Below are 57501 nucleotides of genomic sequence, written 5' to 3' on the forward strand. Positions count from 1 at the left end.
CGCATCAGCTGCTGCTGTAATAGCTTCAGCTCTACTTGAATTAGGACAATATACGGATGGCCCGGAAAGAAAGCAATATTTAACTGTCGCAGAAACGATCTTAAATCGTTTATCATCCAAAGACTACATGGCTGAATCTGGTACAAATGGTGGTTTTATTCTAAAACACAGCGTAGGGGCGCTACCGTTGAAAAGTGAAGTAGATGTGCCGCTTACTTATGCAGATTACTATTTTTTAGAGGCGTTACATCGATATTCCCAATGGTATCTTTAACACGTTAATTGTCAATAAATTATAAGAGAATTGATTCATGATATACAAACGAAGAAAGTTTTTAGAAAATACAGGGAAACTGATTGCTGGAAGCATGTTGTTACCAGTGAACGGAATGGCTGAGACCATTTTGACAGAGACGCCACAAAATAATATACCTGCGAAGTTAAAAGGAAAAAACATTCTATTAAGGTCAGGTTGGCAAACGTCAAATATCGGTGACATAGGCCATACGCCCGGGACATTGCATGTGCTGGAACAATTTATCCCAAATGCCCAGGTCACACTTTGGGCAGTTAATGTTAATAATGAAATCGAGCAGATGTTGCTTCGCCGGTTCCCAAAACTTACCATCATCCGTGGCTCACTTTCGGGCGGAAAAGATGATAGTCTCGGCGATCCGGTAATTGTAGATGCGATCCGGGACACAGATTTCTTTATTTACAATTCAGGTATGCATTTTAATTTCGGACTCTTCAACTACGACTGGAATGGTGTTGTGAAAGGAGTATTATCCTGCCTCAATGCGTGCCAGTCTTTTAATAAGCCGTACGGCTTATATGGGCAGTCATTTGATAAATTCGCTCCACCTTCACATTTTGTATTCAAACCTGTATTAGACAAGGCGGCCTTTATTTATTGCAGGGACAGTGTTTCCCTGGCCTATCTTAAACAGCATGATATCAAGGCTCCTATTATGGAATTTGGCCCGGACGGATGTTTTGGAATAGATGTTTTCGATGAAAAAAGAGCTATGAACTACTTATCGTCTGAAAATTTGGCTGACGGAAGTTTTATGGCTTTGGTCATCCGCAGCTACACACCTAAATTGGAGGCAACCGCAGCAACTAATGATGTGCAAAGTCCTGCTAAAGCGACCCCGGAACAGATAGAACTTGATAAAAATCGTTATCAGAAAGTTAACGCCCTTGTGACTACTTGGGTGCGCCAGACGAAGAAAAAGGTTTTGCTTGCCCCAGAGGTGGATAAGGAAATCAAGGCGGTAAAAGAGTTAGTATACGATCAACAGCCTAATGATGTAAAACCTTACCTGATCCATCGCACGACCTTTTGGAATGCAGATGAGGCGCTCTCCGTCTATAAAAGAGCAGCACTTGTCATCGGTATTGAACCTCACTCTTTGATTATGGCATTGACCGTAGGGGTTCCTATTCTTCACCTCTGTCCTTTTAACTTCGGAAATAAAGGATGGATGTTCCGTGACATTGGATTACGCGAATGGCTTTTCGACATTGATAAGGATGATTCGTCTCGTATGGTAACGGCTATGATAGATATTCATCAGCACCCGGATACTGCGCGTGACAAGGTAAAAAAAGCAATGGAATTTGTTAGAAGCACTCAAGCAAAAGAGGCAAAAGCCATTGCCAACTTGCTTTAACAATCTAACCAACCCAAAATAGACCAATTCAAAACGTTACACCCAATTATAATATGAGAACAGAATTTTTGCATGGGCCATAAAAAGACATTGTCACTGAATAAATGACAATAACATCCTTGAGCAAGATGCGCCGCTTGGTGTGAGGCAATGCCTTGCTTAGAATATGAAATAAATAAACCAATTATAAACATTTCTTGATTTTATATGAGAAGACTTTACAAAGCCGCTTCGTCACGAAGTTTATTGCCACTCCATAAGCGCGCAACCTTTTATGGCTTTTTAATCTTGCTATTGTCGCCTATTATTGCGTTTTCGCAAAATAAGATCAGCGGCACTGTTAAAGATACTACTAACATTACTTTACCCGGAGTAACGGTAACTGCCGAGTATGAAGGCAAAAAAACCGTAACAATTACTGATAACGATGGTAAATTTTCATTAAGCGTTGTGCCGGGAACCGTATTGATTTTTACGTCAACGGGTTATCAAAGTTTTCGTCAAACTGTTGATACCAAAAGTACTTACAATATCGTAATGAAACCTCAGCAATCTCAACTAAATGAGGTTGTCGTGATCGGTTATGGCTCAACAACAAAAAGGGATCTGACAGGATCGGTATCAAAGGCACCGATCGAGGATATGCAGAAAGCTCCGGTTCGCTCGTTTGATGAGGCTTTGGCTGGGCGTATTGCCGGTGTGAATGTATCTTCCGTAGATGGACAACCGGGTTCAGCTATTAACATTGTTATCCGAGGAGCTAATTCGGTTACCCAAAGCAACGCTCCGTTATACGTAGTAGACGGATTTCCGCTTGAAGACGCGAATAACAATTCAATTAACCCTCAGGATATTCAGTCCATCGAGGTGCTTAAAGATGCTTCGGCAACGGCAATTTATGGTGCACGGGGAGCCAACGGTGTCATCATGATCACTACTAAAAAGGGGAAGAAAGGCCCTCCGTCCATTTCGGTCAGCACATCAACCGGGTTACAAGAAACCATCAAACGGATGGAATTAATGAGCCCGTATGAATTTGTAAAATACCAATTTGAAAGAGATTCTATCGTTGCTCGAACAACTTATCTCACTGGCGGAAAAACGCTTGATTCCTATAGAAATGTACCTGAAGTTGATTGGCAGTCGCAAATGTTCCAAAAAGCTCCTATTACAAATTCTTCCTTATCTATCAGTGGTGGAGACGACAAAACTAAATACTATATTTCAGGCAATTTAATAAGCCAAGACGGAGTCATTATTAATTCAGGGTATAAACGATACCAGGGCAGAATAGCGCTTGATCAAAATATAAGCGCTAAACTAAGAACAGGGATCAACGTTAATTATTCTTATCTGCAGCAGACAGGAATATCTCCTTCGAGCAGCACCGGCAATGCAACAACCGCCGCTTTATATAGCGTTTGGGGATATCGAAATTTTACCACTTCCGGTTCTCCAGAACTACAAGATCAGTTATTTGATCCTGCAATTGACCCCACGCAAGATTATCGAATCAATCCGGTTATTAACCAGCAGCACTTGTTACGGCAGAATAATAATACAAGCACTATCGTAAATGCTTATGCGGAATATTCCATTTTACCTAACCTTAAATTACGTGTTACCGGTGGTATCACGAGCGGAATCACCCAGATCAATCAATTTAACGATACCCTCACCATTTATGGCAGCCCTAAAACCGCAGTTGGGGCAACAAATGGTGTCAATGGCTCTGTAAATAATCTTAAAACGAGTACATGGATAAATGAGAATACATTAAGTTACGTTCAACATTTTGGTAATAATCACACTTTAAATTTGTTAGGAGGTTTTTCAGAATCTGGAAATCACACATCTTCTTTTGGTGCAAGCGCAACTCAAGTACCCAACGCATCTTTGGGAATAAGCGGTTTGGATGAGGGTACACCGCAAAAAATCAACTCTACAACTTCGTCATGGAATCTGGCTTCTTTTCTGGCACGAGCTGAATACAACTTTAAATCAAAATATTTCCTTACGATGGGTTTTCGGGCTGATGGCTCATCAAAATTCGTAACAGGTAACCGATGGGGGTATTTCCCGTCCGGCGCATTTGCCTGGCGATTTGCCGAAGAGAATTTTATTGATAAGCTGAATATATTTTCTGATGGTAAACTTCGGGTTAGCTATGGCGTTACCGGTAATAATCGTGTTGAAGATTTCGGGTACTTATCTTCCATCGGCGTTGCGGCTAATCCACAGGGATATACATTTAATAATGTAACTTCATCAGGTGCAATAGTAAATAACTTTGGTAACAACGGCCTAAAATGGGAAACAACTGCTCAAACCGATATTGGTTTAGATGTGGGTTTTCTCAAAAATCGAATAAGCTTATCTGCAGATATCTACCGTAAAAAAACAACAAACTTATTGTTGCTGGCCAATTTGCCCTTGTCACTGGGATATTCCCAAGCTTATCGGAACATTGGCAGTGTGCAAAATCAAGGTTTAGAACTCACTGTAAGCACAATCAATGTTAAAACGAAATCTTTCACATGGAAAAGTGACTTCAATATTTCCTTCAATGCTAATAAGTTACTTGCATTAACCGAAAATCAGACCTACCTAACATCTTTTACGGCTTTTGATTCCGGCTTTCGCAACATCCCATCCTACGTTGCACAGGTAGGTAACAGTCTTGGTATGATGTACGGTTACATTTGGGATGGTGTCTATCAATATTCAGATTTTACCAAAACGACAACCGGTGCCTATCGTTTAAAGGACAATGTTGCGGGTAACGGAAACCTTCGAACTGCAATTCAGCCCGGTGATATTAAGTTTCGGGACCTTAACAGCGATTTAAATATCGACGCAAATGATTACACCGTAATTGGTCGCGGCCTTCCGATTCATACCGGTGGTTTCAGCAATGATTTTACTTATCAAAACTTTGATTTAAATCTTTTCTTTCAATGGTCGTACGGCAATGATATCATGAATGCAAATCGGTTCATTTTTGAAGGGAATATGTTTAATAAAAATAATTTAAATCAATTTGCCAGTTACGAAGATCGTTGGTCGCCCACAAATGCCAGCTCAACCAACTTTCGGGCAGGATTTGGAGGCTTCGGTCCTTCTACTCCTACCGGAGCCAACTCCAGGGTCATAGAAGACGGTTCTTATCTGAGATTAAAAACAGTGTCTTTAGGATATCGACTTCCAGCAAGCTTACTGAAAAAATTAAACATAAAAAGCGCAAGATTTTACTTATCCGGACAGAATTTATTGACGTGGACGAAATATACAGGTATGGATCCGGAAGTAAGTATTTACAATTCGGTATTGACCCCGGGTGTTGATTATTCTGCTTATCCGCGTGCTAAAACATTGACTTTGGGAGCAAGTGTTAATTTTTAAACAAAAACATTATATGAAACCAATAATTATGGCAACGATGGTAATGCTACTAGCACTTACATCATGCAAGAAATTCTTAGATAAAAATCCGACCGACTTTGTTCAGCCGGCTAATTATTACAATAATGAAACAGATTTAAAACTGGCACTCGCAGGATGTTATGACCCTTTGGGGGATGTTAATTATATCTATGGAAGCGCAATCTGGTTCCGACTTGGAATTTGCACCGACGAAGCTTTTTATCCATTTAGCTCCAATGCGTTCTCCGCGCCAATGTTTTATCAATTTGATAATACTAACGAGTTCATTACGGGCCTTTGGCAGAAGTGCTATGTGGGAATTGAACGATCGAATCTATTGATTGCTAATATTGGACAGGCTACGATTAGTGAGGACAAGCGCCAGGTTATTTTAGGGGAGGCATTATTTCTCAGGGCTTACTATCATTTCTTGCTTGTAAGCAATTACGGAGATGTTCCTTTAAAACTTACGCCCACAGAAAACGTCAATAGCGTTAATATCCCGCGAAATTCTGTCAAAGAAGTATATCAGCAAATATTAACTGATATGCAATCGGCAGAGCAGAAAGTTAGCACTATAACAACTTTGGGTAGTTCGAGCCACATCAGTAAGACCGCTGTTGAAGGGATCTTAGCCAGAGTATGTTTATATATGGCAGGCAATCCGCTTAAAGATGTTTCTAAATATGCTGATGCTTTAAGTTGGGCTAAAAAGGTGGTTGCCAATGGCGAAAATGATCTATTGACTACCTATAATGCTTCTTTGACTAATTCGGCTTATAGTCAGATTTTTATTAACGAAGCACAAGATATTTATAACATCAAGGAATGCATGTGGGAAATAGATTTCAATGCTAACGGTGGTAATTCTGCTTATGCTGAATATGGCCAACTTGGATCAATTAATGGAATTGCCTGTACGAATATAGATACCGGCTATGCCTCTGCCAATGTGCGTTCAACAATAAAACTCTACAATTCTTATGCTGCGAGCGATAAACGCAGAGATTGGGTAATAGCGCCCTTCACCTTTGTAACTACAGGAACTACACTTACAAGATCTCCATACGCTGCCACTAATATTATCGGTCGCGCATGCGGAAAATGGAGACGTTTTTACGAACCAGCTCCAAAAATCAAGCTTTACACCGGGCAAAATTTCCCGGTGCTTCGCTATTCCGATGTCTTGCTGATGTTAGCTGAAGCAGAAAATGAGGTTAACGGCCCCACCACCACAGCTTATGACGCCATCAATAAAGTACGGAGAAGAGCATACGGTTTGCCGATAATTACCGCTAGCTCCGTGGCCGATTTAGCAAGCGGATTATCAAAAGATCAATTTCGCAAGGCTATTATGGATGAACGGGCGAGAGAACTTTGTTTCGAAGGATTGCGCAAACCTGATTTGATTCGTTGGGGAGTTTTTAAGCAAACTATGCTGGATATGGTGACAGAGATTAATGCGTCCAATGCTACAGCTGCTAATAAAGCATTATGGTCGTTAGGTTATGTAACAGCATCGTCTTCCGACAAATTTCTCTTGTTGCCTATTCCATCTACAGAAATAAGCGTAAACAAATCAATGACACAAAATCCAGGCTGGTAATAATTAAAAAAAATATGAATAAGTTATATATATATTGGGGGATGGCACTAATTATAATTGGGGCCGGATGTAAAAAGGACTTCAGTAATCGTTCGGGCAACTTTGAGGTAAGCACAGCGAAAACAAATGTCGCCGTGGGAGATACTGTTGTTTTTAATATTAGCGGATACCCGGACATACTGAGCTTCTATTCCGGCGAGGTAGGTAAGCGCTATGCATTCATTAACAGAAGTACTGCTGATGGTAAGCCCGTGTTGAAGTTTAGAACAACCAGGGCAAATGGTAATCAGGCAAACTCATTAGCTCTTTTAATTACAACAGATTTTCCGGGAGTGGCAGGTGTCGATACTGCGTCAACGCTAAAAAACATTACCTCAACTAAGTGGATAGATATTACAAGCAGAGCCGTTTTATCCACAGGAGGAACATCAGCTGTGGCCTCGGGGGAAGTCAATCTGTCGGATTTTGCGGCGCTGAACAAACCTGTTTATCTGGCTTATAAGTACACCGCACAAGTTGGATCAGTTCAAAGTAAATGGACTATTGATTCTTTTACCATTAACAATATACTCAGTGATTCAACAAGTTATGTAATTGCTAATTTATCTGCGGACAACACGACATACACTAACTATGGTGTTGCTTCATTCAGCCCTGGATTTGTAAAATATGTAGTTGCCGGACCTTATAACTGGGTGGTAACCAATGGGACATCGCTCGTAATTACCGGGGCTACAAGTACCGCCACTGCAACTTCCGCTGCGGAGGCGTGGACAATTATCGGCCCGATTGACTTGAAAAAGGTATCACCGGACGTTGGTACCGCTATCAGCACTATTGGATCGGGATTCTCGGACATCCGATATACTTACCGGTATACCGTTCCAGGTACTTACACAGTTACTTTCGCAGGGGGCACAGTAAATAAAAAGGAAAACAGAACCAGCACCCAAAACATACAAGTTATAGTTCGGTAATAACTGTTTTGAAAATTGTGCAAAAGCCGATAAAAGCAAAATAATATATAATGAACTCCAAGTATGAAAAGTCAGATTTAGGCCTGCTGTTATCGTTGCCTGTTGTTGTCGCAGCGCTCGGTTATTTTGTAGACATTTATGACTTGTTGCTGTTTAGTATCGTTCGAATACCCAGTCTGAAAAGTATGGGCGTAAAGGACAACGAATTATCCACAATCGGGGCGGCCATTTTGAACTGGCAAATGACCGGCTTGCTTTTGGGCGGCATTTTGTGGGGGATTTCAGCAGATAAAAAAGGTCGATTGTCCGTGTTATTTGCTTCCATATTAACTTATTCGATTGCTAACATTGCTTGTGGTTTTGTTCATTCACCCGAAATATACAAATTACTACGCTTCATCGCAGGCGTAGGCTTGGCCGGCGAACTTGGTGTAGGAATAACGCTTGTTTCCGAAACGCTCCCTATAAAACTTCGTCCTTTAGGGACTTCGCTTGTCGCCGGAATCGGGTTATTAGGAGCGATATTCGCATACTTGTCAGTAGAGCTTTTTGAAAGCTGGAGAGCCGCATACTTTATAGGCGGAGGTTTAGGAATCTTACTTCTATTGCTCAGAGTCAAAATTTTCGAACCGGAAATTTTCTCAAAAACGATAAAAAATAACATTGCAGGCAGAGGGAAATTTTTAATGTTTTTTGAAACCCGACAACGTTTCTCTCTATATCTGAAATGTATTTGCATTGGACTGCCGACATGGTTTGTTATCGGCATTCTTACAACTTTCGCAAATGAATTTGGTCAAGCTTCCGGAATAGCTGAAGAAATTCAACCTGGGCAGGCCGTTATGTGGTGCTATGTTGGATTGGCCGCAGGTGATTTTCTTAGCGGTTTTATAAGCTATGCCCTCCGTTCCAGAAAAAAAACTGTAGCAATCATGATGGTCTTTACAGTTATCGGAACTTCGGTTTATCTATCCGGACACGTACATAGCTCGTTCATTTTTTACATGCTTTGTGCATTGATGGGTCTCGGGATCGGTTATTGGGCCATGTTTGTTACCATTTGTGCTGAGCAATTTGGGACAAATCTCCGGGCCACAGCTGCCACCACACTACCAAATATGGTCAGAGGTACTGTCGTGCTTATGACATCATTATATGGCCTAGCAAAACCACTTGTCGGAGTTTCAATATCAGCAATGATTGTTGAGATACTGTCTTTTATCCCCGCCATTTATGCAATACTGACAATTCCTGAAACCCATGGCAAGGACCTTGATTTTTTTGAACAATGAAATAATAAATGACCTATTAAAAATTTACGCCATTATATCTGATTCTTATGTATAAAATAGATTTCTTCAAATTATCGCTACTATCTGCTGTATTCGTTTTTTGTTTGACTTCATCAGGAATGGCCAGCAAAAGCAGCCCCGTTGAACCTGAGCTGATCACCATGGATTATTCAAGCATGGTAAAAATCCGTGAAGCCATTCGCAAACATGAATCCGGATATGAAGCAGCTTGCCAAAAGCTCCTGAAAACGGCGGATTCTGTACTTCGAGTGGCGCCCGAGGCAGTTACAGATGGTGACCTGCCACCAACAAAAGACAAACATGACTTTTATTGCATAGGAAAGTTCTCGTGGCCTAATCCCAAAACTCCCGATGGTCTTCCCTATATCAGGGGGGACGGCAAATTCAATCAGGAAGCATTTGGCGATAGGTATGATATGACCCGATTCGAGAAGACCATTTCACGGGTAAACACCCTTTGCCTGGCCTGGTTCTATTCGCAAAATGAGCGCTATGCGATAAAAGCAAAACAATTGCTCAATGTATGGTTCCTAGATCCGGCCACCGCGATGAATCCCAATATGAATTGCGCATCAGCTCTGCCCGGGGTTTACAACGGCATGAAGATCGGCATCATTTTCACCGTAGTGATGATCAAAATGACCGATCATCTCCAACTGTTAAGACTTTCTCCTTCATGGGATGAGAAAACGAACGAAGGAATAAAACATTGGTTTACTCAGTATATTGATTGGCTGGAAAATAGCCAATTCGGAAAAGATGAAGTTAAGGCTCCAGATAATCATGGCTGCTGGTATGACTCCCAGGTTGCGGCCTATTCGCTATTCGTCGGCGATAAAAGTAATGCAAAAGCACTATTTGACCGGGCCAAGTTACGCGTTGACGGACAGATCGCATCGGATGGAAGCCTCACCTGGGAATTAAAGCGTGCAGAGGCTTTTCACTATACTATTTATGGAATAAGTGGAATGGCTACTATGGCCCGATGTCTGGACGTCATGGGCTATGATCTATGGAACTATCAATCAGCTGATGGAAGAAGTATACAGTTGATTTACCATTTCATCAGCCCCTATATTCTTGATCAGAAAAAATGGGATCATGCAGGTGTTGATGAATTATCTATCAGAGCGGAGATCGTTGATAAGATTGCAAAAAAAAATACGGGTGTTAAAAAGGCTTCCTCCAGTGAAAGAGAATTTATGCAAACCGTAATCTGGGCTAACCAGAAATATCATAAACAGGAATTGACTGATATGATATCTTACTTGCAACAAGATTATCTAAAAGAAAAATCCATTGACAAATTATATGTTCTAATCGAATAATGGGCAGGGCGAAGTCAAAGTTTTCAAATTGCGTCTGCGTATCTTAAATTCTTTGGAATAACATAACTATTCTATCACCGGTAATCCACACCATAATTAAAAAAAATGTTCAATATCAGGCTAATATTTCTTTTTTATATAATAATCATAGTGCTGTCTCCCGTTACTGTTTCCGGGCAGGCGTCTTTGCACCCAGGCATCGATTACCCTGCCGAAATCGAGAACCCCGAACTATTGGGGATCAACAAAGAACCTTATCACGCGGTCTTAATGCCTTATGGCAGTTTAAAGGAAGCACTCACCGCTAACAGGCATGCCTCTTCATTTTGCCAAAGTCTGAACGGTCAGTGGAAATTTCACTGGGTACCCAGCCCCGAACAGCGTCCGACAGATTTTTTTAAGCCGGGATACAATGTTTCTGATTGGAAAGAAATTAAAGTACCTTCTAACTGGGAAGTACAAGGTTATGGCACCCCATTTTATCGAAACTACGGCTACACGATCAAAAAAGATTTCCCGCATGTTATGAGCGAACCCGATCCCCGCTATACTGCTTTTAGGGAACGTAATCCAGTGGGTAGTTACCGGCGAGATTTTACGATACCAGGGGGATGGGAAAAACGCAGGGTGTTTTTAACTTTTGACGGTGTTGACAATGCTTTTTTTGTTTGGATAAACGGCCAAAAAGTTGGATTTAGCGTGAACAGCCGTAATGCTGCCGAATTCGATATCTCATCCTATTTGAAAGAAGGCAATAATACACTGGCAGTTGAGGTTTACCAGTACAGTTCGGGTACATGGCTGGAAGACCAGGATATGTGGCGTTTGCATGGTATTTTCAGAAATGTGACCTTATGGAGTACTCCGCAAACGCATATTCGGGATTTTTTTATCCAACAAAGCTTGGATGAGCAATACGCAGATGCCACTGTAACAGTTTCTGCAAAAGTCAAGAATTACAGCGAAAAGCCGGGCGGAGTTGCTGTGCTTAGAGCAACATTATATGACGAAAACGGCAAACTTGTTGCACAGGAAAGTGTGCAGGGACATAAGTTATCGGGAAAAACTGAAGAAGCGCTGGCTATCAGTTTAAATGTTAAGCGCCCCGCCAAATGGACCGCCGAAACTCCTTATCTGTACACCATGGTCATATCTGACTCAGAGGGAGAGATTCTTTCATCAAAAGTCGGTTTTCGAAAGCTGGAAATTAAGGGCCGGGTATTTATGGTCAATGGCATTCCAATAAAACTCAAAGGTGTTAACCGCCATGAGCATTGGTCGGATGCGGGTCATGCCATAACAGAAGAACAAATGATTAAGGATATTCAGGTTATCAAACGAGGAAACTGTAATCATGTGCGCACCTGTCACTATTCCGACGATCCCCGATGGTATGAATTATGCGACGAATATGGAATTTGGTTGGTGGCGGAAGCGAATGTGGAAGATCATGGCTATGGAACGCGTTTCGACGAAGAACCCCTAATGAAGGCCGCCATAATTGACCGTAACGTGGCGAATGTGGAAAATTTCAAAAATCATCCCTCAGTTATCATTTGGTCCTTGGGTAACGAGTCCGGTATTGGAGGAACTAATTTTAAAGCGGCAATGGCTGCGGTAAAAACCATAGATCCTTCACGTTTTGTCCATTATGAGCGTTTTGGTATTGGTCCAAACAACCCCGCAGATTTGGATGGTAAAATGTATGGCACGGCGGAGGAATATCTTAAAATTGCGAATCAGACTGATTTGACTAAACCTTTTTACATCTGTGAATTCGTTCATGCCATGTTCAATTCTATGGGTTCGTTAAAAAGTTATTCAGACCTTTTTGATCACAACTCGGCAATTTTAGGCGGAGCTATTTGGGAATTCCAGGACCAGGGCTTATGGAATAGAAGGGATCCCAAACATCCAATTTTAGCTTATGGCGGAGGTTTTGGGGAATACCCGAATGATAACTACTTTATTCATAAGGGCGTGGTGTCATGGAACCGAAGCAACGACAAACCTCATTATGGAGAAATGAAAAAAGCTTTTCAGTGGATCGGACTAACGTTAAGCAATCCCGCAAAACATAAAATTGACATTCAAAATAAATATCAATTCATTTCGCTGGATGACTTCGATGGCGCCTGGACTTTATCAGAAAATGGTAAGGTAATCGAAAAAGGGACGATAGTCCTGCCTCAAGTCGCACCTTTTGCCAAAAGCTCGGTCACCATACCTTATTCAGTAAGTTCACCAAAACCTGGTGCGGATTATTATCTGCGCGTTTCCTTTACACAGAAAAGAAAAACGCTATGGGCGGAAAAAGGATTTGAGGTTGCTTCAGAGCAGTTCAAGCTACCTGTGAAAATCGCTCAGAATATGGCACCAAAGGTTTTTGCGAAGGTTCAACTGATTGAAGGCAAGCAATTTTATAAAATAAAAGGCGGGACGTTTGAAGTTGATTTTGATAGGACTACAGGATTTATCTATCAAATAAAAAATGGAAATACCGATCTGTTGAGTAATGAAGCAGAGCCCCAGCTACACTTATGGCGTGCCCCACACCGTAATGACGATATGTGGGCATATAACACATGGACAAAGTATGGCATTACGGGTTTGAAGTTTAAGCTGACAGATATCCAGGCGCAGAAATTAGATAACTCTGTCATCAAAATAACCAGTAAGACTAAGGCAGAGGGAAAGGATGGTTTCGGCGTAAGTCACACAGCTGTCTACCTGATTAAGGGAGATGGCAGTATATCGGTAGACAATGATGTTCGTTTCGACGGACCAAGGATCAATTTGGGCCGGATCGGAATTCGCTGGTTTTTGAACAAAGCACTTGACCATATGACCTATTACGGACGTGGCCCGGTTGAAAACTATGACGACCGTATGGATGCCGCTGACGTGGGCTTGTATAGATTAGCTGTGGATCACCAATATGAGTACGAGAAACCAATGGAATACGGTAATCACCAGGATGTTAGATGGATCAAATTATCCGGAGATCATGTTCCTTCATTTTCTATCGAAGCTGATAAAAATTTGATGCAGGTTTCCGCCTTGCCTCATTCCGATGAACAAATGCAACCTGTAGAATATAAAATAGATCTTCCGAAAAGTTCATCTACCATATTATGTGCTTCAACCAAGACACTTGGAGTGGGTTCTGCAAGCTGCGGACCTGAGCCATTGGCCCCTTACAAAGTATGGTCAGACCGGACTCATTTTTTTTATGTAATCAAGCTTTTAAAAAGATAAAACTACCTGTATTTCATCTTTAGATCGGTATGAACAGCTATAAAACGCGACGGGAATTTATTAAGATTGGAAGTTTTGCTGCCGGGGGCTTGCTGCTGGCCGGCTCTGCTTCCGGCACTGAAACCGGCCCTGAAATTACGGAAGCCGTATCAGGAGTATTACCGCAAAATCAGCATGATCTACACGTTTCAGCTTTAAACCTATTAAAAAAATGGGGAAAAGGTTTGCTAGCTCACCAACTTAAGGATGCTCAATTGATAGGCAGTTATGGCGCTTTGCTCTGCCCAGCCTGTGCGGCAATTCATGGTCGTTGTGGAGATGCAATCCTTCCGTTAATGTATTTAGCGCATCAAACCGGTGATCCGAAATACAAAGATGCGGCCCTGCGCTTGTTCGACTGGATGGAGAACACCGTAAGCATGGCCGATGGATCGTGGTTAAACGAAGTTAACCTCAACGATTGGAAAGGTATATCTGTTTTCACTACTGTAATGCTTAGCGAAACACTTATCCACTTCGGGAAATTACTTAACGCAGAGACAAAACAAAAATGGGATGACCGTCTCCGCAGAGGCGCCGAATTTCTCGATCACTATTTTACAATTAATACAGGTACAATCAATTACCCGTTAACCTGTTGTTATGCGCTCGCTTTAGCTGGAACTTACTTTAAAGAGCAAAAATTCCTGGATAAGGCGAAGTCGCTGATGAACGAAGCGATGGAGCGTTTTACGCCGAACGACCAATTCATTTTTGGCGAGGGGCACCCCCTTCATGAGCCGACTTCCGGAGGCTGCTACGCGGTGGATTTAGGATATAATGTGGAGGAGTCTTTACAATCAATAGTTTTTTACGCCGAGCTTGTAGGCAACGAGAAGTTACTTAGTGTAGCACTTAAATCCATGAAGACGCACACCCGTTTTATGTTACCGGACGGTGCATGGGACAATAGCTGGGGCACCCGGAATTTTAAATGGACTTATTGGGGAAGCCGAACCAGTGATGGCTGTCAACCGGCATTTGCATTAATGGCACGTTTTGAACCGTCCTTTTACCACGTTGCGCTAATGAATACCCGGTTGATGGATGAATGCACCCATCAAAATTTGTTGTATGGGGGACCACATTATCTGCAAGCTAATATATTGCCTTGTATCCATCATACTTTTTCTCACGGCAAGGCTCTTGCTCTGTTATTACTCAAAACGAACCCTCCGGCGACGCTGCCTGATAAAGCGGCTCAAAATGAAGATAGCGTGGAGTCATTTCAGGATATTAAAACTTGGTTGATTCGCAAAGGCCCCTGGCGTGCAACGGTCACGGCATTTGACGAAGAGTACATAATGAAATCCGGACACGCCAGCGGAGGAGCAATTAGCATGCTATGGCACAAGATGACAGGTCCCATATTGGTTGCCAGCATGACTACCTACCAGTTAGTCGAAAATTTAAATCAGCAACCTGACCGGGATCCCTATTCGATGAGTTTGACGCCACGTTTGGAAATGAATGTTCAAAATAGACTCTATACTAATGTACATGATTTGAAAGCAGTGGTAACCTATAAAAAAGATACCGACAGCATAATATTTTCGTCCCGATCAATATTGGTAGATGAGAATCAGTTAGCACCTCAATCTCATACAATTCGCTGCCTTATGGAATATGGGTTTACAAATGATCAATTTACTTTAATAGCTGAATGCTCTCCCAATATTGGTACTCCAGTAAATTTGATGCTGCCGCTCGTCGCCGCAGCAGACGAGTCTTTGCAAATTTTGTCTTCTAAAACTCTACAAATTAAGAAATCAAAGGGTATTCTGCGAGTAGAAACTAGCGAACCATTTAAAATTGAACCGACCAACAATGGTAGGATATTCAATTATGTGCCCGGCTTGCAGGCGATACCGCTTTCATTTCAAAGTAACAAGACGCAAGTAAATATTACAATTTTTAACTATTGATAAAAAATTCTTTCAACAAATTAGATTATTACTCACTAAATCCATTAAAGCTATGAAACAACTTATTTTTCCTGCTATTTACGCTATAGCAGTTATAGTGTGTTCCTGTACAAAACCGATTGACGCTAATTTAGAGAGAGCCCATTTAGAGAGTGCTAACGCGTCTACTACATTGGTAGCAAACTCTACAAGTACTGATGGTTACATAATTAATACGGATTCGGTTATCGCCGATCTAACCAATATTGGTGTCGGGTTAGCCGTGAATCACTATACCGAGGCGAACAGTGTTGTCCGTTCAAATTCATTTAAAGATGTCGTGATTCAGATGAAGTTAAAATCTCTTCGTTGGCCTGAAGGCGAATGGGGTGAAACATTGTTATGGTCACAACCGCCCTATACAGCTCCAAATCCTACAGCTACGATGTGGGGAAATATTTGGCCTTTCAGTAGTCCACTCTACTTCGATCAAACGACCTACAAGCCTACAGATCATCTAAATTTTGATGATTTCATGATGTTATGTCAACAAACGGGTACAGAACCGTTTGTAATCGTTCCAATCGATGCTGTGAAAAAACCTGATTTGGCTACATGGTATGTTTCAGAAGCCCAGACGATAGAAAGTGCTGTTCAAATGGTACATTACGCGAAGCTCAAGGATTATCATTTAAAGTATTATGAAATTGGCAATGAAAACGATTTGACAGTTAAAGGCGGATCTTCCGCAGTAAAATGGACAGGACAGGAATATGCTGACTTTGTAATTAAAATATCGCGTCTGATGAAAGCAGAAGACCCGACCATTAAAATCGGAGTCAACGGAACAGTGAGCATGTCATGGTGGAAAACTGTAATACAGACGGCAAACGCCGATATTGACTATATAATTACCCATCAATACATTCCAAAAGAATCATTGAGCGGAGGTACAGGCAATTGGTATGATAATTATAGAAACAGAATGGCTAGTGGTGTAAGTCTTTTGGAAAATGTAAATCGCGCAGTCAAGGCTATCCACGATTATGGTACACCGGCCGATCAGTCACGACTAAGAATAGCGATTACAGAAACAAGTTCATACTGTCCAGGTGCAACGGCCAGCAGTCCATATCCCGACCTGAATTGTTTTGGCTCTGCCCTAATTGCCTATGAAATGATGCGAGACATGTTAAAAACGGATAAGATCATTACATTAGACTTTTGGGCATCACATTACGGTAATGTAAATACAGTTAGAAACGCGCTAAGCCCCAACAATGGACTTTTGCCGACTGGTAAGGTGGTAAGATTAATGGCCGAATCAATCCTTCCTAAAATGATAAAAGTCAAAACTTCATTATCATACGTGCCAGATACAAATGTGGATGTGTCAGCTTATTATGACCCTGCGCTTGGACAATTGAATATAATAGTAGTAAACAGAGACAGCTTAACAAAAACCGTTAATGCAGCTTTACCATCAAATTATTCCTCTAAAACTTGTCAAAAGGCCATACGTTTTAAAGGTACATCACCAACAGATACAGACCCAACTTATCTTGCAATAGGAAATGTGACCACCAGTGCCAGCGGAATGCTAAGCATAAGCCTACCCGCATATTCCATTTCGCATTATGCTTTTAAAATTTAATTGTTTTTCTCAAGACGCTATCCGATAAGAATAATAGCCTTGAAAGTTGTCTGAGATTCACCTGAAGGAAAAGAATAGGAAAATTAAGTAATCATAGATGGTTTCTAATTGAAATTTCAACCGGGCTAAACGATGATGTCAACAAGGAGAATAGGTCGTAAAAGTCTTATAAACAAGTAAAGGCTGTGAAGAAAATAACCTTGCTCATCGTTACTGCCTGTCTTGTTCATTATGCTGGCGCTCAATCTCTTTCAAAGGCAAGTCGGAAAATTGAGCCTCTCGATGGAAAATGGCAGGTCATAATCGATTGGTATTCTAATGGAAACGAGGATGACATCGCTATTAACAAGCAGGCGGCTGGGAAAGATGACTTCCTGGAATTCTCTTTCGATAACAGTCAGACGCTTACCGTACCTGGCGACTGGAACTCCCAGCGGAACGAATTGAAATATTATGAAGGTACTGTTTGGTATAAACGTGAGTTTAACTATACCGAAAGCGCAGATAAGCGTACTTACCTGCACTTTGATGGTGTAAGCACCCGTTGTGTGGTTTATCTAAATGGCAAAAAATCAGGTGAGCATGAAGGCAGTTTCACTCCTTTCGAGCTTGATGTCACTACTGATGTCAAATCGGGTAAAAACCTTTTAGTACTTAAAGTGAACAACGAGCGCCGGGAAGATGGCATACCTGCGCGGAAGTTCGACTGGTGGAACTACGGGGGAATTACACGCAGTGTTTATCTTAAAACTATTCCTGATGAGCACATTGACGATTACTTTGTCCAACTCAAAAAAGGTACCCATAATGTCATTTGCGGTTGGGTGCAGTTAAACGGAAAACAACGCAAGGAAGTGACCTTGGAGATAGCCGAAGCCCATATCAAAAAAACACTAACACCAGACAGCACTGGACGCGCATGGATCAGTTTACCGGCTAAACTTAGTTTATGGTCACCGGGAAAACCTAAGCTTTACCGGGTGAAAATGTATACGCAGTCCGACACGGTTACGGACCTTATCGGTTTCCGTTCCATTGAAGTAAAAGGCACTCAGATACTGCTCAATCAAAAACCGGTTTTCCTGCGCGGCATCAGCTTCCATGAGGAAATGCCCCAGCGTGCAGGCCGCGCCTATTCAGAAGCCGACTCCCGCACGCTGCTGACCTGGGCCAAAGAACTCGGTTGTAACTTCGTGCGCCTGGCGCATTATCCCCAAAGCGAGCAAACAGTAAAACTGGCAGAACAAATGGGACTGATGATGTGGGAAGAGATTCCACTTTGGCAGGGCATACAGTTCAGCAACCCTGAGATATTGGCTAAGGCGAATACGATGTTACTTGAAATGATCGAGCGGGATAAGAACCGCTGTGGTATCATCATCTGGAGTATCTCTAACGAAACCACCCCAGGTCCGGACCGCAATGCCACGCTCACCAGAATGGCGAAGGATGCCCGCTCACTCGACCCGACCAGGTTAATATCCTCGGCTTTTGATCATTTCAAATACAACGGGAACGAGATCCTGATCGACGACCCGCTCAGCGAAAGTCTCGATGTGCTGGCAGCGAACAAATACATGGGCTGGTATGCGAAATGGCCCGCTCAACCCGGCAACCTGATTTGGAAAAGCAAGTTCAATAAACCGCTCATCATCTCGGAGTTCGGCGGCGAAGCACTTTACGGGAACCATGGCGCAATGGATACGGCCAGCCTTTGGACCGAAGAATACCAGGAAAAGCTCTACCGGGACAATATCACCATGTTCAACAACATCCCATTTTTAGGCGGGGTATGTCCCTGGATACTGGCTGACTTCCGCAGTCCGTTCCGCATGCAAGCTCAGTTCCAAGAAGGCTGGAACCGGAAAGGACTGTTGTCAGACAAGGGACTAAAAAAGAAAGCCTGGTACGTGATGAAAGAATATTACAGACAAAACTTTAACAGATCAAACCAGCCGAAATGAAAAAGAAGAATTTTTATGGGCAAGCTATTTATTTAAGCAAAAACAATCGTTAAAAATATATTCTTTTAATTAAAACCCTTAATTCCCCACTAAAGAGTTTTTTGTCCGTTACCTTCGATTTAAATCAATATTATTTTTATGGACAATTTAATCAATAGAACATTTAAAGACTTTGAGCGGAATTTACCGAAAAAATTGGCTTTTATGCAAGGTGGGCATAAATATAAAATAAACGAAGATTCACCAGTTTATTATATTATGTCATATTTAAGTGGTAACAAAAATCATCCTTTTTTTATCACTAAATATATCAGCCCCGGATCGCTTAACAAGCGCTCCATTTCTGATTGAATAATATCCTGCACATCCTCTTTCACCTGCAAGTAATTGCGCTGCACTATACCTGCATTGATCGTGCGCACTACCGGCAACTCTTGATAAGCGGCCACCTCTTTTTTAATCGCCTCATGGTCATTAATGATCTCGCAATGAAAGGCCTTCAATTCAATTTTTTCTTCGGGGTTATCGGCCACCAGGCCCACGAATTCGCCTGAACTCAGTGCCGATATCCGCGACGGCGGCACTGCCGCCTCCAGTTGCTTCGAACGGCTGATTGACGTATCCTGGCGATTGATGGATAAACTCTCCCGGTACTGCATAATGCGCCCGATCTTTTCCGAAACGTTTTTAGCCGTATCACCTGACACCTGCCCAACCACCATATTGCCCGTAATATTCATGATCACATCCGCCTGCTCTCGTCCATGATCTTTGCGCAGTTGGCTCGCATCCTGGATACCCAGGCAGGTTGAAACGCGGTTACCACGTGCAGTGGCTATCGTTGGTATGATATCGGTCATGATTGTCGGGAACTCATCCAAGATCAGGCTGGTTTTTAATTTGAAAGGTTGATTGATGATCTTCAATAACCGGTTGCTGAACAGCGATAAAACCGCCCCGTAGATCTGGATCTTTTGCGGATTGTTGCCCATGCAAACAATCTTCGGTGCCGCGGGGTCATTGATATCCAGCGTAAATTCGTTACCGGCCAATACATAGTATAATTGCGGTGAAGCGATCCGCGCCATCGTGATCTTCGCCGATGCGATCTGCCCCTCCAGTTGCTCCACTGCATCCCGCAGATAAGCGCTTACAAAAGGATTGATCAACACATCAATTTCTTCCTCGGTACGCAATACGGTAAACAGTTTATCGTAATCCACCTGCATCAACTCGATCACATGCGGCAGGGTACAGTATTCGCCATCCTTGTATTTACGCAGATACCAGATGATCGCCGTCAAAAAATTGATCGGGCTTTCCACAAAGAAATCACCCTGTTTCTTTACCCACTCGCGATTTAAGCCCAGCAAAATCGTCCGCGCCGATTCCACCGCATCGGTTATATCCAGCATCGAAGAAGGCTCCAGCGGGTTACAGCGGTGGCTGCGGGACAGGTCATCGAAGTTGATACAGTAGAACTTCGGCTCAACCTGATACACCTGCTTGTATTGCAGCCAGGTATTATAGGCGATCACCGACAGATCCGGCATCTTAAAGTCGTAAACGAACATCGCAAAGCCCTTGCGGATATGCTGCGTGATTATATGCCGGATGACGAAGTACGATTTACCCGAACCCGGCGAACCTAAGACCAGCAAACCCCTAAACGGATTGATGATATTGATCCAGCTAGATCGCACCTTAGATTTAAGCTTATACCGTGCCGGCAGGTTCACCGAAAACTCATTTTCGATCAGCCGCTCCTCCTGCGGGAAAGTCTCATTCTCGCTGTTAAAAACATCATCCGCCAGCCGATCCCGGATGATCTTCGACAGCATGGTGCCACCGCTTAGAAAAAGCAAAAAGCCCAAGCCCGTGACACCCATATAGAGTGAAGCGATGATGGTCAGCTTGCCTGGAATGAGCAGCAGAAAATAGCTTAACCAATAAAAGAACAAACCCACCACGCCATACAGCAGCGCCGTCTTAAAATGCTGCTTTTCATCCTTGCGCCCCTTAACACCAATCAGCGCGATAATAAGGAAACCTAAAGCGATCAGCTTTGCTTTATAAAAGTTATTGAGCAACCCCGTTCGCAAGATATTACGCAGCAACCGGTCACCCAAAGGCGCCACCAAATGCCACTCCACAAACGCCCCGTAACATTCCTTGTAAAAATGCATAGCCAGGATCACTATACTGATCAGCCTGGTCATATCCAGGATCTTGCGCATCGCCTGATCGTTCTCTCCAGTCGTTGACATAAAACAGCCCCTCCCAACCCTCCCCGGTAGGGAGGGCTTTTCTAATCACCCTCACTATACCCTCGCAAACTGCCGAAGGCACCCTATCAACCTCTATTTTTTTCCTCACCAGCCCGCATTCAGGCTATTCCGGAGCTATCCGCTGCCGCTTTTTTTTCTTCTTTTTTCGCTTCAGTTGCCAGTCCATCAACTCCGACTGGTATTCCGGCTCCAGCAGCGCTTCGACCAAACCCATACCCGTTGTGTTTTTTTCCTCACCGGCCGCCATTTGTTCCCATTTTGCGCCTTGCCGTTCCGCCTTTGCCACCCTGCTTTGCGCCGCTTTTTCACCCTCGCCGATTTTGTTTTTTCCCTCACCTCTCACCGTTTGTACGCAGCGTTCCAAAATAGCTTTGGCACTGTAGGTTTTACCCAACTCACTACCATTGAATACTGTTTTTTTAATATGATCAACATAAGTAATGCCGTAAACCACCCCATCAGCATTTTGCCGCACTACCATATCGATGCCCGCTTTCTTTAACTCAGCCGCTAAACCTGCTAAATCCATGCGTCCCTTCAACAGCGCGAGGTCAACCGCATTACGGATATTCGCCCGGTGCTCCGGCTTTTTCGCCGCCTCCTTCTCCGTAAATTTCTCCTGCAAATTCTTCAGCGTAGGCTTACCGAAAAAATCACTTGCCCTGATCGGAACACCCACCCGGTTACCCTGCTCGTCCAGGATCCGGTAAACCAAACCGTTGTGCTCCCGGATCCGAGAACCCTCGTTACCCACATCGGCCGTTATATTGTATAAGCCCAACACCGCATTCAACTGCGCCAGCGAACTGAACCTGTAATTTTTAACCACCGAATTCAGCACCCCCGCAATGGCCCTTTTCGTTTCCATTCGCCCGTATTGCGCCCGTTGCACATTCACCGGTTTCAGGTGGCTAACTTCCCGTTCCTCTTGTTTGGTAGCCCTCACCAAACCATAAATCACTTCCAGTTCTTCCCGCGCTTTCTTCGCCTGAACGCTACCTAAATTATGCAGATTGATGGCTTTCCCATCCGGCTTAATATTCGTTGTAATCAGATGGATATGCGGGTGCCCTGCATCGAAATGCTGGTACAATAAATAAGGTTGGCCGCCAAAACCGATCTTCTCTAAAAAGACCTCGCCGATCTCCTTCAAAACACCCTCCGATAAATTCTCCGAAGGATGAAAGTTCAGTGAAAAATGAACACTGTTGACCTTTGTTGTTTGGTTTAATTCCGTTAGCTTTTCAAGCCGCGCCAGCTTCTGATAAAAGTTCAGATCGCTCGCATCCATCGGATAATAACCCGCATCCAAACAACGTGCATGCCCGGTCTTTACTTTCTGCTCGTTATAGTTTAAACAATTGCGCAAACTGCTCGACTGATGCATCACTGTAACCATTGCTCACTAATGGAATTGATCTTTGATTTGATCTCATCGGCCTTTACAAAAAACACATCCTTGTCCCGCATAAACACCTCCACCCAAAGCTGCATTTGCGGCGAATGATCCAGCATATTCAGGCGATGTACCGCCTGGTTAAAATTCACGCCGATGGCTTTCAGCTCCCGTCGCAGCAATACCAATTCGGCCATCAATTCATCCAGCGATTGATTACGTGTATAGACCGTAACCGCCTTGCCGAAAAGCACCCGGCGCACATACTCGCTCAGCTTTTTGACCGTGCTTTTTTTCCAGGCTTTCTCCAATAAATTGTATTCATCACCCGTCAAACGCAAGCCAATAATTCTAACCCTACCCGTTTTCTCCGCTGCCATCACACATCCTTTCACCAATCAAGAACACGTATTCATCAAAAAGCTTTGCCTTTTTCTTACCCGCCCCCGACTTCGGAGGGGGTGGCCAGATTTCAGTTGTTGTTAAACAACTGTACATCTGGCCGATCGCGCACAAGGCGATCTAACCCCCGGACTGGTGAGGGAAAAAGCGTAAAAACCATAAATTCATTGACCGCCCCCAGCCAACCGCAAACCCCGCCCTAACTGCGGTTTCTGAATTTCGCCCTTATTCATCAGCCATTCGTTCAAATCCTTGTGCTGGCTGTAAAAGCCGCTTTCATCCCGGTACTTACTTCCAAGCGATAAAGCATAGTGTGTATAAGCCTTACCCGTTACGTCCCTGTCGAGCCAAAGCCCGACCTGCTTGTGCTGTTCCAAAAAAGGCAGTGCGCGGTCAAACATCCCGGCACCATTCAGCACCACAAAATCAGTCTTACCCGGCTCCTGGTAGGGGTGCAAAGTTTGATAAGAAAGAAAGTCCATAAAGCCCTCAAAAACCTGCACCGAATCTGCTCCAAAACGAAACGTGGTAATATCCTTTGGCGAACTGCTTTGCTTGAAGTTTTTGTTACGGATCTCCCAGCCGCCCATGTTGTTTGGAAAGCCAAGTCCGTAATACTTTCCCCCGCCAATTTCATAGACCACTTCCTTGCAGTAAGCATCCGCTACTGCTATCGGAATAGACCGTTCATGCAGGTAATTTTTGAGCGGATAAGCGTACAGCGGTTTCACAAATCTGATGGCCAAACGGTCCTTTTCACGAGGCCTTTCCTGCTGCAGCCCAGGCTCAAACAAATAGAGCTGGTGAGGGGAAAAAGAAACATTAATTCGTTCCAGCATTTCCGCGATTGAACATTGGTAATATCGCAGTAAAAAGTCGACCGGATTACCACCCGTAGCCAGCCCGAAATCGTACCACTCGTTGTCCATGCGGTCAATATGAAAACTCGCTGTACGCTCGTTACGCAACGGCGACAAATACCACCAATCCGTATCATTTTTCTTCCTTGCCGTCGGCTCGTGGCCCAACATTTCCAAAAGTTGAGTAAGGTCTAATCCCCGTATCTGGGTAAGCGAAAACGTCCCATTTCTAAAATCCATTGCACCAATCCCTTTCACATTCTGAAACCAAAAGTAGGGCAGCCAAATGACATCCACCTATCCTGGCTAAACTTTGAACAGGATCGTTTGGATACAGGTAACTAACTTTACTGCCATTATTAACCATTAAAATGAAATAAATATGGCAACGAATGTGTTGAGTAAGGTCTACGAAACTTTATTATGTAGCCCAGGGATGAATGAAGCGGTGAAGGTCGATGTCAAGGTTAACCGAAAAGTGATCCTGCTGTTAAGCAACGTGATCGAAAACGGCTTAAAAAAAGATGCGGGGCAATCTTCCGAGCTATTGGAACTGATACCGCAGGATGATTTAAACGAACTGAAAGTATTCGGTGAAGAGTGTTTAAAGAAAGCAGGGTTGACGGAGCTCAGTGAAAAAATGAGGTCCCTTGCAACTAAGTAAAAGAAAAGGTCGCCGGCTTTTTCAAAGGATCAATCGTTATTGTTTTGGACAAGCAATTTAAAAGTTGATGATTATTCAATGATGAAAATTTGAGTAAATTAATAATAAATTGGTTCGAGAAACATCCACTGTCTATAGCAAGCGTGGCCTTACGATATCCTAAGGCCACGCTTGTTTTTCAACCAATTTCAATCTGCGTTTAAAGTGAATATAGGCATACTTTGGTTCGAATCTATGCTTCCCCTGGTATACTGTTGTCTCCCTAACATTTCATATAAGTGGATAATACGGTAGGCTTGACCAGATGACCTTGTGTGCTTTGCAGCATCGAGTTGTGTTGGCTTTAGGAAGCCCGCAATTATCCGTCAAGAAGTTAACGTGGTCAAAGTGCCTCGCGTGATCGGGTTGAGTTTACCATTACATGGCAGTTATTTTTTATATTCCCATTTTATGCCATCCGTTCTAAAGGGCACTGCCGGAAGATTTGCGTCATTAAAGAGATTGGAGCGGGCAATTTCAGTCCATGCAAAGCGAACGTTACGAGGTGATTTTATTTCCGGATTTTGAAGCACAATGGTTTGTCCTTTAATTTCGGCCCGCGCCTCAACAAACCTGCCGTCAGCGCTGGATATAGTAAAAAAGCTTGGCGGCTTCCCGTCACTCGTTTTCAAGCCGGTACTATTTTTAAAGTGAAGAATAATTTTATCCCCATCAATTTCCATTTTGGTATAAACAGGACCGCTATAAACAATTTTCTTAAAACCATAATCTTTATTCAAAGCCACCAATGAAAGCCGGCGCCCCACCTCCCATTTGTAAGAAGGATGAATATTGGTGAGATCATCCACCAGATCAGTGATGGTAATCACTTCCGTATTGGGGATCCGGGTAGACTGTATTTGCTGTTCCCAAAACTCGGGAAGGATTTCCCTGGAATACGGCGCGGGTTTTTTTCGCTTGGAATAATAGTAGGGTGCGATCAACACCGAGTAAAACGGGAGCTTATCGTTATTCCATTGACTGCGCCAACTGCCTATCAGTGCTTGCATTTTGTAGGCATAACTCATTTCCGGCTCGTTCGGCATACAATTTGCCTCACCCTGATACCATAAAAAGCCTTTTATCGCAAAAGGAGCAAGTGGCATTATCATGCTCTTGTGATAAGCGCCCGGTATGATGCTATCTGCCAACAGACTTTTTCGGGTGGCCTCCTGCACCATCGGCGGTAAACTTTCATAAGCTGACGGCGGTGTCCAGGATTCAATCCGGCTGCCGCTCCAGGTTGAACAGATGAGCCCGACCGGCACGTTTAATTTTCTTTGAAGATCTCTTGCAAAATAATAACCGACGGCCGATATCTGTTCCATTGCTGCACCTTTACATTCGTTCCAGCCGGTCGTGGTGACGTCCGGTAAACTCAATTTCCGTTCAACTTTAAACAAGCGAATGTTGGGGTTAACGTTACTTAGCTCTAAACCGGCGCTGTCAACGCCGGTTTGAGGGGCCGTTAGACTGCCGATTCGTTTCATATGGTATTCCATATTCGATTGCCCTGAGCAGAGCCAAACTTCTCCTACCAGGATATTGACTAGTTTGAGCACCGTGTTGCCGGCGCTAATCAGCAACTCTTGCGGTTCGTTGCTGGCGTCAAGTTTGTTTAACGTAACTTTCCACGAACCAGCCAGATCCGCCTGCGCAGTGTAAACCTGTTGCGCAAACTTAACTTCAACAACTAGACCGGGTTGGCACCATCCCCAGATCGGAACCGGCTGATTACGCTGTAAAACCATGTTGCTGCCGTTCACGCGAGGCAGTTTGATTTGTGCCCAAAGACTTAAGGGGATCAAAAAAAAGAAAATTAGGAGTACTTTGAATTTAAACATGATCACCACTATCGTTTATATCCTGGCACATCCTATTGCGGTAAAATAGGGGTGACGGGTATGGCTATAACCTGAACAACGCCATTAGTCGCCAGCAGATCGCTCGTTGCAACATTATAAGTGCCATTGATGACTAAAGGGTAATCTGATGATGTGCTCGGGGATGAATTGAGTACTTTCATCCTGATCACCGAATTTGGATTGCTTACAAATGTTCCCGGGATAATAAAGCTTGTCGTATTATTCGTGTAGGTCCCGGCAGGGGCCAATGTTGCGATATCAACGTCGTTGATTGGCAGATTATAATGCGAATATTGCCCCTGCAAAATTAAATATTGCAGATAGGACTTAATGTCGGCAGCCGCGTAGTCGCTCCACTTTTTCCCTGCCACTTTTTTAGCCGTTAAAAATGCAGCCCAGTAGCCGGTCGTCTTGGTTGTCACAGATACGTTCGTGAAAAAAATGAAGGTCCGGTTGGGTTTGGTGTATTCCAATGTATCTATGCCGGAAAATATGATCGCATCATACATTCTCCGAAATATGGTATCTGTCGTACTCCCATAGGCACGTGACTTTAAGTAGGCCCACGCAGTTTTATTTAAATGAGCATCGATTGTATCCGTTGTGCTGCGCTCATAGTTCCTTTGAAGCGGAAATTTATTGCAGCTGCTTAAAACTATGAGGCCGTATAATGCTGTCAATGTGGCGCAGAAAATAAGCTTTTTCATATCGTTAATAGTATGATGGGTTTTGAACTAATAATGGGTTATATTCTAAGTTAGCACGGAGTATCGGCCATAATATTTTATTCTGATCGGCGCCGAAGGAGCCGTTTGTTACCCCAAGTCTTTTGGCTCTGTAGTTGATAATCGGGTCCATGATGGTGTTTACCCGGCCGGTGCGTACCAAATCAAACCAACGTTTACCTTCAGCCATCAATTCATAACGTCGCTCAGCCAAAATCACGTCCTCGAATTTTTCGGTTGTCGATATGGAAGGGTCGTTGGCCAAAAGCGCTGTAAGGCCGGCCCGTACCCTGATATAGTTTAAATAAATGAGCGCGTTAGCTTTGTCTCCGGTGTAATTTAAAGCCTCTGCATACGAAAGATACACATCGGCCAGTCGGTACATCGTTAAATACACATTAAGTGCAGTCGGGTCAGACAGATAGGTGGTTGGTATACCCGTCGCAGGTAAATTATAATATTTATAAACTTTATCCTGATGCCCAACTCCTGTGCCGGTCCCACTGGTGTTAAACAACGTATCGATCGTTTTTAATACGCGGGTATCCGTTTTTGCGGCACGCTTCCAGGTATCGATAAACAACGAGTCCACACGGACGGCATTATTGATTTTCTGAGCGCTGATGGGTATACAGGCACAACCGTCGTTGGCATTATCCCAGTTAATGCTCCAAATGGTTTCAATACTGGATGCCGGCGTAATAAAATTGTTTTTCCAGTTCGCGGTTGTTTCCAGGTTGGCGGCGCCGCCGGTATAGAGCGCGCCGGTCGCGTTTTTTGCATTGAACAGTTTTTTTGTCCAAACGATCGCGTTGGTATAATCGTGCTGCCACATGTATACATCGGCGAGCATGGCGCAAATGGCCGCCTCCCCGATATACCATACCGTATTCGTTTGTCCTTTTTGGATCAGGCTATAAGCTTTGGTGAGGTCGGGGATAATTACATTATTGATGACCTCGTCTTTAGGTGTCCGCGCCTTGGCCGCAGGTACAGTGATATCGGTATACGGTTTAGTCCTGACTACGGCATCTCCCCATATCCTGACAATGTAGAAATAACATTCCGCACGCATCGCATAACATTGTGCCAAACTATTATTTACGACTGTACTGGTTACAGTGTTATCGTATTGCGGTGTTAACGGGACATAAACGATCGCTAAATTAGCCCTGTTGATCGTGCGGTAAAGGCCAGCCCATTCTGCAGAAGTATTCTGCGAGGTGAGTTGATTTAAAGCCAGCTCCTGCATCGTGGTGTTCGGGTAACGGGATACATCAAAGACATCCGAACGTGCGTCGCCCCAAAAATTAAATTTTGACGAGGTGGTTGAAACGCCGTCCCCGGTCATTTCTACCTGAAATGAGTCATAGATGCCCGCAAGCGCCGAGTTGATATCTTTAGCCGATTTAAAATAATTTGTTGAAATAACCCCGGTTAACGGCGTTTCTGTTAAAAATTTTTTACAGCCACACAAAAACAGGAGGCACAATAGGGCAACTTTTAATAAATTCTTTTTCATAATATTAATTATAAAGTAAGGTTAATGCCGAAACCAAATTCCCGCCTCTTAGGATAGCGGCCCAGATCTTCGCCAGGATTGAGAACATTCGTGGAAGTGAACTCCGGATCAAACCAACTGTATTTTGTAAACGTTAATAAGTTGCTGCCATAAACATACATACTCAGCCCGCGCAACTTGATTTTTGCCGCCAATTTCTTATCGAACGCATAATTGAGTCTGGCACTCGATAAGCGGATGAACGAGCCATCTTCCAAATACAAACTATTATAACCGTAACTGATGCTGCCACGGCTATCTTTGCGGGTAGCCAGAGGGTATTTTGAAATATCGCCCTGTTGGCGCCAGGAAGTCAGGATAGCATCCACTGTCGGCGGCGAAGTGCTGGAGTTCGCGCTGTTATTCTGGTAGTTTGCGGTTGTGTTATACACTTTATTCCCGATTTGCCCGTTAAACAGAAAATTCAAACTAAAACCCTTAAAGGTAATCGTGTTGGTTATCCCGAAATAATAATCCGGCAGCCCGTTGCCGACGATCTGTTTATCCTGATCGTCAATTACGCCATCATTATTGACATCCTGCCACATGGTATCGCCCCCCTGTAAAGTGATGCCATTCCTGGATAGTTGCTTGACGGACCCGGTATACGGTTGTCCATTTAAGGTGTAGCCGGAAGCGACAGTGCCGTTATTACTGATCCCTACGGGCGTCAGCAATTGCCCGCTTGCGCTATAAGCATTGGAGACATCGTAAGGGTAAACACCAAGATTTTTCCATAAGTAAAAATCGCCGATTTTACCGCCTTCCCTGATAATCCATTTGTTATTGGAGACAAAGGAAGTATGGTTGGCCAACTCTAAGATTTTGCCCTTTTGAAATGAGATATTGCCTTGTATCGTCCATGAGATGTTTTTGGACTGAACCGGTGTACCGCCTAATGTAAATTCCAGGCCAGTATTTTGGATATTGCCCAAGTTGACCGTGAACGCGGTGGCCCCGGTTTCTGCCGGGAGCGGGGTTGAATACAATAAGCCGGTGGTTGTTTTGATGTAGTATTCGCCTGTAAAGGTCATACGGCCTTTAAAAAAGCTCAGATCTGTTCCCCAGTTTGTTGTCGTGGTTGTTTCCCATTTAATATTGGGGTTGCCCAGCAACTGATTTGCTGAAGCGGTCTGGACGCCGTTATAATAATCTCCAAATACGAACGTGGTATAAGAATTGTAGTCACCGATCTGGTCATTGCCCGTCTGGCCCACGCTGAATCTAAGCTTACCATCATATAGCACGTTCCCGGCCCATTTCATAAATTTTTCGTCTGAAAACCTCCAGCCGACAGAGCCTGAATAAAAATTGCCGTATTGGTTGTCGAGGCCGAACCGGGACGACCCATCGCGGCGAAATGTTCCCTGGAGCAAATACCGGCTTTTATAATTATAGCCCAGTCGTGCAAAGATCGATTGGTCGCTATGCGCAGTGGAAGGGTAGCTGCTGGTGGTCGGTGTGTAAGTAGCTGCAGATGGATTCAAAATAGATTCTGATACATAGTTTTGCAGCCCGATGTTATAAGCGTCATCACGCCTGCTATCCAAACTGGTCCCGAGCATAGCTGTTACCGTATGGTTAGTTGCAAAAACATGGTTATAGTTTGCAAAAACCTGTGTTTCATAATAGAATTGATTTTTTAAAGCATTTTTCCCGGTAGCCAGCCCGGTACCGCCATTCGTGAGCGAAGATGGCGTGAGCTGCACGTTATTTAAATTATCCAGCTGCGCGTTAAAAAGCCCGGTTACCTGTAAATCCTTGTTAAAAAGATAAGTTAACTGCGTACTGTTCTGAGCGGTATAGTTTTTGTCAACATTGGTGGTAAATAAGGCCTGCGCCACTGGATTGCGCTTAGACTCCACATAACCTGCGTATGTTCCGTCCGGACGGTAGATAGAGGTCCAGGGGTTGCGTTCGAAAACCTGCCGCAACGTTTGGCTCAGGGGTACGGTGTTGCCGGTTTGATAAGCGAAACTGACGCTATTGAATATTTTGAACTTTTCGGAGCTCTGATAATTAACGTTTAATTTAGACTGTATTTTTTTAGCGTAACTGTTAATGAGGATGGATTTATCATCGGTGTAGCTAACTCCGCCATAGTAGGTTAAGCCTTTTTGGCCACCGCTGAAATTTAACGAGCCAACCTGCTTGATACCTGTTTTAAATAAAAGATCCTGATAATCGTTGTCGGCATTTAAATAGGTATTGACAGAATCCGTATTTGTGCCGTTAGTTCCATCCCTATAGGCTCGGTAAAATCTAAGCTGACTGGCGGATGCAGTAGCGATTTTATGCGCCAAATTTCCAAAATTAATGTAATAGCTACCATTTACGGTTGACTGTCCTTCTTTGCCGCGCTTGGTGGTCACAAGAATGACCCCATTTGCCCCGCGGGCTCCGTATATAGCCGCCGAGGACGCGTCTTTCAGTACTTCGATAGAGGCAATATCTGCCGGATTTAAAAAATTGGCATTGTCACTGATCACACCATCGATCACATACAATGGCCCCACACCTCCGTTGACACTCGATGCACCCCGGATCTGAACAGTGCCGGTACCGTTCGGGTCGCCATTATCCGTAACCACCAGCGCACCTGCAATTTGCCCCTGTAATGCCTCAACCAGGTTAGTGGGCTGTCGTTCTGTAATCTGTTTGGCCCCGATCGAACTGATCGATCCGGTAAGGTCGCGTTTTCTGATCGTTTCGCCGTAACCCATAACGACGACTTCGTTCAATTCGTTGCTGACTTCCGATAGTATGACATCAAATATTCCGTTAGCAACAGGAACTTCTTTAGTAACGTAACCAACGTAGGTAAAGACCAATACCGCTTTTCCATCAGTGATATTCAGGGTGTATTTACCATTTAAATCAGTTGCGGTACCTTGTTGCGTGCCCTTAACCTTAACCGTAACACCGGGCAGGGTCTGGTTTTTATTATCCTTTACAATACCTGTGATTTTCCTTACCTGTGCTATTAAAGGGAGAGTAAACAGGTTGATCAGTAAGAAAAGCGCCCATATTTTCAAACCCCGCGCCCTGGCGGGCCTAAACAGGGTTTTAAATAAAGTGTGAGTACATCTTTTTTTCATATTCTTGCGTTTAATTTGGTTTAAAAAATAGTTTAAATCGTTTTATCCTCCTGACGATGCAGGTCACTTGTCCCATGTGGTGTTCCGGTTTTACTTCTAAAAACATCGCACTATTTTTCACAAGCTGCGACAGACACTTCTGTAACTACTACAAAAAACACTTTTTAAAAAGGAAAAAATAAAACCTGGTTTAACTGGTTAACATTAATCCGGTACAAAAAGACCTGCACAGGATAATAGACAAATATCCACCTAAATAACATCAGTGGTTTTCATTGCTTTTGCTGATAGTTGAACTATATATACAGCGCTATTCGCCGGCAGGATAACCTGAAACAAGAGCAGCTAACCATTCGCCATCTAAAAAAACCAAACCGGGTGTTTTTCAAAAGCCGTAACCAAAAAACAGGCTGCATGTCGTGCAGCCTGTCCAGGTACCATTCTAAAAATTTTATCGGCTTATGATGGGCGGATCAAATCAGATGATCATCTTTCTTATAGTCCGGCACCATTGTAGCAACCCACATTGGGAGCCGTAGTTGCAGAAACCGAATTACCATAAAAGTCCCAGCCTCCGTTACCGGTAATCAGTGTCCCGGTGCCTAAAGCTACCGAACCGGTCAAGAGTTTATAACCGTTAACATCCCCGACATCCGGATTCGTCAGTTTAACATTACCGGTAATACTATTAGTTTGGCTGGGCTGACCGGTTGCCGTGTTATTGTAGAAAGCATTATAGTTAAACACATTACCCGTACTGGCACCGAGAGCATAACTTGAACTGGTGCCATAATTGGCTATGATATTGTTATAATAAGACGAATTGGCCGCGCTGTAAGTACCCCAAACGCTGTGCCATACGATTCTGATACTTGTTTGGTTTGAACCGATGTCGAATGTGTTATTATAAATTTGAGTATTGGTAGCTTTGCCCGAAATTTTAAAGATCCATTTGCCGCCGGTTCCCGATTGGGTAGTAATACCGTCCCTTTCTATAATATTATACCTGAACACCGTTCCGTCATTAAAATCGTCGATATCATGGCCACCGGTAACCAGTACGCCAAAGTCATTATCGTGCGAATAATTGTATTGAATGATCGTATTCTTCGCATCAAAATCAGAATCAAACCCACCCGCATCTGCATCGCCAACGTTCGCTTTGGTATACCGGCTTTCATTGTACTGCCAGGTAGCATAATCCGTATTATAACTAAAAGATGCATTCCCAGAACCTTTAATGGCGCAATGATCAAATAAGTTATGCTCAATTAACGGATGATCGGCAACGCGCACGATCAACGCATTGCACCCGGTATTATAAAATGTATTTGCACGGATGACTACGTTAACGGAAGGCGTCCATGACGTATTTGTGGTCAGTGTCCGGGTACCCCATGATGAGTTGAAAAACATACCTATACGGTCTACATCATGTATGGTACAACTATCCACTAAAATGTCATCATACCAGGTCGCCGTTGTACTGCCGCTGGACCTGAAATAGATGCCGCCATTGGCTTTTGTGGAATCGTTCTGGTTAATGCCGCCATTTACACCATGGACGTTTAAATTATGAAGATAAATATGGTGGACCGCACCTTTATTAACAGAAAAAATATAGACGCCATATCTTAACTTGTTGGTGTTATTATACTGAGCCGGTAAAGTGGCATTAGCATAATTGCTGGTATTGTTGGCTTCCCATGTAGCCAAACTAACTCCCTCCTCTGTGGAATTGAAATTTGTGATTTCTAAATTCGTGACTTCCCAATATTCCTGATTGCTGAGGTATACCGCACCAGCATTGACCAGGCCTGCGCCATTGATTACCGGGCGGCTACCGGTACCATACCGGCCAATGACGATCGGTGATCCGCTGGTCCCTGAGCCTAAAGGATGTAATTGGCCGGTCCAGGTTCCACCGGCCTTAAATAAAATCTGATTGCCGGCTGTAAAAGTAGTCGCATTTACTTTTGTCAAGGTTTTCCAGGCAGTGGCAGTTGATGTGCCATTGTTACTGTCATTACCGTTAACATCATCTACATAATACGTAGTAGTAACGATTCCGGACAACCGAAGTTGAACATTACCCGCGCCTAATTGGGGCGTTTCTGGTTGTTGTTGTACGATCTCGCTTTTTTTGCAGGCGCTCGCACCCAACAGGCATAGCAATGCCATGGCTTTAAAATTTGTTTTCATAAAAAAGGTAATTATTGGTTTAAAAATTAACGATTAAGCGTTTGGATTTATCCATGAGAAATGACCCATCTTTTCCCATTTGATGATTGAGTTCTTCGTCCCGATTAAGAACTAATTATTTCCGATTGTCAAAAAAATCGACAAGGGAATACATCTGTTTGTTTAGTTCGCTCATTTTATCCAGCAACGGTTGATAAGGCTCATAGTTTACATTGAAAATGCCCTTATTGCCATCAATATTTGATGGTTCGGCCCCTTTTTGCTGCGGATCGTTGTCCTGATATTTAAACCAGTGCCAGCCAACACAGGTTTTGGATTCGATGAGGCCGAGTACAAAGTTTTGATAAAACAGCCCCCGGTCGGCCTGGGTTTTTACTAAAAAGCCGGCCCCCGATGTGTTTGCCAAACCGGCGTCTTCGCCTTTAACATACCATTCGGTTGCCATAAACGGCCTCCCGCTCCACTTTTCCCAGTTTTGCATATCTTCCAATTTTGGAGTCCAGTAGTTATAGTAATTAATGGATATCACATCCACATAATTACCGGCGCTTTTTATCACTTCCGGAAAAAAGCGCTGTGTGGCATAAAAGCGACAACCGATATACATGTGGTTAGGGTCGTATTTTTTAATGGCAGCACTTACGGTTTTGAAATAGGTATCACATACGTATTTCAAAAAATCTTTTTTATTAGCATCCGTAAGTTTGGTGGAATCTGCATGGTTTTCCTCTAACCAGCGCTTAGCCGCCTCATAACCCGGTTCGGTATGGGGCAGGGCCAGATAGCCAGCCAGGTTGGTGCGCGCAAGCGGCATTTCATTATCAGAGAAATAGCCCATCAGGTTTTTATCATCCTTGTAATTGGTCAGTTCCCTGGCCCGTTCCTCGCAATAGCTTGCAAAACCGGGGTCAAACACAAAAATAACATTGTTTAAATAGCCCCGGTGCCCGGGCAGGCGGTGCGTGCCTCCCCGTTGCTGGCCATATCCACTCATAAAGTTAATGATGATATTATAAGCCAGGGGATGTGCCGCGTTCTTGTTGGCGTTTCGGATAGCTGTGATATCGCTCCAGGCAGCCGCGCCATTGAAACCATTATCGGTCAGCAGCTTCACGGTTGTTGCCGCCCAGTTTTCTTTGTTCCCGAACTTGCTTTTCGCCGCCGTCTTATTCTGTTCACTGCCTCCCTGTATCACTGTGCTAACCGCATTATGCAAAAACAAATTCCCATCCGGATCTACCACCCACCAGCGACCTTTGATCTTTTGCACATGGTAAAAACCGGTTTTTATGCCTTGCCTGTCCAACCTTCCTCCGTACAGGTCAGTTTCAATATGAACCGGTTTATAATTGGTTAGCTGGGCGATATTCCGGGTTCGATATTCAACCGGCGGGCCAAAGCTGCTGTTAGGCTTGGAACTATTGAGCGTTTTTCGGGCGGATACGATCAGCGAATATTCCATACTATCCGTAGCCGTTTCGTTTTTTTTAAGACCAAATTCACCACTTTGACCAAATGCTGATATAGTTGAATAAATAACAATCACTGATAGGATAAAGGCAATTCGTTTCATATGGATGACTTTACTTGGTTTGAGTTTTATTCACTATGGTGTATGGTTCTTCATTAATTGCTGCAGGCGTCCAACAAATACAAAATGGATTCATACGCTTGTCCGGTAGCGTCGGATAGCGCGATTTCACAGGTTTTGGATGATGAATAGTAGCCTTCGCACGGATTGGATTTCACTTCCACAGCTTCTGCCAGTGTAGCACTTCGGGTTAATTCCGGATGCAAAAAGCCCCGGTCACCGGCCATGCCGCAACAACCCGCATGAAGCGGTGAAATAACCATATCGGCGCAATAGGCAGCGATCGCCGAAAGTTTGGCTGCCGTGCCCGGCATTTTTTGCAGTGAACATACCGGATGTATCGTTACCCGGCCCTTTTTCACAGCAATCGTTATCCTGGGAATAATATAGTCGTGCATATAATCGATGCTGTCTATGATTTTTATCTTGTCATACCGGAGCTGGTTAACAGCAGATAAAACAGGACGACAGTTCAATAAAGTTTGCGTACAGGAACTAATGTCTACAATGACCGGAATCTCACCCTGATTTGTCGTGTTCCATAGCTTCTCGATGGTCTTATTTAAGGTATAATTCAAAGCCTTTTTAAAACCTTTGGAAGCATAGATCTGACCGCAGCACTGCTGTTCCAGTTGATCAGGTACAATAAGGTGAATACCGGCTTTTGCAGACACATCGAAGAATGTCCGGATCAGGTTTTTTTTATTCCCCGGCTCACCCATTACCCTGGATATGCAGGTCGGGAAGTACACCACAGACAGGCTCGGGTAGGGTCCATTTTGAGATGTTTGAACGGGTGCCGCTAAAGCCAGTCCATTTGACCACAAAGGAAACGATGGAATGATTTTTCTGACCAGCCCCGTAAACTTGATCATCGTTTCAGGGCCCATCACGCCATTGATATGTATGCCCAAGCCCAATGCCCACCTCACCAGTTTCGTCACCTGCTTGAAATTCCGGGCAGTAAGCAGCGCCAGATAATTGGCGGCGTTGGAATGACTTTCACGGCGAAGACGCTTGATTAAATCCCCGGTATTGATATCAACTGGGCAGGCAATGGCACATAGCCCATCCACGGCACAAGTCGCCAAACCATCATAACGGTATTCTTTCAACAGTCGGGTATATCGTTTTCCCTGGCCGTTTTGCTTTAATTTCAATAATTCCCGCCTGACTACGATACGCTTACGCGGTGTTAAGGTGATATTTCGGCTGGGGCACGTTGACTCGCAGAAGCCGCATTCTATACAGCGATCGACTTCCTCTTCAACCTGTGGTAATGTTTTTAGATTTTTCAGGTGGACGTGGGGATCGGCATTGATGATCACACCAGGGTTAAGCAGATTAAGGGGATCTACAACCTGTTTAAGCTCCTTCATCAGCTGATAAATCTCCTCACCCCATTCGGTTTCTACAAATGGGGCCATATTGCGGCCCGTCCCATGTTCTGCTTTTAAAGTACCCTGGTATTTGTGTACGACCAGATCAACCACGTCATTTATAAAATCGCTGTAGCGTTTTATTTCGCCTGCCGTTTCAAATGCCTGCGTAATTACAAAGTGGATATTGCCATCTTTGGCATGTCCGAATATGATGGCGTTAAAATAGGCGTGTTTCAAAAAAAGTACCTGCAAGTCTGCTATTGCGTCCGCCAAACTTTCTATCGGAAATGCAACATCCTCCAGAATCACGGTCGTCCCTCTCGCTCTTACGGCGCCGACGGATGGGAACATGCCCTTCCGTACTTTCCACAATAAAGCCTGTTCCACTGGGTCGCTTGTAAAAACAGCCGGGTGAAGTAACGACAGGTTCATGGCAAGTTCTTCAAATCGCTGATGCTTAACCTTTACTCCGATTAGGTCGTCTCCCTGGTATTCCACCAATAGTGCCGCCGCCTTTTCCGGCAGAGACCTGATCAAGGATGGCACCCCGGCAATGTCCTCTACGGCTTTTAATGAAGCCCGGTCCATCAGCTCTATCGCTTCCGCACCCGATAGCGACAAGGGCAAAATGCTTTGACATGCTGCGGAGATATCAGGAAAAAAGAGCAAAGCAGTGTACTTAAAAGCATGATCGGGCACCGTTTCCATCACCGCTTCTGCAATAAAGCCAAGCGTACCTTCCGCGCCGATCATGAGGTGTGCCAAGATATCCAAAGGATCTTCAAAATCGATAAACGCATTCATCGAATAGCCGACCGTATTTTTAGTAAGGTATTTCCTGCGAACCAAATCAAAAGTTGCCAGGTTGTTTTTTACCTGATCTCTTAACAGCGCGATCTTGTAGTAAATATGCGGGCACAAAACTTTAAAACGGTCGTAGTCCTCCTCGCATTCGGTCGAGAATATCATGCCGTTAGGTAAAACAAAACGGATATACCTGATCGTGTGATAAGCGTTTTTATGCACACCGCAGCACATGCCGCTTGAGTTATTCGAAATAATACCACCGATCATCGCCGAACTGATACTTGCCGGATCCGGACCGATCTTCCGTTTGTATTTTTTCAATAATGCGTTGGCATGCGCGGCAATCACGCCCGGTTGCATACGCACTTGTTCGCCATTGCTTTCGATATTGATCTTAGCCCAATGCTGGCTGAGATCCACCAATATGCCGTCGGTAATGGACTGCCCTGACAAACTTGTACCGGCTGCTCTGAAAACCAGCGGAATCTTGTATTGCTGCGAAAAGCTGAACAGCTTGATGATCTCCTGTAAAGAATCAGGTAACACAACGGCTTTAGGCAGTAGCGTATAGAATCCTGCGTCTGCTGAATACGCGACAAGATCGATCATCCTGGTTTTTATTCTCGATGAAGGCAAACAATCTTCCAGTAATTTTGCTATGGCTTCCATTTTATATTTTTTTCTATCGATTTCGGAGCGATCAGCTTCGGATGCGCTAAATCACCGTCAAGCCAACGTTCTTTGTATTGACCGAACTATTGCCGATCATAATCTGGTATTGCCCCCTGGACACCATCCACCCGTCATTCCAGCATTCTAAAACGTCAGGCCCAATCTTAAAACTCACAGTGGTCGACTGCCCCGCCTTCAAGGTAATACGCTGAAATCCTTTTAATTCTTTGACCGGCCTCACCGGTTTCGAATAGACGGCTGACAAATAAAGTTGTACAACTTCGTCACCTGCGACCTTTCCGGTATTGGTGACCGTCACCGTTGCAGTAGTTGTCCCGTCTGGTTTTATCTTGTTTTCGCTCAAAACAGGATCTGAAAAGCTGAACTGTGTATAGCTCAATCCAAATCCGAAAGGGAATAGCGGGGTTTTATCAGCTTGAAACAAATTTCTTGCCCTGCTCAAGGGAAGCTGGTTATAATAGCATGGTACCTGACCAACGTTGCGCGGATAGGTCACTGTTAACTTCCCGCCAGGATTATACTGTCCAAAAATTACGTCAGCGATCGCATTGCCCGTTTCCTGACCCAGGTACCAGCCATCGATGATGGCGTCCACATGTTCCGATATCCAGTTGATCGCCAGAGGCTGGCAATGTAATAGGACGACGATCACCTTTTTACCCAAACTCACGATGTTTTCGACCAATTGCTGCTGCCCCCCGGTAAGCGTGAGGTCATCCCTGTCCAGATTTTCCCTGGCGACCAATCTTGACTGTCCTAACGCCAGTACCACCACATCTGCCGCCTTAGCCAAATTCATTGCCGGTTCAAATCCCTTGGTTGAGTTATCCAGCATATTACAGCCTTCTGTATATCTTACGGTGACACCAGCGCCGGCTGCCCGTTTTATACCCTCAAAGATCGAAGTGTATTTTTCCGATGGCACCGAATACCCGCCCATGACTACCTCATTCGCATTCGGCCCGATAACAGCGATGTTTTTTACCTGCTGCTTGCTGACGGGCAAAAGATCGTTTTTATTTTTTAACAAAATGATGGCCTTTCTGGCGGATTCAAGCGCCAGTGCCCGATGCCCGGGTGATTTCAAGACGCCGGCTGCACCGGGCTTCGGCTTATTGAACAGCTTAAATTTTATCGTGTCTTCTAAGTCCTTTTCTTTGTTGGTTGGTATCGCCTTTTCGTTATACCCGCGGGCAAGTATGTCATAGTTTTTATCGATCAACGTTTTATCCTCAAACAGGCCCAGCATTATCTTTGCCTTTAGCACCCTTTTAACGGCGTTATCAACCAATTGAACGGGTATCGCGCCGGCTTTAACTGCTTCCACTAAAGGTGGACCATATAACTTCTTTTCTGCCCATACCGCGTTGATGATCAATTCCATATCGACTGTCGCTTCCAAAGCGAGCTTCGCTGCTTCCACTGTACTTCCGGCATATTTTAAATAATCATTCAGGTGCTTGATATCATTGTTATCCGATACGATAATTCCTTCAAAACCCAGTTCTTTTCTGAGTATTTCCACTAAAATATGTTGGTTGGCATGACAGGGGACACCATTTAGCGAATGATGGGCGGGCATAATACTACCCACATGGGCTTCCTGTACAGCGGCGCGAAAAGGAGGTAAATAAACCGTTCTTAAGGTATATTCAGAAACGTCCATCGCAGCACCGTTTGCGCCTGCCTCAGGCTGGCTGTCAGCCAGGTAATGTTTAGCTGTAGCCATAATATGATCCTGATCAAACCGTTGCCGATCTTTACCCTGGAGGCCGTTGATAAAGGCGACCCCGATCCGTGAAACCAAATGCGGATCTTCCCCATAGCATTCCTCTGAGCGCCCCCATCGGGGATCTCTCAGTACGCCCAGCATAGGCGCGTAACATTGATGAAAGCCTAATGCCCTCGCTTCGATAGCGATAACGGTGCCAATACGTTCGATCAGATCGGTATCCCAGGTACTTCCCAAGGCTATCGCTTGCGGGAACATGGTCGCGTCCTTGTACATTAATCCGTGCAGGCATTCGCCGGTGACCATATTCGGAATACCTAGGCGTACATTTGCATTGGGGAACTGGCTGGCCAACTGAACACATTTTTCTTCAAGCGTCATTTGCGCTAGCAATTCTTCTATCCGGTCAGCATCACTTCCCGTCAGGGCGATGTCTTGCGCCCAGGAGCCCTTAGGCAAAGCCAGTAAAGCTGCCATGGTGATACCCATCGTCAGAAAGTTCTTTCTGGATAGTGTGTTGGATTTATCGTTCATATTGATCGTACTTAAAGCGTAAATTCATCATGGTCTTGTAAGAAAATCAAGTTAGTTATTAGAAATATCCTCCGTTTTCTGTTATCTCCTGCACCGTTTTTCCGGCATGTACCCAACCGAAGATCTTCTTTTCATTTTCAATGATCTCCTCCGCCCGGACCAGTACATCATAGGCAATGTCCCGGGGAACGACCAACACACCGTCAATATCGCCCAGCAAGATATCGCCCGGTTTTACGGTGACGTCGCCGATCTGAAGCGTAACCTGGTAATGGGTGATCAGACACCTGCCCAGGCTGCCGTTGGAGATCCGGTATTTGTAAAAAACAGGGAAATCGGCTTCTAATATTTGGTGTGTATCCCGTATTCCACCGTCAATACATGCGGCCTTTACCTTTTTTCCTTTTGCTGTGGCGGTCATCACGCCTCCCCATAAGGTAGCCTTGGCATCATTGGTCGTATCCCAGATCACAAAGCTGTCTTCGTGCATGGCATCCAGCATTTGTGTACGAAACTCCATTTCGCCGCTTACGATGGCGTTAGGCGCGCTTTTTACGGTAAAAGCGAAGCCTGCTACGGTCCTGTATTCCCGCAGGGGGATGATGTGGCCCGGTAATGCCTGATTAAGCAAACAAAACTCACGCAATACATCGTTGATAGCTCCGGTATACATTTTCTCAAAACGAAGCAACAGTTCTTTTTCAGGGATCGGAAATTCTACAACAGACCTGCTTTCACGGGCTTTGATCAACTGCTCCAGGTTCATCATCCCAACTTCTTTTTTATACTGATCGACACTCATAGTTTATATTTTTTAATTAATCCTCGTTGATATTTAAAGCCGCCATAATTCCTTTCATGTATCCGATTCCGAATAAATTACCTTTCATTTCATAGCCATGTTCATTATTGTTTTCTCCGGCCATTGTCGGTACATGGTCTGACCGGATGGCTCCCGTAAAGCCGATCTCCTGATAAGCCCGGTACATTTCGACCATATCGGTTGGGCCGTTATCATGGAATGTTTCCCTGAAATCGTCGGCGGTGCCGACAACGTCCCTGATGTGGACAAAATATATTTTCCCGTTATGACCAAACTCATGAATGAGTTTTTTGATATCCTCACCCATGGTAACATAGGTTCCCTGGCAAAAGGTCAATCCGTGAGCGGGGCTTTTGGAAAGTTGAAGAGCCCTTCGTACCGACTCCGCACTAATGAATATGCGCCCGATACCTTGCAATACAGGCACCGGGGGATCGTCGGGATGCAAGGCCATTTTCACGCCCGCCTTTTCAGCTGCCGGTAAAACCTGGTTAAGGAAGTAGCGATAATTTTCCCATATTTTATCCGCCGAAACCTTGCCGTAAGGCGTATCAGGAAGGCTTTGTGCGTCCGTCGCATTAAAGCCGGATACTAAAGCACCCCCTCTTTCTGAGAGCTGTTTGTTGGTCCTGAACCAGCCGGTCGCCATGAAATTGTAGCAAAGAAGCCCGATACCGAGCCGGCCCATATTTTGGAGCATTAGCTTGTATTTCTCAATATCTTCATCCCGCCCGTCTAATCCCAGTTTGATACGTGTCATGTCAAATTGGTCTCCTTCGAATCCGATCATATCAAATCCATATTTGTTGAAGATGGCCTTCGACCGGCTTAAAGAATCAAAATCCCATGGGGGCAGGTCACCCGTCAATTCCGGGGCGAGCTTGACGATCGCATTCCGGATACCCATTTGACGTGCCAGCATCCATTTCTCATCAGGCTTATTTCCAAAAAATAAAAAACTAAGTTTCATATCAAATGATTAGGAGACATCAATGTCACTTTTCAGGCCGGACTGCCGGCTTGTTTTTACTGTTAAAAAACCACATGACCACTGCTAAGACCAGGCAGATGATGCCGGCCACGAAAGAACAAACGCCACTGGTATTGGATAAGGAAGGTATACTCATGACCATAAATAAGAAGCCGACCACCATCAATGCGACTCCGTATAAGCGGTTCATTGAACGCTGAAACCCCCAGTTCTCTACCGGCTTTTGCGCTTCAGTCAAAGGGGTTTTTAGTTTTATAAAAAAGGCGTTAACCCGGTTTCTATAGGCTTTATCCTTATCAATGGACAAGCCGCTAATCAGAAAAACAGCCACACAGATCACCATTTCGATCAGGGTGCCGGTCTCCCAGTTAATTGATGTCATGGAGTTTAACACCAGTCCGGTGATAATACCTATGATCACGGTCATCAGTGCACCGTTAGGTTTCGGCTTTTTGAGAATGATGCCCAAAACAAGGGGAATGGTCATGGGAAGAGCAAACAGACCGGTAAACAATTTATTGGCCTCAAAGGCGCCGCCGAAGCCACCGACAAACAATGCACCAACGGTGATCAAGCCTCCTAAAAGCAATGTCATCAGCCTGCCAACCCATAGCAATTCTTTATCGGAGGCATCTGCCTTAAACACGCGCTGATAGATATCCTTGGTAAGGACGCCGGCGGTCACATTATATTCTCCGCTAAGCACACTCATGGTGGCCGCAAACATCGCCGCCACCATCAAGCCCATAATGCCCTGGGGCAAAAGCTTCAGGCAAATGCTCACGTAAGCCATTTCCGGGTTAACCAGATCCGGAATGATCATTTTCGCTACGATAGATGGAAAGAGGAATATAAAAGGAAAAATAAAAAAGAAAGCGGCGCTGAGCAGCGCTTGTTTCCTTCCGGCATTCTCATCCCTTACGCTGTAAAAACGTTGAATAAATGTCCAATTTCCGCTATATTTGATCAGGATCATGATGTAGTAGACCATGATGTAAAGCGGCATCCCTTTCTTCCCATGGAACCATTGAAAGTGCTCCGGGATGCTTTGCATGATATGTTGAAGGCCTCCTCCGGCTTTGATGGTCAAGGGGAATAAAATCAATGTGGCCACGATCAGGATCACGAATTGAACGACATCTGTAATAATGACGGCCCAAAGCCCACCGGCTATGGTATAAAGGGCCACGATCATACCACAGGACAGGATGGATACTTCAAGCGTTATTCCGGTGGCTGCTTTGACAAAAAGAGCCAGGGCGTAAAGTCTGACCATATTGTCCAGTATCTTAAACGCTACACCAGACCATGAAAACACCTGGCGGATCAGCGGACTAAACCTTGTTTCCAGGTATTCCATCGGGGTAATGATACCTGCCCTGCGCCAGCGCTTTGCAAAAACTGCAGCACCAACCAGCGCAGGCAATACGGTACTCCAGATCAACGTAACAGCAACCATTCCGTCGGTATAGGCTATTCCTGCATAGGCGACAAAAATAAACGTGCTGAATTTAGTCATGAAATTGCTGATCGCGCCGGAGATCCAGGGGATCGAATTCCCACCTTTGAAATAATCACCGATATTTTTGACAAACTTTCCAAGAAAGAGCCCGATACCTGCCATAAGCAGCATATAAACTACGATCGCCAGATAGTCAAGTTGTTGCAGACTTTTCATCGATGTTTAGATTGATACAGGTGATGCCTGTTTAATTGGTTATGCATACAAATGTATTGTACCTTCCTTAAATTACTTACCATTTTATTTGCCTATAGTAGAACTATATTTGCCCACTAATGACAGGATATACCGAGTGCCGCAAAAATGCTTCTATTTCAAAATGCTCAAAACCTAAAAATTTCTTGTTTCCAGGTATTTTTCCAGGTCTTCACGCGTCATGGGCATTTTCCCTGTGTAGGTCTTTGTCCAGTTCCTGAAATCCTTCTTTATAATGTCCGTCCATTTGCTGTCAATTTCGCCAGCGGTATAGATCTTTTCTTTGATCCGCTGCTGCCCGAAAATGTCGAATAGCTCCGTGACCTCAGCAGTTAAGACAATATGGTCAACTAAATGTGCGGGTATAAAAAGAACCCCATCTGTTTTTGCCAATACAGCGTCCCCCGGTAAAACCGTAGCATGACCGATGCGGATCGGCGCATTGATGGTAATTAACATGGTCTGACGCATATAAGAAGGATCGGAACCTTTGATCCAGGCATTGAAGCCTTTTATTCTTCGGAGATCCTCCATGTCCCTTACGTTCCCATAGCAAATAATACCCCTGTGGGTACGTGAATAAACACCATTTCCTAAGTTAGAACCTATTAAGGTCCCCAGGTTTTGTTTTAAATAGGTATCTCCGACATAAATGTCGCCTTCCACTAAAGTTTTAATGGTCCATGACGTGGTGGCACGGGTGTAATCATGACCTTCGATCTTGCCTTGTTCCCGCACTTGTTTGTCCAGGTCTGGTCTCGTAGGAATAAATTGTGCCGTAACTCCCCTGCCCGTCATGGCCAAAGTATCCCCTTCATGAAGATGGTTCCATTCTCCCTCATATTGGTTTGGGTATCCTAATTCGATCAACTCGGCCCAGGCCTCTTCTAAGGTGATCTTTTTTAATCGCTCCAGCAGCGCGTCTGATACTTTCGGTCTTCCATCCGGGAATCGTTCGCCTTTCCACTCACTGGTTAATGCTTTGATATATTCAGGCGATTGCAGAATGTGCTGAGCATTGGAATAAAAAGTTGAAAACAACGCGATTGAAAATATAATGATCCTTTTTTTCATATCTTTTTTTAACTTGATGTGCTGATCAAAACTCGGTACTTTTTGATTTTTGCTCCACATAACTTTTCCAGTCTGCGGATGTTGGAAAGTTTTTGTTTTTCTCCCATCCGGCGCCGGCATAGTAAATAAAGGGGGTATTGGTCATTGTTTTAATGAGCATGTATTCATCTCCCTCATAATTCGCAAAGCCTACTATATGCGTTTTATTGGCCATTACAGCAGTTCCCAGGCTGCCGTTCGCGGTATCCATTTTTTCCCAAACAGTTAAGGTCCCCAGTTCTTTACTCCGATAAATTTCAGGCTTGCCAAAAGTGGATAGCCCGATCGCAACCGTCAGTTCAACATTCTGATCACTTTTCAAAATGCTGGTAACTTTAAACATATTGGTACCCATTTGCATTTCCACTTTTTTCAGTTCCTGAACTTTTAAGCCCGGCACATCCCAACTGTTGTATCCGAGTTCAAATTCGACCCTGTCATTTTGATTTTTTGTGATCTTATAAGAATCGTAGGTTTCGGAGGCATACGGTTTGTTATTGATCCATATCGCGAGCGCACCGCAACCAAGCCTCTTGTCCATATGGTAAAAATCGCAGCCCTCCCCGCGGTCGATATGATAATCGCTTCCCGCAGCATTTAATTTATACCATTTTTCAAGCACGGGATATTCAACTTTTTTAGCCCAAACATCAATACCGCTGCGAACCTTGTTTCTTACCGTAGGGCCGCCGTAGACGCGAAAACCTATGCGATCATTTTCCCATGCGACATCAACACCTCTTGCCTGCATGACATAGGTTCTCGGGCTATCCGGTGAATCGACCAAAGAAAACAGTCCCATTCTTTTTAGTGGAGTGATTTTATCAATTCCCATTTTTGCAGCTTGCGCAAAGGCCAGTACAACCGGGCCAAAAGCATGGCGGTCATTGTAAACCCAACCCCTGTTGATATAATCTTCCTTAGTTCCTTTGCCAGGTGCCAGGCAGCTAAAACAGGTATTGCTGACGGAGCCATCGCTGCCGATATACGAGGTATATCCGGCTAATCCAAGTTTGAAATTTTTAAGGGACTTTAGGTCAAGTAATTGCTTTTCTAATAAAATACCGATGCCATAGAGCAGTAATCCACTGCCTGAGGTTTCAACATAAGAAGCGGGATCTGTCATTTCCTGGTGCCACAGGCCATCTTTGTTTTGATAACGAAGCGCCGCGGTAAAAAACTGTTGCGCCAATTCGACCACCTCCTTTCTTTTAGGATGATTGAGGGGCAGATCTCTTACTAAAATGGCAAGCGCGAACGCTCCCCATCCGTTCCCGCGACTCCAGTTGTCATCAGATATGCTGCCGGCACCGTTAAAGCCTCTTGCCTGGTGGAGCAAGCCGGTCTTTTTGTCTTTTAATATCCTGAAAAGATCCAATGTTTCCTTAACAGCCAGATCGATGTATTGGTTGTTTTTGATTTTTAGCCCCGAGTACAGGAGGTAGGGGGTAACGGCGAAGGCGACGTCGATAAAGATCTGGTCGTCTTTTGCGGAACTTGCCGTCATCAAACCTTCAGAGGTACGTTTTTGTGATCTCACCATTTTGGCCGCAGTTGCGAGTACCTGGCTGTCCAATTGACCGGTCGCACCCCGCCAGGAGAGATAGGCCGCGCCGGAACCACCCGCTTCGTAAGAAATAAAATTGCCCTTTGACCGTATTGCGCCTGTTCCAAATTTTTGATAGGTCCCGATGACCTGATTTAATAAGGAATCATTTCCTGGCAAAACAGCGAACTCACTCATTCCATGTAACAACAATGATCCTGCATAAAGATCAAGTTCAGCATGTTGAAGCCCTTTTTTAAGAACCAATTTCGTTAGTCCGGTGGTCGATATTTCTTGAGCGAAACCGGTTCCCTGAAGCATCAGGAAAGAAATACAGAAAAGAAGCAGCTGTTTAATTTTCATAATTATTGTGACGTTATTTGTTCTTTTATAGGCACTTAAACATGTGTTGATCATAGCGGACAACTAACGAGATGAAACCTACACGATTAGAAAGAAATCCTGATTGAACACGCTTGTACTATATCCCTGCGGATGCCAAAAAACCCCCGTCGACAGAAATGGTCACCCCAGTTAGAAAGCCTGATGCTTTATCATCCAGTAAATAATTCATGGTTCCGATCAGTTGATCCGCCGTGCCGAATTTTCGCATGGGCGTTAAGTTGATGATCGATTGCCCCCGCTCGGTATAACCACCTTCCGGTGTAGTCAAAAGTTTAGTGCTTCTCTCATTTAAGAAAAAGCCGGGAGCGATCGCATTTACCCTGATATTTGCTGGCGCCAGGTATGCGCCCAGCCATTGCGTGAAATTAACGATCCCAGCCTTGGCAAAAGCGTATGCCGCAACCCGTGACAGTGCACGGAAACTACTCATCGAAGCGATATTGATGATCACGCCGCCGCCATTGCCCGCCATTGCCCGCCCAAAAACATAACAAGGCAGGATCGAGCCCATGGAATTTGTTTTGATCACATCAAAAAAACGGTCCATATCCAGGTTGAAGAAACCCCTGAAAGCCGGATCTTTATTACTTAATTCCTTGGAGTCGAACTGATTGATCGTTGTGATCGCTTCGGTCTGGTTTCCACCTGCGCCATTGATCAGGATTGAAATTACCCCCAGCTTCTCGGTAATTTCTACCAGCGCCCTTTCTAGGGCCTTTTGGTCGGTCACGTCAACACTTACAGAAATCGCTATCCCTCCAGCGGTCACGATCTCTTCCTCAACCTTTTTGAGCTTGTCAATGTCTCGTCCAAGTAAGGCAACTTTAATCCCCTGCGATGCAAGGGATCTCGCCATTGCTGAGCATAAAGTCCCACCGCCCCCCGTGATAACAGCTGCTTTGTGATGTGCTTTCATGATGATATATTTCCTTTGGTTATTAAGTTTTTAGCGTTGTGATAGCAAATGTTTTGTACCAAGTCCTTCAACGGGTCGATCTCAGCCGGCAGCAAACCTTTGCCCACCCATGAACCGAGTAATTCACACAATATCCTTCTGAAGTAAAAATGCCGGGATAAGGAAAGGAAGCTCCGTGAATCGCTGGTCATTCCGATAAAAGAATTCAATAAACCATAAGAGGCTACATCTGTCAGTTGCCTGATTATGCCATCATAATGATCATTAAACCACCATGCGGGACCGAATTGAATTTTACCGGATACACCGTCAGCAGCAAATGACCCGGTGAGGGTTGCCATCCGTTCATTGTCTGACGGATTAAGCGTATACAGTATGGTGTTTGGCAGAGCGCCGCTACATTCCAGCGAATCCAATAAGCGGCAGATACTGCTGATATCACAGGGGTCACCTATGGTGGCAAACCCGCCATATTTTCCCGCAATCTGAGAAAGACGCGAACTGGTCATACGTTGCGCTCCGATGTGTAACTGCATCGTTAATCTTCTTTTCCCGTATTCGAGCCCTAAAAAGTTAAACAGGTAAGACTTGATTTGAATGAGCTCATTGTCAGTTAGTGAAACCCGACTTAACACCTTTTTAAAAATAGCTTCTGCTTCGGATTGCGAAGCCGATTGGTAGGTAAATCCCGAATCCAGTGCGTGGTCGGTTAATACGCATCCTGCATTTTGAAAGACATCGAGTCTCAGCCTGATCGCTTGCTGATAACTGTCAAGATCTGTAATTGTGGTATTCGTCAATCCGCCCAGTTTTGTTAACCACTCCGGAAACTTAGTTGAATCAATATGAAGGATCGAATCACTTCTTAATGACGGAAAAACACGGACATCACTAATGGCAGTGGCGGCCTGATGAGGTTCCAAATCGTCCAGTAAATCATCAGAAGTGCAAAGTATTTCGGCGTTCCACTTCTTTAAAATGTCCGTCACACCCAGTCCGCCACTGCCTAAACGGTCATTACATTGATTCCACAGATCGGAGACTGGTGTACTAAAAAAATCGACTTCAGGGCTGACAATGGCCTGAAGTTCCAATTGAGACCAATGATACAAGGGATTTCCCATTGTTTTAGGGAATGTTCTCATCCAACTGTTGAATTTTTCTTCGTCAGTTGCGTCCCCGGTAATACAGGCTTCCCTGATACCGTTTATCCGCATTAACCGATGTTTGTATTGATCATCGTAGATCCACAATTCGGTGATGTTTTTAAACCTTTTATTAGCCGCGATGGCTGCCGGGCTTAAATGATTATGGTAGTCGATCACCGGTAGCTGCTTGGCTACATCGTGATATAACTCCCGGGAAATGGCAGTAGTTAGTAAAACGTTTGTATCAATTTTCTTCACAATATTGGATTATATTATAATTGGGGTCTGAATCTTCCGGCCGACGCTTTATAGACAGGCGTTCATTTGTCGATAGACAAAAGGCTTTGGTCAACTATTAAAACAGGTCCGTCATATACTGGTATTTTTGAAAATGTATAGGCGTTTCCCTTTTTTTTCCATTGGTTTGATGGTATTAAAAAAACTTTACCGCTAACTAGGTCGACATAAACCGGGGTAGTAAAATTCCCTTTAGCGATATGAAAATCAACTGACTCGTATTGGTTGGTATTGGCCGGTATCTGTGTGTCCTGCCAAACGGTTATCGCTTGTTTTTTTGTCGCTTTATTATTGTACGCAAATACGGAAACCGGAGACTTGGCTGTTGACGTATAATTGAAATCGCTGATTCTTGCTAACTGATCGGTAAATATGGATGTGACATGCTGCACAGCAAAATAGGCCTGTTTTTGTTTAATTACCTTTTTATCGGCATTGGATTCCAGCAGGCCTTTGACATTCAATTTTTTAATTGGCCCGTCGGTGTTGTAGGCAATATCAACAATGGTGAATACGCTTGACTCGATATCTCTTCCCAGATCTCCGAGCATGCGCCGGGTATCCCATTTAGCCTGTGAAAGTTCAGTCCAGTCATGGTCAGATAAGGCTCCGCCCATATTGCCGATCGAAGGCGCGCCATTTTCACCCTGCCTCAATTTCAGAACAGGCGCATATTGGCTCACAGCCAGCTTGAGTTTTTCAACTAAGGCATAATGCTCGTCAGGATTTTTACAGTAACCGTGATAGGTAAGGTTATCAATTAAACTCAATTTACCCTTGGCGCTGAAGATCTTCAAACAATCGTCCGCGAACTTGACATCAATTTTCGACATGGCCAGTACAGATATACGGGCATCAGGTTGTATTGACTTGATAATTTCCAAAGTCCTGATGGTGAAATTTGCGAAGATATCCGGCTTATTCTCTTTGACATTATTGGGCTCATTCCATATCTCCCAATCTTTAACACGCGTTTTGTAATGCATCATCATCGCTTTCACCCAGTTATCCCAGGCGGCAAGTCCTTCCTCCGATGACGGGATCCCGGCACTTAGATTAATGCCACCGCCGCCATTGTAAATGGTGTTACCATAAGACAGTTGCACCCAAGGCTGTAACCCACGGGATACGGCATCGTCTATGATGTGATCAAGCCATTGGAAATCATAAACTCCTTTTACTTTTTCTGTTTTTGCCCAGCCGCCTTGCAATCTTATTCGCTTGATCCCTAAAGGATCCAGGTAGGTCTTATAAGCGTCATAATCGGCATAATCCCGGTCAAGAGTTTCGCAACCGATTAACCAGTTCGACGATTTTATTGAAGTGCTGTTTTTGGACTTGATGGTACCAATTTGCTGCCAGTTCGCTGGCGGCTGTGCGAACAAGCCGAAATAACAAAGGTTAGTGCAAACTATAAATAAAATAATGTAAATCTTTTTTGGGTATATGTTCATTTCGATACGCAGATAAATAAGTTTCCTTACGGCCAGATTAGGTCTGACCCGGTTTATTGGTAAACACTATGATAGACCGTATTTAATAGCGGTATAAAATGTGTATGGACAAATGTCTATCTAAATAAGTTTACCTGTTTTCATTATTTTTGCCAATAGTAGAACTATATATACCTACCAATTTGATCGGCGTTTTTATTACAGGAAAGAGGGATCAGTTTCGTATGATCTAAAATACGATTTTTAAATGTTCATCTCCATCGATTCATAAATATTGCACTATAATTGCCCTTCCTCAATAAATAACGTTTTTCAAGCATATTTTGACAATGGAACCTAAATTCCTGCAAAAGAACACGAAGTCTGCCGAGAATTCATTTTATAGCAGATCAGAATCGTTCAACATCTTTAGTCATGTGTAATTTAATATCACTGAATATATCGGTCCAGGCTATACTATCTATAAAGACTGCCGGATTCAGGCGTTGCAATAACCCGAATATCCCTACTGCCGCCAGCACCAGATGAGGGTGAAGCGAGTACAGATCTTTTTTTCTTTCGGTGTAATATTTCAATACTTCATTACTATACCGGTCAACCGCTACTGTAATGTCTTTAATTCGGTAGCCTGGGGCCATTGTGCTCATTAATTGCAAAGCGTAAAGCGCGTCTAATTCCAGATAGTGCATAATATTTGTATTGTCCGTTTTCAACCATCGTCCATTATCCAATTGTAGCTTAATGACGCTATCAATAACTTTTTCAGGATAAGGAAATTTACGTTTATGATGTTCATATAATGGCAAAATATGTACACTGCCACCAAGCGGCTGATGGCGGTCAGCATGCGCAATTCCTTTCTTCCACCAGCCTGTTTGCTCATCAAGATTTAAATTGAGCCAGTTAAAAACCTTATCGAGCCAGCCAGGGGTGCAATGCTTACTGAAACTATAACAGATCATCCCTCCCCAAAATTTATGCGATGCCTGCCATTGCTCACTCCAGTTTAATGATTCTAACCAGGGCACTATTTTATCTTCGGTATTGAAACTATTGTATAAATTAACCGGGAATTTCTGCTTGCCACCAAGCGCGCTAAGCGCCCCTACCACCATACCATTGGCGTGTAATGCCGAATGGCCATGGGTGTCGAAATAACTGCCATCGGTAGCTTTGTCAAAATCGTTGCTGGCAAAGGAATTAATGTGATTGATCCATTCTTCTTTTTGCTGGTTAGACAGTGTTGAGCGGAAATCCTCGCCCATGATGTGACGCATAATAGCAAAGTCGAGGCTGGAATAGAGATCCGGCCGCTGACGGGATTTGCTCCGGAATGCTCCGTAACATCCGTTTTTATCTATTAAGGCATCACCAAAAGCCATAATATCTCTGCGTACTAATGAAAGATTGAGATGTTCATCGACTTTGGGATAATTTGGAACAAGATTATTTAATCCGGCCACTGCGGGTGATGCCATAGCAATCACCGAAGCGCCCGTTGTAAGAATAAAATTCCTCCGTGTAGTTTTCATTTTTTTGGTATAATAAGTATTATTAGCTCTTTTTACCTGTTATCTAGGTTACTGTATAATTTTTTAAAGGAGTTACCCGGAAGTAATGATAATAGGTGCGTTAATGCCGGGATAGCGTTTTTGTTACACAGTCCTTTCTGCCGGATGGTAACTTGTTTTGTCATGATAGAACTATTCAGCAAATGTCTCTTTAAATAAGATTGTCGGTTTTCATTATTTTTGCCAATAGTAGAACTATATATACCTACCGATTGGATCGGTATTTTTTTATTACAGGAAAGAGGGGGACCGGTTTCGTATGATCTAAAATACGATTTTTAGATCTCCATCTCGATTGATTTATAAATATTGCACTATATTTGCTCTCAACCAATCGATAAACGTTTTTCAAGCATATTTTTGACAATGGAGCCTAAATTCCTGCAAAAGAACACGAAGTCGGCCGAGAACTCATTTTATAGCAGATATGCCGAGGTGCCTCATACTTATGATCAGTTTCATTATCATAAGGAGTACGAACTGTTGTATACGATAGAAAATCATGGAACCCGGTTTATCGGAGATCATATCGCTTCATTTTCCAACGGTGATTTTGTATTGGTCGGCCCCGGCCTCCCTCATTTTTGGCAGAGTGATAAGGAATATTACCAGGATGATCCTTTTCTTAAAGCAAAAGTGGTACTGATCCACTTTGAAAAGGATTTTTTAGGCACCGGTTTTTTTGATCTGCCCGAAATGAGAATGGTGAAAACTATGCTTTTGAAATCAAATCGCGGCCTTAAGTTTCCCAAGGTAAGCGAATCAAAAATAGCTGACAGCCTGGTTAATATCGTTCATAAGACGGGTTGGTCCCAAGTGTTGGACCTGATCAATATCTTATGTCAGATAGCGGAATTACCATACACTCAAATCGCATCGGAGGGATTTTCGCAATCTTATAGTCAGCATAATGAAGAGGAAAAAATAACAGGTATTTACAATTTCCTGATACAGAATCACGAGAAAGACATCACATTATCGGATGTATCCGAATACGCTAACATGAATCCATCAGCATTTTGCAGGTATTTCAAAAAAATAACCTCCAAAACATTGTCTGATAGCCTGAATGAGATCAGAGTGGGTGTCGCCTGTAAAAAATTGATCAATACTGATCTGAGTATTTCTGAAATAGGCTACGGCTGCGGCTATCAGAGCGTTTCTTATTTCAACAGACAATTTAAGCTGATCAAGCAAATAAACCCTACTTTATACCGGGAAAAGTACCAGAAACAGGTGCATGGTTGACCGAAATATTGGCAATTAAGTATCTTCTATTTTATGCTGGTTATTATTCCTAAAGAGTTCAAAAATACGGTGGTTTTCTCCATTGTATCATAAAATATGTCATTATCGCCGGATTTTCTATAGGTGTAAAATCCATGTACTTTGTCCTTATACAAATATAATTCGCAGCGGTTATTGAATTCCTGCATACGCTTTTGATATTGTTGTAGTACAGATGGAGTGACAATAGTATCTGCCGTGCCCGAAAAAATGATGGCAGGCGCCGCACCCTTCGTGATATTGTGATAAGGAGAGATTTCGGCATACCGGTCTTTCACCCGACCAAAACCGTAGTTTCCTCTGCCATTGTTGATCACCGGGTTAAAAAGCACAAGGGCCTTTGGCTTTGAACTGATCGACAAGTCCTCATTTGCTTCATCCAGTTTTGTCAGGTCACAAGCCGCCGCCAGCTGCCCACCTGCAGAGCCGCCAGCTGCGACCAGCCGGTTAGTATCGATGTTTAGCTGATTATGATTAATTTTAATATACCGAATGGCTGACTTTGCATCCCGAACGGCTTCAAAAGGAGATGTTTTATGGATATTATACACCCTGTAATCCGCCAGAATAGCGACCATACCTTGATCTGTAAAATAATGAGCTTGGGGAATAAACTGATCAGCATTCCTTTTGTTCCAGCCACCGCCGAAAAAGAAAACAATAACAGGGTAAGTCAGTCTTTTATCAAAATTCGCCGGCCGGTAGATTTTAAGGCTTAAGTTAACGGTGTCTATCGTTTTAAAAATCAATATTGTTGGATCGTTAGTCTTTGCTTGCGCGTTTGCCTGAATGGCTAACCAATGGCTGCTGATAAACAGTACGGTAAGTAAGCTTCTTTTCATTTTTTTCTCAATTTCAGATATGGCTTAAATGATAGTATTCATCTCATCAAAACCACCAGACCAATCAGTTTGGAAATAAAAATAGCCATTAAAACAAGTTAATCTCGAGATAGCAAATATGATGCTATTGATTGCAAACCGAGTACAAAACTCACGTCTACTTAAAGGATACTTTTGATCTGCTATTTCGGTGAGAGATGGCCTCTTATAACCAAAACTAAAAACCTGTATGATGACTTTTAAGAACAATATCCCTTTCGCCTGCCTGATGTTGGGCCTGACCAATCTTATCAACGCTCAGCCGACGAAGCCACCTAAACTTTCGGGCGCGATCCAAATAACAGAGAATAACAAAGAGCATTTATTCGCCAGCTATTATGGTATTAATTCATGGAGCAAGAACGAGCGCTATGTGACCGTGCTTGAAACAGACGTTAAGTTTAACATTCCGACCGAGGACCAACCCGCTACTTTGGGCCTGGTTGATCTCAAGACCAATAAGTTTATCCCCTTAACGCAAACCCGGGCCTGGAATTTCCAACAGGGCTGTATGGCACATTGGCTGTCTACCAATCCGGATTCCGTAATTATTTATAATGACATGCGTGAGGGCCGTTACGTTTCCATCATTTTGAACGTGTTTACAAAAAAGGAATTAAAAGTTATTCCTTATCCGGTAGCGGCGGTATCATCAAATGGCAAGGAAGCCATCAGCATCAATTTTTCCAGGCTCCGCATTACCCGAACCGATTATGGATACGCCGGTGGCGGCCAGGATGCCAGGCCTGGGGTACAATTCCCGGAGGATGATGGAATATTTTTATTGAACCTTCAAACCGGTAAGGCAAAACTGGTCATCTCGCTGGCTCAATTGAAAAATTTGGTTCCTGAGATCAGTACAAAGGAAGGAATCGAATATATCGGACATGTTCTGTTTAGCAGAGATGGTTCAAAGTTCTTCTTTCTTGCAAGGGCTGTACCTAAATGGAATACGATCGCATTTACCGCTAATAAAGATGGCAGCAATTTGCAACGATGCTTTCCGGATGGCTGGGAAGGGTCACACTTTGACTGGCTCAATGACGGGCGCCTGATGATTACCGCTTTATACCAGGCAAAGGATTGGGCGCACATTCTTTTTACGCCGGGCAAACAGGACTATGTGAAACTTGGCGATGGTAAGCTGGAAGACCGCGACGGTCACGGCACTTTTTCGCCTGACGGAAAGTGGATGGTAACCGATACCTATCCGGATACTGATACCCGGAACCAGCATATCTTTTTGCTGAACATGAAAACGGGTGATATAACTAATTTAGGGGCATTCCCTGAGCCCCCTGCTTTTAAAGCAGGCTGGCGTGCGGACATCCATTGCCGCTGGAGTCCTAAAGGCGATATGATCGGGTTCAATTCAACACATTCGGGTATGCGCCAAGTGTACATTATGAAGGTAAAACTGTAACTTCAATTTTGGATTACACAACTACGGTATGCTGATTATGCGGATCGATATTGATCATGAATGTTACCCCGTTGATAGGTACTATTTAATTTAAGCTGTTTACGATAAGATCATGTATAAATTGTTGTTGAGCATTTTATTTTGCTTTATAGCTTGTCCCTTGAGTGCCCAAAAGGCCAATAAGCCCGACGATTACCAAACCTTCCGTCAATACCTGTCGGGAACGGATAAAGACCACACGGTTGACTGGGACTTTTACTGCACCGGCGGCAGGAAGAGCGGGGAATGGACGACCATTCCTGTGCCTTCCAACTGGGAATTCCAGGGCTTCGGCGGGTATAACTACGGTCATGATAAGGTGAAGCATGACGAGGAAGGTTTGTATAAGTATCCGTTTAAACTGGGCGCTCATGCACAGCACAAACGCGTGTTCATTGTTTTTGAAGGGGCGATGACCGATACCGAGGTCAAGATCAATGGGAAGCTGGCGGGACCAATCCATCAGGGGGCATTTTACAGGTTCAAGTATGATATTACCGATCTGGTCAACATTGGCGCCGATAACCTGCTGGAAGTAAAAGTGAGCAAGATGTCGGCGGATGCTTCCGTGAACCGTGCCGAGCGCAATGGTGATTTTTGGGTATTCGGCGGCATCTACCGCCCGGTGTACCTCGAGCTTGTACCCGAAACTTATATCGATAGGATCGCTGTTGATGCCAAAGCGAACGGAGAGATCAGACTGGACGTTTTTAATAAGCATACCGCTGCTAAGCAAATCATCCAGGCTGAGGTCCGAACTTTAAAAGGCGTACGTGTAGGAGAGCTATTGATTGGTAAACCCAAAGGAGACAGCACCTGTTTACACGGTATTGTCAAAAATATCTTGACCTGGAACCCCGAACAGCCTCATCTTTATAACCTGGTAGTTTCTATCAAAGAAGGGCAAAA

General features: G+C 44.0%; 38 protein-coding genes (1 of these 38 running past the window's edge). 16 read left to right on the forward strand and 22 right to left on the reverse strand.

Annotated elements, in window-relative coordinates; all coding sequences use genetic code 11:
• The 11 genes from AC07M6_RS21755 to AC07M6_RS21805 all read left to right on the forward strand — a co-directional run.
• Positions 1–274, forward strand: partial view of a glycoside hydrolase family 88 protein gene (locus tag AC07M6_RS21755; protein WP_494893119.1) — the 3' end only. Its footprint begins 917 nt before the window's first position; 274 of the gene's 1191 nt are visible here — the last part of the coding sequence; its start codon lies off the left edge, out of view; it ends in the stop codon at positions 272–274.
• Between the two features lie 37 nt (positions 275–311).
• Positions 312–1676, forward strand: coding sequence for a polysaccharide pyruvyl transferase family protein (locus AC07M6_RS21760; protein ID WP_494893121.1), 1365 nt, complete (start codon positions 312–314; stop codon positions 1674–1676).
• A gap of 207 nt (positions 1677–1883) precedes the next feature.
• Positions 1884–5078: a SusC/RagA family TonB-linked outer membrane protein gene (locus AC07M6_RS21765; RefSeq protein WP_494893123.1), complete on the forward strand. Its 3195-nt coding sequence runs from the start codon at positions 1884–1886 to the stop codon at positions 5076–5078.
• Positions 5079–5091: 13 nt separating this feature from the next.
• Positions 5092–6705 (forward strand): RagB/SusD family nutrient uptake outer membrane protein, encoded by a 1614-nt coding sequence (locus AC07M6_RS21770; protein WP_494893125.1) that lies wholly within the window; start codon positions 5092–5094, stop codon positions 6703–6705.
• A gap of 14 nt (positions 6706–6719) precedes the next feature.
• The gene (locus AC07M6_RS21775; protein WP_494893127.1) at positions 6720–7682 is read left to right on the forward strand and encodes a DUF5017 domain-containing protein; all 963 of its coding nucleotides are present in this window, start codon (positions 6720–6722) and stop codon (positions 7680–7682) included.
• Between the two features lie 50 nt (positions 7683–7732).
• Positions 7733–8974, forward strand: coding sequence for an MFS transporter (locus AC07M6_RS21780; protein ID WP_494893129.1), 1242 nt, complete (start codon positions 7733–7735; stop codon positions 8972–8974).
• A 47-nt stretch (positions 8975–9021) separates the two neighbouring features.
• Positions 9022–10323 (forward strand): alginate lyase family protein, encoded by a 1302-nt coding sequence (locus tag AC07M6_RS21785; RefSeq protein WP_494893131.1) that lies wholly within the window; start codon positions 9022–9024, stop codon positions 10321–10323.
• A gap of 105 nt (positions 10324–10428) precedes the next feature.
• Complete coding sequence (locus AC07M6_RS21790) at positions 10429–13581, forward strand: glycoside hydrolase family 2 TIM barrel-domain containing protein (RefSeq protein WP_494893133.1); 3153 nt, start codon at positions 10429–10431, stop codon at positions 13579–13581.
• 29 nt (positions 13582–13610) lie between these two features.
• Positions 13611–15545 (forward strand): ulvan lysase-like protein, encoded by a 1935-nt coding sequence (locus tag AC07M6_RS21795; RefSeq protein ID WP_494893135.1) that lies wholly within the window; start codon positions 13611–13613, stop codon positions 15543–15545.
• Between the two features lie 52 nt (positions 15546–15597).
• Positions 15598–17178, forward strand: coding sequence for a hypothetical protein (locus AC07M6_RS21800; RefSeq protein ID WP_494893136.1), 1581 nt, complete (start codon positions 15598–15600; stop codon positions 17176–17178).
• A 185-nt stretch (positions 17179–17363) separates the two neighbouring features.
• Complete coding sequence (locus tag AC07M6_RS21805; RefSeq protein WP_494893137.1) at positions 17364–19142, forward strand: glycoside hydrolase family 2 protein; 1779 nt, start codon at positions 17364–17366, stop codon at positions 19140–19142.
• A gap of 284 nt (positions 19143–19426) precedes the next feature.
• Here the strand turns inward: AC07M6_RS21805 and mobC are convergent, their stop codons facing one another.
• The 4 genes from mobC to AC07M6_RS21825 all read right to left on the reverse strand — a co-directional run bounded on the left by mobC (position 19427) and on the right by AC07M6_RS21825 (position 24328).
• The gene (gene mobC, locus AC07M6_RS21810; RefSeq protein WP_494893138.1) at positions 19427–21409 is read right to left on the reverse strand and encodes a conjugal transfer protein MobC; all 1983 of its coding nucleotides are present in this window, start codon (positions 21407–21409) and stop codon (positions 19427–19429) included.
• A gap of 124 nt (positions 21410–21533) precedes the next feature.
• Positions 21534–22817, reverse strand: coding sequence for a relaxase/mobilization nuclease domain-containing protein (locus tag AC07M6_RS21815; protein ID WP_494893185.1), 1284 nt, complete (start codon positions 22815–22817; stop codon positions 21534–21536).
• On the reverse strand, positions 22817–23206 hold the full coding sequence (locus tag AC07M6_RS21820) for a plasmid mobilization protein (RefSeq protein WP_494893140.1): 390 nt from the start codon (positions 23204–23206) through the stop codon (positions 22817–22819). Before AC07M6_RS21820 ends, AC07M6_RS21815 begins: the two co-directional genes overlap by 1 nt.
• A 186-nt stretch (positions 23207–23392) precedes the next feature.
• On the reverse strand, positions 23393–24328 hold the full coding sequence (locus tag AC07M6_RS21825) for a DUF8464 domain-containing protein (RefSeq protein WP_494893141.1): 936 nt from the start codon (positions 24326–24328) through the stop codon (positions 23393–23395).
• Positions 24329–24470: 142 nt separating this feature from the next.
• Between AC07M6_RS21825 and AC07M6_RS21830 the strand changes: the two genes are divergently transcribed.
• Positions 24471–24752 (forward strand): hypothetical protein, encoded by a 282-nt coding sequence (locus AC07M6_RS21830; protein WP_494893142.1) that lies wholly within the window; start codon positions 24471–24473, stop codon positions 24750–24752.
• Positions 24753–25180: 428 nt separating this feature from the next.
• Here AC07M6_RS21830 and AC07M6_RS21835 read toward each other — a convergent pair whose 3' ends face one another.
• The 4 genes from AC07M6_RS21835 to AC07M6_RS21850 are packed head-to-tail and all read right to left on the reverse strand — an operon-like array spanning position 25181 to position 32040.
• On the reverse strand, positions 25181–26635 hold the full coding sequence (locus AC07M6_RS21835) for a sialate O-acetylesterase (RefSeq protein ID WP_494893144.1): 1455 nt from the start codon (positions 26633–26635) through the stop codon (positions 25181–25183).
• Between the two features lie 32 nt (positions 26636–26667).
• Entirely contained in the window at positions 26668–27363 is a 696-nt protein-coding gene (locus tag AC07M6_RS21840; RefSeq protein ID WP_494893146.1) for a hypothetical protein, read from the reverse strand.
• A gap of 4 nt (positions 27364–27367) precedes the next feature.
• The gene (locus AC07M6_RS21845) at positions 27368–28903 is read right to left on the reverse strand and encodes a RagB/SusD family nutrient uptake outer membrane protein (protein ID WP_494893148.1); all 1536 of its coding nucleotides are present in this window, start codon (positions 28901–28903) and stop codon (positions 27368–27370) included.
• A gap of 8 nt (positions 28904–28911) precedes the next feature.
• Positions 28912–32040, reverse strand: a complete 3129-nt coding sequence (locus AC07M6_RS21850) for a SusC/RagA family TonB-linked outer membrane protein (RefSeq protein WP_494893150.1) — start codon at positions 32038–32040, stop codon at positions 28912–28914.
• A gap of 291 nt (positions 32041–32331) precedes the next feature.
• Between AC07M6_RS21850 and AC07M6_RS21855 the strand changes: the two genes are divergently transcribed.
• A complete protein-coding gene (locus tag AC07M6_RS21855; protein ID WP_494893152.1) occupies positions 32332–32505 on the forward strand; it encodes a hypothetical protein in 174 nt (57 codons plus the stop codon).
• 30 nt (positions 32506–32535) lie between these two features.
• Here AC07M6_RS21855 and AC07M6_RS21860 read toward each other — a convergent pair whose 3' ends face one another.
• The 13 genes from AC07M6_RS21860 to AC07M6_RS21920 all read right to left on the reverse strand — a co-directional run bounded on the left by AC07M6_RS21860 (position 32536) and on the right by AC07M6_RS21920 (position 52923).
• A complete protein-coding gene (locus tag AC07M6_RS21860) occupies positions 32536–34242 on the reverse strand; it encodes a hypothetical protein (RefSeq protein ID WP_494893153.1) in 1707 nt (568 codons plus the stop codon).
• A 115-nt stretch (positions 34243–34357) separates the two neighbouring features.
• A complete protein-coding gene (locus AC07M6_RS21865) occupies positions 34358–35815 on the reverse strand; it encodes a hypothetical protein (RefSeq protein ID WP_494893154.1) in 1458 nt (485 codons plus the stop codon).
• 53 nt (positions 35816–35868) lie between these two features.
• Positions 35869–38691, reverse strand: a complete 2823-nt coding sequence (locus AC07M6_RS21870) for an FAD-binding and (Fe-S)-binding domain-containing protein (protein WP_494893155.1) — start codon at positions 38689–38691, stop codon at positions 35869–35871.
• 46 nt (positions 38692–38737) lie between these two features.
• Entirely contained in the window at positions 38738–40981 is a 2244-nt protein-coding gene (locus AC07M6_RS21875; protein WP_494893157.1) for a glycoside hydrolase family 3 N-terminal domain-containing protein, read from the reverse strand.
• Positions 40982–41039: 58 nt separating this feature from the next.
• A complete protein-coding gene (locus tag AC07M6_RS21880) occupies positions 41040–41783 on the reverse strand; it encodes an RraA family protein (RefSeq protein ID WP_494893158.1) in 744 nt (247 codons plus the stop codon).
• A gap of 16 nt (positions 41784–41799) precedes the next feature.
• Positions 41800–42774 carry a mannonate dehydratase gene (locus AC07M6_RS21885; RefSeq protein WP_494893159.1) on the reverse strand — a complete coding sequence of 325 codons (975 nt, stop codon included), beginning with the start codon at positions 42772–42774 and terminating at the stop codon, positions 41800–41802.
• A 25-nt stretch (positions 42775–42799) separates the two neighbouring features.
• Positions 42800–44473: a sodium:solute symporter family transporter gene (locus AC07M6_RS21890; protein ID WP_494893160.1), complete on the reverse strand. Its 1674-nt coding sequence runs from the start codon at positions 44471–44473 to the stop codon at positions 42800–42802.
• A gap of 174 nt (positions 44474–44647) precedes the next feature.
• The gene (locus tag AC07M6_RS21895; RefSeq protein WP_494893161.1) at positions 44648–45586 is read right to left on the reverse strand and encodes an RraA family protein; all 939 of its coding nucleotides are present in this window, start codon (positions 45584–45586) and stop codon (positions 44648–44650) included.
• Positions 45587–45611: 25 nt separating this feature from the next.
• Positions 45612–47534, reverse strand: coding sequence for a DUF4861 family protein (locus AC07M6_RS21900; protein WP_494893163.1), 1923 nt, complete (start codon positions 47532–47534; stop codon positions 45612–45614).
• A gap of 118 nt (positions 47535–47652) precedes the next feature.
• On the reverse strand, positions 47653–48492 hold the full coding sequence (locus AC07M6_RS21905; protein WP_494893165.1) for an SDR family NAD(P)-dependent oxidoreductase: 840 nt from the start codon (positions 48490–48492) through the stop codon (positions 47653–47655).
• Positions 48489–49898, reverse strand: coding sequence for a glucuronate isomerase (uxaC, locus tag AC07M6_RS21910; RefSeq protein ID WP_494893167.1), 1410 nt, complete (start codon positions 49896–49898; stop codon positions 48489–48491). The genes AC07M6_RS21905 and uxaC overlap by 4 nt, the downstream gene beginning before the upstream one ends.
• Before the next feature lie 62 nt (positions 49899–49960).
• Entirely contained in the window at positions 49961–51391 is a 1431-nt protein-coding gene (locus AC07M6_RS21915; RefSeq protein ID WP_494893169.1) for a GH39 family glycosyl hydrolase, read from the reverse strand.
• 389 nt (positions 51392–51780) lie between these two features.
• Positions 51781–52923 (reverse strand): hypothetical protein, encoded by a 1143-nt coding sequence (locus tag AC07M6_RS21920; protein WP_494893171.1) that lies wholly within the window; start codon positions 52921–52923, stop codon positions 51781–51783.
• 405 nt (positions 52924–53328) lie between these two features.
• Here AC07M6_RS21920 and AC07M6_RS21925 point away from each other — a divergent pair, with 405 nt between their 5' ends.
• Positions 53329–54210, forward strand: coding sequence for an AraC family transcriptional regulator (locus tag AC07M6_RS21925; protein ID WP_494893173.1), 882 nt, complete (start codon positions 53329–53331; stop codon positions 54208–54210).
• A gap of 26 nt (positions 54211–54236) precedes the next feature.
• On the opposite strand, the gene AC07M6_RS21930 is transcribed toward AC07M6_RS21925, so the two are convergent.
• Entirely contained in the window at positions 54237–55091 is an 855-nt protein-coding gene (locus AC07M6_RS21930; RefSeq protein WP_494893175.1) for an alpha/beta hydrolase, read from the reverse strand.
• Positions 55092–55320: 229 nt separating this feature from the next.
• Here AC07M6_RS21930 and AC07M6_RS21935 point away from each other — a divergent pair, with 229 nt between their 5' ends.
• Both AC07M6_RS21935 and AC07M6_RS21940 read left to right on the forward strand, forming a co-directional pair.
• Complete coding sequence (locus AC07M6_RS21935) at positions 55321–56553, forward strand: TolB family protein (protein WP_494893177.1); 1233 nt, start codon at positions 55321–55323, stop codon at positions 56551–56553.
• A 160-nt stretch (positions 56554–56713) separates the two neighbouring features.
• A partial coding sequence (locus AC07M6_RS21940; RefSeq protein ID WP_494893179.1) for a sugar-binding domain-containing protein occupies positions 56714–57501 on the forward strand: 788 nt, incomplete at its 3' end.

This window comes from Mucilaginibacter sp. GW821-FHT07H05, assembly GCF_059418485.1.

Bases quoted from the DNA above. Each gene is read 5' to 3' on its own strand.
- AC07M6_RS21760 (WP_494893121.1), top strand. From the start codon at position 312: ATGATATACAAACGAAGAAAGTTTTTAGAAAATACAGGGAAACTGATT.
- AC07M6_RS21765 (WP_494893123.1), top strand. From the start codon at position 1,884: ATGAGAAGACTTTACAAAGCCGCTTCGTCACGAAGTTTATTGCCACTC.
- AC07M6_RS21770 (WP_494893125.1), top strand. From the start codon at position 5,092: ATGAAACCAATAATTATGGCAACGATGGTAATGCTACTAGCACTTACA.
- AC07M6_RS21775 (WP_494893127.1), top strand. From the start codon at position 6,720: ATGAATAAGTTATATATATATTGGGGGATGGCACTAATTATAATTGGG.
- AC07M6_RS21780 (WP_494893129.1), top strand. From the start codon at position 7,733: ATGAACTCCAAGTATGAAAAGTCAGATTTAGGCCTGCTGTTATCGTTG.
- AC07M6_RS21785 (WP_494893131.1), top strand. From the start codon at position 9,022: ATGTATAAAATAGATTTCTTCAAATTATCGCTACTATCTGCTGTATTC.
- AC07M6_RS21790 (WP_494893133.1), top strand. From the start codon at position 10,429: ATGTTCAATATCAGGCTAATATTTCTTTTTTATATAATAATCATAGTG.
- AC07M6_RS21795 (WP_494893135.1), top strand. From the start codon at position 13,611: ATGAACAGCTATAAAACGCGACGGGAATTTATTAAGATTGGAAGTTTT.
- AC07M6_RS21800 (WP_494893136.1), top strand. From the start codon at position 15,598: ATGAAACAACTTATTTTTCCTGCTATTTACGCTATAGCAGTTATAGTG.
- mobC (WP_494893138.1), bottom strand. From the start codon at position 21,409: ATGTCAACGACTGGAGAGAACGATCAGGCGATGCGCAAGATCCTGGAT.
- AC07M6_RS21815 (WP_494893185.1), bottom strand. From the start codon at position 22,817: ATGCATCAGTCGAGCAGTTTGCGCAATTGTTTAAACTATAACGAGCAG.
- AC07M6_RS21820 (WP_494893140.1), bottom strand. From the start codon at position 23,206: ATGGCAGCGGAGAAAACGGGTAGGGTTAGAATTATTGGCTTGCGTTTG.
- AC07M6_RS21825 (WP_494893141.1), bottom strand. From the start codon at position 24,328: ATGGATTTTAGAAATGGGACGTTTTCGCTTACCCAGATACGGGGATTA.
- AC07M6_RS21830 (WP_494893142.1), top strand. From the start codon at position 24,471: ATGGCAACGAATGTGTTGAGTAAGGTCTACGAAACTTTATTATGTAGC.
- AC07M6_RS21835 (WP_494893144.1), bottom strand. From the start codon at position 26,635: ATGTTTAAATTCAAAGTACTCCTAATTTTCTTTTTTTTGATCCCCTTA.
- AC07M6_RS21840 (WP_494893146.1), bottom strand. From the start codon at position 27,363: ATGAAAAAGCTTATTTTCTGCGCCACATTGACAGCATTATACGGCCTC.
- AC07M6_RS21845 (WP_494893148.1), bottom strand. From the start codon at position 28,903: ATGAAAAAGAATTTATTAAAAGTTGCCCTATTGTGCCTCCTGTTTTTG.
- AC07M6_RS21850 (WP_494893150.1), bottom strand. From the start codon at position 32,040: ATGAAAAAAAGATGTACTCACACTTTATTTAAAACCCTGTTTAGGCCC.
- AC07M6_RS21860 (WP_494893153.1), bottom strand. From the start codon at position 34,242: ATGAAAACAAATTTTAAAGCCATGGCATTGCTATGCCTGTTGGGTGCG.
- AC07M6_RS21865 (WP_494893154.1), bottom strand. From the start codon at position 35,815: ATGAAACGAATTGCCTTTATCCTATCAGTGATTGTTATTTATTCAACT.
- AC07M6_RS21870 (WP_494893155.1), bottom strand. From the start codon at position 38,691: ATGGAAGCCATAGCAAAATTACTGGAAGATTGTTTGCCTTCATCGAGA.
- AC07M6_RS21875 (WP_494893157.1), bottom strand. From the start codon at position 40,981: ATGAACGATAAATCCAACACACTATCCAGAAAGAACTTTCTGACGATG.
- AC07M6_RS21880 (WP_494893158.1), bottom strand. From the start codon at position 41,783: ATGAGTGTCGATCAGTATAAAAAAGAAGTTGGGATGATGAACCTGGAG.
- AC07M6_RS21885 (WP_494893159.1), bottom strand. From the start codon at position 42,774: ATGAAACTTAGTTTTTTATTTTTTGGAAATAAGCCTGATGAGAAATGG.
- AC07M6_RS21890 (WP_494893160.1), bottom strand. From the start codon at position 44,473: ATGAAAAGTCTGCAACAACTTGACTATCTGGCGATCGTAGTTTATATG.
- AC07M6_RS21895 (WP_494893161.1), bottom strand. From the start codon at position 45,586: ATGAAAAAAAGGATCATTATATTTTCAATCGCGTTGTTTTCAACTTTT.
- AC07M6_RS21900 (WP_494893163.1), bottom strand. From the start codon at position 47,534: ATGAAAATTAAACAGCTGCTTCTTTTCTGTATTTCTTTCCTGATGCTT.
- AC07M6_RS21905 (WP_494893165.1), bottom strand. From the start codon at position 48,492: ATGAAAGCACATCACAAAGCAGCTGTTATCACGGGGGGCGGTGGGACT.
- AC07M6_RS21915 (WP_494893169.1), bottom strand. From the start codon at position 51,391: ATGAACATATACCCAAAAAAGATTTACATTATTTTATTTATAGTTTGC.
- AC07M6_RS21920 (WP_494893171.1), bottom strand. From the start codon at position 52,923: ATGAAAACTACACGGAGGAATTTTATTCTTACAACGGGCGCTTCGGTG.
- AC07M6_RS21925 (WP_494893173.1), top strand. From the start codon at position 53,329: ATGGAGCCTAAATTCCTGCAAAAGAACACGAAGTCGGCCGAGAACTCA.
- AC07M6_RS21930 (WP_494893175.1), bottom strand. From the start codon at position 55,091: ATGAAAAGAAGCTTACTTACCGTACTGTTTATCAGCAGCCATTGGTTA.
- AC07M6_RS21935 (WP_494893177.1), top strand. From the start codon at position 55,321: ATGATGACTTTTAAGAACAATATCCCTTTCGCCTGCCTGATGTTGGGC.